This is a genomic window from Streptomyces sp. NPDC104831 (genome assembly GCF_055583025.1).
On record NZ_JBVJOT010000034.1, the window covers coordinates 1 to 57,671 of the forward strand.

The 57,671-nt window shown below is 69.8% G+C and carries 40 protein-coding genes, 1 tRNA gene, 3 pseudogenes and 1 riboswitch (1 of these 45 running past the window's edge); of the genes and pseudogenes, 20 read left to right on the forward strand and 24 right to left on the reverse strand.

Annotated features, from left to right (window positions below):
* Positions 1 to 116: 116 nt before the first annotated feature.
* The gene (locus tag ACZ63H_RS22815) at positions 117 to 2,579 is read left to right on the forward strand and encodes a beta-glucosidase (protein WP_469867753.1); all 2,463 of its coding nucleotides are present in this window, start codon (positions 117 to 119) and stop codon (positions 2,577 to 2,579) included.
* A gap of 155 nt (positions 2,580 to 2,734) precedes the next feature.
* On the opposite strand, the gene ACZ63H_RS22820 is transcribed toward ACZ63H_RS22815, so the two are convergent.
* From ACZ63H_RS22820 to ACZ63H_RS22835, 4 genes are read right to left on the reverse strand one after another with little or no spacing between them, the layout of a single operon-like run.
* Positions 2,735 to 4,096: a GH1 family beta-glucosidase gene (locus ACZ63H_RS22820; protein ID WP_469867755.1), complete on the reverse strand. Its 1,362-nt coding sequence runs from the start codon at positions 4,094 to 4,096 to the stop codon at positions 2,735 to 2,737.
* 31 nt (positions 4,097 to 4,127) lie between these two features.
* Entirely contained in the window at positions 4,128 to 5,009 is an 882-nt protein-coding gene (locus ACZ63H_RS22825; RefSeq protein ID WP_469867757.1) for a carbohydrate ABC transporter permease, read from the reverse strand.
* The gene (locus ACZ63H_RS22830; RefSeq protein ID WP_469867758.1) at positions 5,002 to 5,994 is read right to left on the reverse strand and encodes a carbohydrate ABC transporter permease; all 993 of its coding nucleotides are present in this window, start codon (positions 5,992 to 5,994) and stop codon (positions 5,002 to 5,004) included. The genes ACZ63H_RS22825 and ACZ63H_RS22830 overlap by 8 nt, the downstream gene beginning before the upstream one ends.
* Before the next feature lie 14 nt (positions 5,995 to 6,008).
* Positions 6,009 to 7,325, reverse strand: coding sequence for an ABC transporter substrate-binding protein (locus tag ACZ63H_RS22835; RefSeq protein WP_469867760.1), 1,317 nt, complete (start codon positions 7,323 to 7,325; stop codon positions 6,009 to 6,011).
* A 183-nt stretch (positions 7,326 to 7,508) separates the two neighbouring features.
* Here ACZ63H_RS22835 and ACZ63H_RS22840 point away from each other — a divergent pair.
* A pseudogene (locus tag ACZ63H_RS22840) lies at positions 7,509 to 8,848 on the forward strand (ROK family transcriptional regulator).
* 17 nt (positions 8,849 to 8,865) lie between these two features.
* Here ACZ63H_RS22840 and ACZ63H_RS22845 read toward each other — a convergent pair.
* The gene (locus ACZ63H_RS22845) at positions 8,866 to 9,906 is read right to left on the reverse strand and encodes a LacI family DNA-binding transcriptional regulator (RefSeq protein ID WP_469867762.1); all 1,041 of its coding nucleotides are present in this window, start codon (positions 9,904 to 9,906) and stop codon (positions 8,866 to 8,868) included.
* A 16-nt stretch (positions 9,907 to 9,922) separates the two neighbouring features.
* On the opposite strand from ACZ63H_RS22845, the pseudogene ACZ63H_RS22850 reads away from it, so the two are divergent.
* Positions 9,923 to 10,204: pseudogene (locus tag ACZ63H_RS22850) on the forward strand (helix-turn-helix domain-containing protein); the annotation flags it as partial.
* Between the two features lie 830 nt (positions 10,205 to 11,034).
* Positions 11,035 to 11,568, forward strand: a complete 534-nt coding sequence (locus ACZ63H_RS22855) for a CU044_5270 family protein (RefSeq protein WP_469867764.1) — start codon at positions 11,035 to 11,037, stop codon at positions 11,566 to 11,568.
* A 453-nt stretch (positions 11,569 to 12,021) separates the two neighbouring features.
* Here ACZ63H_RS22855 and ACZ63H_RS22860 read toward each other — a convergent pair whose 3' ends face one another.
* Both ACZ63H_RS22860 and ACZ63H_RS22865 read right to left on the reverse strand, forming a co-directional pair.
* Positions 12,022 to 16,575: a caspase, EACC1-associated type gene (locus ACZ63H_RS22860; RefSeq protein WP_469867766.1), complete on the reverse strand. Its 4,554-nt coding sequence runs from the start codon at positions 16,573 to 16,575 to the stop codon at positions 12,022 to 12,024.
* 4 nt (positions 16,576 to 16,579) lie between these two features.
* Complete coding sequence (locus ACZ63H_RS22865; RefSeq protein ID WP_469867768.1) at positions 16,580 to 17,071, reverse strand: effector-associated constant component EACC1; 492 nt, start codon at positions 17,069 to 17,071, stop codon at positions 16,580 to 16,582.
* A 311-nt stretch (positions 17,072 to 17,382) separates the two neighbouring features.
* Between ACZ63H_RS22865 and ACZ63H_RS22870 the strand changes: the two genes are divergently transcribed.
* The gene (locus ACZ63H_RS22870) at positions 17,383 to 18,810 is read left to right on the forward strand and encodes a lamin tail domain-containing protein (RefSeq protein ID WP_469867770.1); all 1,428 of its coding nucleotides are present in this window, start codon (positions 17,383 to 17,385) and stop codon (positions 18,808 to 18,810) included.
* A gap of 163 nt (positions 18,811 to 18,973) precedes the next feature.
* Here the strand turns inward: ACZ63H_RS22870 and ACZ63H_RS22875 are convergent, their stop codons facing one another.
* Positions 18,974 to 19,615 carry a hypothetical protein gene (locus ACZ63H_RS22875; RefSeq protein WP_469867772.1) on the reverse strand — a complete coding sequence of 214 codons (642 nt, stop codon included), beginning with the start codon at positions 19,613 to 19,615 and terminating at the stop codon, positions 18,974 to 18,976.
* A 1,144-nt stretch (positions 19,616 to 20,759) separates the two neighbouring features.
* Here ACZ63H_RS22875 and ACZ63H_RS22880 point away from each other — a divergent pair.
* The 3 genes from ACZ63H_RS22880 (at position 20,760) to ACZ63H_RS22890 (ending at position 23,276) form a co-directional block, all read left to right on the forward strand.
* Entirely contained in the window at positions 20,760 to 21,374 is a 615-nt protein-coding gene (locus ACZ63H_RS22880; RefSeq protein WP_469867774.1) for a class I SAM-dependent methyltransferase, read from the forward strand.
* Between the two features lie 364 nt (positions 21,375 to 21,738).
* Positions 21,739 to 22,275 (forward strand): hypothetical protein, encoded by a 537-nt coding sequence (locus tag ACZ63H_RS22885; RefSeq protein ID WP_469867776.1) that lies wholly within the window; start codon positions 21,739 to 21,741, stop codon positions 22,273 to 22,275.
* 335 nt (positions 22,276 to 22,610) lie between these two features.
* Positions 22,611 to 23,276 carry a hypothetical protein gene (locus tag ACZ63H_RS22890; protein WP_469867778.1) on the forward strand — a complete coding sequence of 222 codons (666 nt, stop codon included), beginning with the start codon at positions 22,611 to 22,613 and terminating at the stop codon, positions 23,274 to 23,276.
* A gap of 428 nt (positions 23,277 to 23,704) precedes the next feature.
* Here ACZ63H_RS22890 and ACZ63H_RS22895 read toward each other — a convergent pair whose 3' ends face one another.
* Genes ACZ63H_RS22895 through ACZ63H_RS22920 form a run of 6 tightly spaced genes read right to left on the reverse strand, consistent with a single transcriptional unit; the run spans position 23,705 to position 40,114 of the window.
* Positions 23,705 to 25,072: a hypothetical protein gene (locus tag ACZ63H_RS22895; RefSeq protein WP_469867780.1), complete on the reverse strand. Its 1,368-nt coding sequence runs from the start codon at positions 25,070 to 25,072 to the stop codon at positions 23,705 to 23,707.
* 34 nt (positions 25,073 to 25,106) lie between these two features.
* Complete coding sequence (locus tag ACZ63H_RS22900; protein ID WP_469867782.1) at positions 25,107 to 28,106, reverse strand: hypothetical protein; 3,000 nt, start codon at positions 28,104 to 28,106, stop codon at positions 25,107 to 25,109.
* Between the two features lie 30 nt (positions 28,107 to 28,136).
* On the reverse strand, positions 28,137 to 31,625 hold the full coding sequence (locus tag ACZ63H_RS22905) for a hypothetical protein (protein ID WP_469867784.1): 3,489 nt from the start codon (positions 31,623 to 31,625) through the stop codon (positions 28,137 to 28,139).
* Positions 31,626 to 31,636: 11 nt separating this feature from the next.
* Positions 31,637 to 33,754 (reverse strand): hypothetical protein, encoded by a 2,118-nt coding sequence (locus ACZ63H_RS22910; RefSeq protein ID WP_469867786.1) that lies wholly within the window; start codon positions 33,752 to 33,754, stop codon positions 31,637 to 31,639.
* 8 nt (positions 33,755 to 33,762) lie between these two features.
* On the reverse strand, positions 33,763 to 38,022 hold the full coding sequence (locus tag ACZ63H_RS22915) for a DUF6603 domain-containing protein (protein WP_469867788.1): 4,260 nt from the start codon (positions 38,020 to 38,022) through the stop codon (positions 33,763 to 33,765).
* A gap of 40 nt (positions 38,023 to 38,062) precedes the next feature.
* Entirely contained in the window at positions 38,063 to 40,114 is a 2,052-nt protein-coding gene (locus ACZ63H_RS22920; protein ID WP_469867790.1) for a ComEC/Rec2 family competence protein, read from the reverse strand.
* A 481-nt stretch (positions 40,115 to 40,595) separates the two neighbouring features.
* Between ACZ63H_RS22920 and ACZ63H_RS22925 the strand changes: the two genes are divergently transcribed.
* From ACZ63H_RS22925 to ACZ63H_RS22935, 3 genes and pseudogenes are all read left to right on the forward strand, one after another.
* Entirely contained in the window at positions 40,596 to 40,817 is a 222-nt protein-coding gene (locus ACZ63H_RS22925; RefSeq protein ID WP_469867792.1) for a CbtB domain-containing protein, read from the forward strand.
* A 27-nt stretch (positions 40,818 to 40,844) separates the two neighbouring features.
* Positions 40,845 to 41,596, forward strand: a pseudogene (locus tag ACZ63H_RS22930) (CbtA family protein).
* 125 nt (positions 41,597 to 41,721) lie between these two features.
* Complete coding sequence (locus tag ACZ63H_RS22935) at positions 41,722 to 42,057, forward strand: hypothetical protein (protein WP_469867794.1); 336 nt, start codon at positions 41,722 to 41,724, stop codon at positions 42,055 to 42,057.
* Between the two features lie 40 nt (positions 42,058 to 42,097).
* A riboswitch (cobalamin riboswitch) is annotated at positions 42,098 to 42,274 on the reverse strand.
* A gap of 420 nt (positions 42,275 to 42,694) precedes the next feature.
* Here ACZ63H_RS22935 and ACZ63H_RS22940 read toward each other — a convergent pair.
* Together ACZ63H_RS22940 and ACZ63H_RS22945 are read right to left on the reverse strand one after the other, a co-directional pair.
* A complete protein-coding gene (locus tag ACZ63H_RS22940) occupies positions 42,695 to 43,702 on the reverse strand; it encodes a DUF1648 domain-containing protein (RefSeq protein WP_469867796.1) in 1,008 nt (335 codons plus the stop codon).
* Positions 43,699 to 44,046 (reverse strand): GntR family transcriptional regulator, encoded by a 348-nt coding sequence (locus ACZ63H_RS22945; RefSeq protein WP_469867798.1) that lies wholly within the window; start codon positions 44,044 to 44,046, stop codon positions 43,699 to 43,701. The genes ACZ63H_RS22940 and ACZ63H_RS22945 overlap by 4 nt, the downstream gene beginning before the upstream one ends.
* Before the next feature lie 441 nt (positions 44,047 to 44,487).
* On the opposite strand from ACZ63H_RS22945, the gene ACZ63H_RS22950 reads away from it, so the two are divergent.
* A complete protein-coding gene (locus ACZ63H_RS22950) occupies positions 44,488 to 45,456 on the forward strand; it encodes a PIN domain-containing protein (RefSeq protein ID WP_469867800.1) in 969 nt (322 codons plus the stop codon).
* Positions 45,457 to 45,782: 326 nt separating this feature from the next.
* Here ACZ63H_RS22950 and ACZ63H_RS22955 read toward each other — a convergent pair whose 3' ends face one another.
* The 3 genes from ACZ63H_RS22955 to ACZ63H_RS22965 form a co-directional block, all read right to left on the reverse strand.
* Positions 45,783 to 46,265, reverse strand: a complete 483-nt coding sequence (locus ACZ63H_RS22955; RefSeq protein WP_469867802.1) for an SUKH-3 domain-containing protein — start codon at positions 46,263 to 46,265, stop codon at positions 45,783 to 45,785.
* Between the two features lie 399 nt (positions 46,266 to 46,664).
* Positions 46,665 to 47,747 (reverse strand): protein kinase family protein, encoded by a 1,083-nt coding sequence (locus ACZ63H_RS22960; RefSeq protein WP_469867804.1) that lies wholly within the window; start codon positions 47,745 to 47,747, stop codon positions 46,665 to 46,667.
* A 166-nt stretch (positions 47,748 to 47,913) separates the two neighbouring features.
* Entirely contained in the window at positions 47,914 to 48,186 is a 273-nt protein-coding gene (locus ACZ63H_RS22965) for a LysR family transcriptional regulator (protein ID WP_469867806.1), read from the reverse strand.
* Positions 48,187 to 48,308: 122 nt separating this feature from the next.
* Here ACZ63H_RS22965 and ACZ63H_RS22970 point away from each other — a divergent pair, with 122 nt between their 5' ends.
* A complete protein-coding gene (locus ACZ63H_RS22970; RefSeq protein ID WP_469867808.1) occupies positions 48,309 to 48,506 on the forward strand; it encodes a hypothetical protein in 198 nt (65 codons plus the stop codon).
* A 179-nt stretch (positions 48,507 to 48,685) separates the two neighbouring features.
* Here the strand turns inward: ACZ63H_RS22970 and ACZ63H_RS22975 are convergent, their stop codons facing one another.
* From ACZ63H_RS22975 to ACZ63H_RS22985, 3 genes are all read right to left on the reverse strand, one after another.
* On the reverse strand, positions 48,686 to 49,141 hold the full coding sequence (locus ACZ63H_RS22975; RefSeq protein WP_469867810.1) for a hypothetical protein: 456 nt from the start codon (positions 49,139 to 49,141) through the stop codon (positions 48,686 to 48,688).
* A 104-nt stretch (positions 49,142 to 49,245) separates the two neighbouring features.
* Complete coding sequence (locus tag ACZ63H_RS22980; RefSeq protein ID WP_469867811.1) at positions 49,246 to 49,581, reverse strand: hypothetical protein; 336 nt, start codon at positions 49,579 to 49,581, stop codon at positions 49,246 to 49,248.
* Positions 49,572 to 49,931 carry a hypothetical protein gene (locus ACZ63H_RS22985; protein ID WP_469867813.1) on the reverse strand — a complete coding sequence of 120 codons (360 nt, stop codon included), beginning with the start codon at positions 49,929 to 49,931 and terminating at the stop codon, positions 49,572 to 49,574. The genes ACZ63H_RS22980 and ACZ63H_RS22985 overlap by 10 nt, the downstream gene beginning before the upstream one ends.
* Before the next feature lie 243 nt (positions 49,932 to 50,174).
* On the opposite strand from ACZ63H_RS22985, the gene ACZ63H_RS22990 reads away from it, so the two are divergent.
* Positions 50,175 to 50,250: transfer RNA gene (locus tag ACZ63H_RS22990), tRNA-Met, on the forward strand.
* Positions 50,251 to 50,419: 169 nt separating this feature from the next.
* Here the strand turns inward: ACZ63H_RS22990 and ACZ63H_RS22995 are convergent.
* Together ACZ63H_RS22995 and ACZ63H_RS23000 are read right to left on the reverse strand one after the other, a co-directional pair.
* Positions 50,420 to 50,929 carry a hypothetical protein gene (locus ACZ63H_RS22995; RefSeq protein WP_469867815.1) on the reverse strand — a complete coding sequence of 170 codons (510 nt, stop codon included), beginning with the start codon at positions 50,927 to 50,929 and terminating at the stop codon, positions 50,420 to 50,422.
* On the reverse strand, positions 50,911 to 51,906 hold the full coding sequence (locus ACZ63H_RS23000; protein WP_469867817.1) for a nucleotidyltransferase family protein: 996 nt from the start codon (positions 51,904 to 51,906) through the stop codon (positions 50,911 to 50,913). The genes ACZ63H_RS22995 and ACZ63H_RS23000 overlap by 19 nt, the downstream gene beginning before the upstream one ends.
* A 410-nt stretch (positions 51,907 to 52,316) precedes the next feature.
* On the opposite strand from ACZ63H_RS23000, the gene ACZ63H_RS23005 reads away from it, so the two are divergent.
* The 6 genes in view from ACZ63H_RS23005 to ACZ63H_RS23030 are tightly spaced (at most 58 nt apart) and all read left to right on the forward strand, a layout consistent with a single transcriptional unit that may run on beyond the window.
* The gene (locus tag ACZ63H_RS23005; protein WP_469867819.1) at positions 52,317 to 52,955 is read left to right on the forward strand and encodes a hypothetical protein; all 639 of its coding nucleotides are present in this window, start codon (positions 52,317 to 52,319) and stop codon (positions 52,953 to 52,955) included.
* Between the two features lie 58 nt (positions 52,956 to 53,013).
* The gene (locus ACZ63H_RS23010) at positions 53,014 to 53,256 is read left to right on the forward strand and encodes an acyl carrier protein (RefSeq protein WP_469867821.1); all 243 of its coding nucleotides are present in this window, start codon (positions 53,014 to 53,016) and stop codon (positions 53,254 to 53,256) included.
* Positions 53,257 to 53,268: 12 nt separating this feature from the next.
* Positions 53,269 to 55,389 (forward strand): beta-ketoacyl synthase N-terminal-like domain-containing protein, encoded by a 2,121-nt coding sequence (locus ACZ63H_RS23015; RefSeq protein WP_469867823.1) that lies wholly within the window; start codon positions 53,269 to 53,271, stop codon positions 55,387 to 55,389.
* The gene (locus ACZ63H_RS23020) at positions 55,382 to 56,806 is read left to right on the forward strand and encodes a class I adenylate-forming enzyme family protein (protein ID WP_469867825.1); all 1,425 of its coding nucleotides are present in this window, start codon (positions 55,382 to 55,384) and stop codon (positions 56,804 to 56,806) included. The genes ACZ63H_RS23015 and ACZ63H_RS23020 overlap by 8 nt, the downstream gene beginning before the upstream one ends.
* 8 nt (positions 56,807 to 56,814) lie before the next feature.
* Positions 56,815 to 57,378, forward strand: a complete 564-nt coding sequence (locus tag ACZ63H_RS23025; protein ID WP_469867827.1) for a phosphoribosyltransferase family protein — start codon at positions 56,815 to 56,817, stop codon at positions 57,376 to 57,378.
* Between the two features lie 2 nt (positions 57,379 to 57,380).
* Positions 57,381 to 57,671, forward strand: the start of a protein-coding gene (locus ACZ63H_RS23030; protein ID WP_469867829.1) for a dTMP kinase. Its footprint extends 381 nt past the window's final position; 291 of the gene's 672 nt are visible here — the first part of the coding sequence; the start codon lies at positions 57,381 to 57,383; its stop codon lies beyond the right edge, outside the window.

Here is a 57,671-nt window from a genome sequence, read left to right on the forward strand (position 1 = left end):
CTGCCCGGACCACCGGGTCCTCCCCGCGGCCCGGCCGGACCCGCCCACCGCGGTTCCGCCCGGGCCTTCGGCCTGCTCGCGGGAGCCGGCCGGCACAGACACACCATGGGGTGGGAATGAACGACGACGTGACCAACGACGTCAGCGACGACATGCTCGACCGGCTGATCGACAAACTGAGTACGGCGCGGAAGGTGCGCCTGCTCACCGGAGCCACGACGTGGCGGACGGCCGCGGACCCGGACATCGGCCTCCGGGAGATGGTCTGCTCCGACGGCCCGGCGGGGGTGCGCGGGGAGAGCTGGGACGAACGGCGCACCTCCGCGCTGCTGCCGTCGGCCTCGGCCCTCGGCGCGCTCTGGGACGACGGTCTGCTGGCGGAACTGGGGCGCCTGCTGGCCGCCGAAGCGGTGCGCAAGGGGGTGGACATCCTCCTCGCGCCCACGCTCAACCTGCACCGGACCCCGCTGAGCGGGCGGCACTTCGAGTGCTTCTCGGAGGACCCGGAACTGACCGGTCGCGCCGCCGCCGCGTTGATCCGGGGCATCCAGGCGCAGGGGGTCGCGGCCACGGCCAAACACTTCGTGGCCAACGACTCCGAGACCGAGCGGCTCACGGTCGATGTCCGGGTGTCCGAGCGGGTGCTGCGCGAGGTGTACCTCGCGCCGTTCGAGGCGGCTGTCGAGGCCGGCGCATGGCTCGTCATGGCCGCCTACAACGCGGTGGGCGGAACGGCCATGACGGCCCATCCCCTGCTCGGCGACGTCCTCAAGGACGAGTGGGGCTTCGACGGCGTCGTCGTCTCCGACTGGGCCGCCGTGCGGACCGTCGAGGAGTCGGCCCGCTCGGCGCTCGACCTCGCGATGCCCGGGCCGCACAGCCCGTGGGAGGCGTCCCTGACGCGTGCGGTGGAAGACGGCCGGGTGCCCGAGAAGACCCTCGACGACAAGGTGCGGCGCCTGCTCCGGCTCGCCCACCGCGTCGGCGCCCTCGCTGCCGGCCCCGCGCGCATGAGACCGGCCGTACGCGCGCGTGACACCCGGGCACTGCTGCGCCGAGCCGTCGCCGCCGGCTCCGTACTGGTCAGCAACGCCGACGAGGTGCTGCCGCTGGACCCGGCCGCGCTCTCGTCCGTCGCCGTGATCGGGGCGCACGCGGCCACGCCCCGGGTCCAGGGGGGCGGCAGTGCGGGTGTCCACCCCTCGGCCGTCGTCACACCCCTCGACGGGATCCGCGGCCGCTTGCGCCGCCGGGGACGAGTGGTCCACGTGCCCGGCCCGTCGCTCGGTCTTCCTCCGGCTCCGGTCGACGCGGACCGGTGCACGGAACCCCGGTCCGGGATGCCGGGGGTCCTGGTGCGGCTGCTGGACGCGCAGGGCCGCGAACTGTGCGCCGAACGGCGTTTGTCCGGGCGCCAGTTGGAGCCCACCCTCGTCCCGGGTGCGCACACCGTGGAGATCAGCGCGCTGCTGCGGCCCGAACGCGCCGGGGAGTGGAGCTTCGGCGTGGGCGGCTTCGGCCGCATGACACTCAGTCTCGACGCACAGGTGCTCCTGGACGACGACTTCCCCTGTCGGACGGACGATCCGGCGGTCGTGCACGTCACCCCGCCCCTGCACACCGTCCGGGCGGCCCTGGTGTCGAAGCGGCCCGTCCACCTCGTGGCACGGCGCGAACTGGCGGCCGGTACCGGCCGGGCCACGATCCTCGCCGCCGCACCGCCCGAGGAGGATCCGGGGACGGCGCTCGCCACGGCGGTCGAAGCCGCCCGGACGGCGGACGCGGCGGTCGTGTTCGTGGGCACCACCGAGCACAGCGAGACCGAAGGCCACGACCGCACCGCTCTGGCCCTCGGCGGCCGGCAGGACGAACTCGTGCGCGCCGTGGCCGCGGCCAACCCGCGCACGGTCGTGGTCGTGAACAGCGGCGGCCCGGTCGAGCTGCCCTGGCGCGAGGAGGTGGGTGCCGTGCTGCTCGGCTGGTTCCCCGGGCAGGAGGCGGGCGCGGGAATCGCCGACGTCCTCTTCGGCCACGCGGAGCCCGGAGGCCGGCTGCCCACCACCTGGGCGGCGTCCCTCGCGGACGCACCCGTCACCGAGACCCGGCCGGCCGGCGGCCGGCTGGACTACGCCGAGGGCCTGCACATCGGGTACCGGGCCTGGCTGCGGGCCGGGCGCACACCCGCGTACTGGTTCGGTCACGGCCTCGGGTACACCACGTGGGACTACGAGAGCATGGGCGCGCCGGCGCAAGTCCCCGCGGGCTTCCCGTTCACGGTCCGGGTGGGGGTGCGCAACACCGGGCCCCGGCCCGGACGCGAGGTGGTCCAGGTCTACCTAGCGCACCCCGACTCCGCCGTGGAGCGACCGGAGCGCTGGTTCGCCGGCTACGCAGCGGTACGAGCGGAACCGGGCGAGACGGTGACCGCCGAGGTGGTCGTTCCCCCCCGTGCCCTGCGGCACTGGTCGGAGGCGGATGGCGCCTGGCGTACGGAGACCGGGACGTACCGGCTCATGGTCGGACGCTCGGCGGGAGATCTGCGGTGGCAGACGCCGCTGACGGTCACCGAAGCACCGTAAAAGCGCCGGCGAAAGCGCCCTGCCTGCCGCGTCGGCTCCCGGCCGGCGCGGTGGGCGCGGCGGCTCCGGAGCGATGGCCCGGGGCTCGGCACAGCAGCGGCCCCGTCCGTCGGACGTTCTCCGACGGACGGGGCCGCAGTGGGTACGGGGACGGATCAGCCGGCGCTGACGCCCTGCCGGTGCGCCCGGACGATCTCCGCGTAGCGCCGCCCGCTCGTCTTGACGGTGCGCTTTTGGGTCTCGTAGTCGACGTGGACGAGGCCGAAGCGCTTGTCGTAGCCGTAGGCCCACTCGAAGTTGTCGAGCAGGGACCAGGCGTAGTACCCGGCGAGCGGGGCACCCTTGCGTGCAGCGCGGGCGCAGGCCGCCAGGTGCTCTTCCAGGTAGCGGGTCCGGTCGGGATCGTCGACGGTACCGTCCGGGCCGACGGTGTCGGGGAACGCGGAGCCGTTCTCGGTGACGTAGAGGCGTCGGATCCCGTAGTCGTCGGTGAGCCGCATCAGCAGGCTCTCCAGGCCGTCGGCGTCGATCTGCCAGTCCATGCCGGTGCGCGGGACGTCGGGCAGCCGGACCTCACGGGCATAGGGGACCGGGCCGGTGGGGTCGTTCTCGACCGTGGCCGGGAAGTAGTAGTTGAGTCCGTGCCAGTCCAGCGGGGTGGCGATGGTCTCGAGGTCGCCCGCGCGCTCGGGGAGTTCGACGCCGTAGAGTTCGCGCATGTCGGTGGGGAAGCCCCGGCCGTAGACCGGGTCGAGCCACCAGCGGTTGGTGTGGCCGTCCATCCGCGTGGCCGCTGCGACGTCCTCCGGGCTCGTGGAGGCGGCGGCGACGGTGGAGTGGTTGGTGACCAGGCCGACCTGTGCGCCGGGGACGGCCGCCCGGATCGCCTGGGTGGCCAGGCCGTGGCCCAGCAGCAGGTGGTAGGAGGCGCGGACGGCGGTGGTCAGGTCGGTCAGGCCGGGTGCCATCCGGCCCTCCAGGTGGCCGATCCAGCCCGAGCACAGCGGCTCGTTCAGCGTGGCCCACTGGGTGACGCGGTCGCCCAGGCGCTCGGCGACGGTGGAGGCGTAGCTTGCGAGGTGTTCGGCGGTGGCGCGTTCGCTCCAGCCGCCCCGGTCCTGGAGGACCTGCGGGAGGTCCCAGTGGTAGACGGTGACGTTCGGGGTGATGCCGGCTTCCAACAGACCGTCGATCAGCCGGTCGTAGAAGGCGAGGCCCTTGGCGTTGACTGGGCCGTCACCGCCCGGCACCACCCGGGGCCAGGCGATGGACAGCCGGTAGGTGTCCACGCCCAGCTCCTTCATCAGGGACACGTCTTCGGGCCAGCGGTGGTAGTGGTCGCAGGCGGTGTCGCCGTGGTCGTCGTTGTCGATCTTCCCGGGGGTGTGCGAGAAGGTGTCCCAGATGGACGGCGAGCGGCCGTCCTCGGCGACGGCCCCCTCGATCTGGTAAGCGGAGGTGGCGGTGCCCCAGGCGAAGTCACGAGGGAAGGCGGCGAGGTCTGTCGAGTCGGACACGGAGAACCTTTCGAGGAGGCAGGGAAGTGTGCTACTTGACCGCGCCCGCGGTGAGTCCGGCGACCAGGTAGCGCTGCAGCAGCAGGAAGCCGGCGACCACGGGCAGGCTGACGACCAGCGAGGCGGCCATGATCTGGTTCCAGTAGACGTCGTTGAGAGTGGAGTAGCCCTGGAGTCCGACGGCGAGGGTGCGGGTGGTGTCGTCGGTCATGACGGAGGCGAAGAGCACTTCGCCCCAGGCGGTCATGAAGGCGTAGACGGCGACCGCGACGATGCCGGGGATCGCGGCCGGCACCACGACGCGGAACAGCGCGCTGAGCGGGCCGCACCCGTCGACCATGGCCGCCTCGTCCAGGTCCCGCGGCACCGAGTCGAAATACCCGATCAGCATCCAGATCGAGAACGGCAGGGTGAAGGTGAGGTACGTCAGGATCAACCCGCCGCGCGAGCCGAACAGGGCGATGCCGGTGGCGTTGCCGATGTTGACGTAGATCAGGAACAGCGGCAGCAGGAACAGGATGCCGGGGAACATCTGCGTGGACAGCACGGTGACCGTGAAGACACGCTTGCCGCGGAAGGAGTAGCGGCTGACCGCGTACGCCGCGAACACCGCGATCACCACCGAACCGACGGTCGCCGATCCCGCCACGATCAGCGAGTTGGCGAAGTACCTCGCCAGCGGGATCGTCGACCAGATGTCGACGTACGGACGCAGGGTCAGCCCGCTGGGCAGCCAGCGGAACTTCCCGGAGACGTCCTGGAGCGGCTTCAGCGAGCTGGACACCATGACGTAGACCGGGACGAGGACGAAGCCGGCCAGCAGGGTGAGGAAGACCCGCCTCGACCAGTGGAAGGAGCGGGGCGAGGCCATCGGGGAACGCGGCGGCCGGGACGTCCGGACGGTGTCAGACATCGGCCGTCTTCTTTCCTCGGGAGGTCAGCAGCAGGTAGACGCCCGTCACCACGAACAGGAACAGGAGCAGCATGACGGACATGGCGGAGCCGGTGCCGAAGTTCCAGGTGATGAACGACGACTGGTAGATGTGGATCGAGATCAGGTCGGCTGCCTCGGGCGCCGACTTGCCGAACAGCACGTACGGCGTGTTGAAGTCGTTGAACGTCCACAGGAACAGCACCAGGACGAGGACCTGGTTGACCGGGCGCAGCGACGGCAGGGTGATGCGGCGGATCTGCTGCCACATGCCGGCCCCGTCCAGCGCGGCGGCCTCGTACAGCTCCTTGGGGATGTTCTGCAGTCCGGCCATCACGATGAGGAAGGCGAACGGCCAGCCCTTCCACACCGAGACGGTCAGCAGGGCGTAGAAGCTGTTGTCGCCGATGAGCCAGAAGGACGGCTTGTCGGTGAGGTGCAGCTGGTCGTGCAGGACGTGGTTCACCAGGCCGTTGTCGTGCTGGAACATGAACACCCAGGTGATGACGGCGGTGTAGACCGGCAGGGCGTAAGGGATGAGAAAGACGGTGCGCAGCAGTCCGCGGCCGCGGAAGGTGTCCTGCATGAAGACCGCGGCGGCGGTGCCGATCAGCCAGCAGAGGGCAACCGAGAGCAGGGTGAAGCCGACGGTGACGAAGAAGGAGTGCAGCAGGGCCTCGCCGACGGGGCCGTTGACGTCGACCGACAGCTTGTAGTTGTCGATGCCGGTCCAGGGCGCGGTGCCCCAGTCGCGGATGTAGAACTGGGTGAGCTCCTTGAAGCTCATCGTGATGCCGATGACCATCGGCACCAGGTGGACGAGGAGTTCGAGGACAAGAGCGGGAAGCAGGAGCAGGTACGGCAGTCCGATGCGCTTGATCCGCCCGGTGCGGCGCGGGCCGCGCGCCGCACCGGGGGAGTTCTCGCGCACCGGCCGCGTGCCCGTCTCGGGGACCGTGGTCGTCATGAGGGTGTCCGCACTCACTTCGTCGGCATCTGCTGCTGGGCCTTGAGGAGCTTGGCCTTCACCGACTCGGTGGTCACCGCGCGGCCGGCCGCCGCCTCAGCGAACAGGTCCTTCACCGCCGTCCCCACGGCCGTCTCGAACTGGGACTCGTCGGCCACCTGCGGCAGCGCCTGCGCACTGGTGGCCAGGGTCTGGCGGAGCACCGCGGTGCCCTGCGAGTTGAACGCCGGGTCCGACTGAGCCGACTTGACCGGCGGGATGGAGCCGTAAGCCTTGTTGAGAATCCTCTGCTCCTCGTCGCTGGTCATGAACTTCGCGAACTTCGCGGCGCCGTCGAGGTTGTGGGTGTTTTTGAAGACGGCCATGTTGATGCCGGCCACCATCGAGTTGACCTGGGTACCGGTGCCCGGTGTCCCGGACTGGACGGGCGCGGGGGCGGCGGCCCAGTCGGAGTCCTTCATGCCCAGCGCCTTGAAGGTGGCGGAGGCGGTCTGCCACAGCACCATTGCCGTCTTGCCCTTGGCGAAGTCGCTCAGGGACTGGTTCTGGGAGTACTCGGCGTTGCTGACCGGGATGACCTTGTCCTTGGCCATCAGGTCCACGTACTGCTTGACCGCCGCGACCACGCCGTCGTTGGTGAAGTCGGGCTTGCCGTCGGCGGTGAAGAAGTCCGCGCCGTGCTGCTTGGCGAGGACGAACACCTGGTGGATGTTCTCGGAGAGGTTGGAGCCTTCCGTGCCGATGGCCTGCATGCCCTTGGCCTGGATCTTCTTGCCGTCGGCGACCAACTCGTCCCACGTGGCAGGCGGCTTGGTGATGCCCGCCTCGGCGAAGACCTTCTTGTTGTAGTAGAGCGCGTACGACATCGAGTACAGCGGGACGGCGGCCGGGTCCTGGCCTTGGACGCCGGTCGAGCCGAGGGCGGAGTCGACGAAACGGTCCCTGCCACCGATCTTGGCGAAGTTCTTCGCGTCCCAAGGCAGCAGCGCACCGGTGGCCTGGAGGGAGGCGCTCCAGGTGTTGCCGATGTTGAGAACGTCCGGACCCTGGCCCGAAGTGGTCGCGGTCAGGATCCGGTTCAGCAGGTCCGCCCAGGGCACCACCTCCAGCTTCACCTTGATGCCCGTCTGCTTCTCGAACTTGTCGAGTTCCGGCTGGAGGACCTTCTTGTCGACCTCAATGCTGGCGCCCTGGTTGGAAGCCCAGTAAGTGAGCGTCTTCGGCGAGTCGTTGGACCCGCCGCCGGTCGAAGAACCGCCGCCGCAGGCCGTGGCCGCCAAGGCGAGAGACAAGGTGACGGCACCTACGGCCGCGGCTCGGATGTTGCGCATGACTCCTGGTGTCCCTTTCCGGGGGTCGAAGCCGTGGAAGCGCCTACGGACGCCGACACCGCGTTCGACTCGATAGGCCCCAAGGCTTAATTTATGACGTGAGTTAAGCCGCATGTGAAGAACGGCGTCAAGAGGTTGGACCCGCCGCGCCTTGCCCAGGGCGTAGGTGAACGAGGAGGCCAGGTGACACAACCCAGTGGTCGTACGGTCTATGACCTGCGGCGGGAGAGCCGGACCGCCGTTTTGCAACGGTTGTATTTCGACGGGCCGATGAGCCGCTACACGCTCACCTCGGCGACCGGGCTGAGTTCCGGATCGATTACCAACGTGGTGGCCGAGTTGATCGCCGACGGCCTGGTCGAAGAGGCCGGCAGCGTCGCCTCCCCTCGCGGGCGTCCACGCATCCTGGTGCGGATCGCGCCTGGCAGTGGCCACCTGATCGGCGTGGACGTCGGGGACAACCGGGTACGAGTGGGGCTGTTCGACCTGTCCCTGACCGAACTCTCCAGCGTGGAGCGCACGTTGATGCGCCAGAACAGTAGCCCCTACGAAGTGGGCGCCATCACGGAAGGCATCAACCATGGTGTCGAGGAGGTGCTGCGAACCTCAGGTGTCGACGGCGAGAACCTGCTCGGCGTCGGTATCGGAGTGCCCGGCATCGTCGACGCCAGCGCCGAAGGCGGCGCCGTCGTGCACGGCCAATCGATCGGCTGGAAGGCAGTGCCCCTGGAGCGTCTCCTGCGCCGAACCGGCCGGCTTCCGGCACACGTGCCGTACTTCATCGACAACAGAGCCAAGACCGCAGGCCAGTCAGAGATGTGGTTCGGCGCCGGCCGCGGCGCGCGCTCCGCCGTGGTGGTGCTCTTCGGCTCCGGCGTCGGCGCCTGCGTGGTCACCGACAACCCGGAGCGCGGCCGGGCCGTCGAGTGGGGCCACCTCACGGTGCAGGTGCGCGGGCGACGCTGCCGCTGCGGCGCGTCCGGTTGCCTGGAGGCGTACGCGGGCGCCGAGGCACTTCTCGCCCGCTGGCGCGAGGCGGGCGGCAGGCCATCGGCGGGCGCCGACGAGGAGAGCGCTCTGACCCAGCTGCTGGCGGCCGCGTATCCGTGGAGCGGGGGCATGTCCGATCCTGTGGCGGCGGCCGTCGTTGCTGAGGCGGCCCAGTACGTCGGTGCGGGCCTGTCCGATTTGATCAACCTCTTTCAGCCCGAACGGATCATCATCGGCGGCTGGGCCGGCCTGCGACTCGGCCCACGGTTCCTCGAAGAGTCGCGCACGCACGCACTCGCGCACGCGCTGCGACACCCCGCCACAGGCGTGGACATCGAACTCAGCCGCCTCGGTCCGAACGCGGTCACCATCGGTGCCGCGACCCAGCCGCTCGCCGACTTCTTCGCCCACGGCGGCCGTCGTGCGGATCCCACATACCGGCGCCGCTCCCGCCCTGGCAGGCGGCCCTGAACCGGCGGAGCCGGATCGGTACCGTGATGCTTTGCTCTGCAGGCGTTCCAACCGCTCGTTGAGGTGCCGGTCCGCTCTTCTACGCGGATTCCCGCACGACGAGCTCGGGATCGAAGAGAACCGACGCCGGCTCGGCGCGCTTCCCCCGAATCTGCTCGTCGAGGATGCGGGCCATTTCCGCGGCCATCTGCTCGACCGGCTGACGAACTGTGGTCAGTGGGGGGCGGCAGGTCAGCGCGATACCGGAGTCGTCGAAGCCGATCACCGCGACATCGTCGGGCACCCGCCTGCCCCGCTCATGCAGCATCTGGCACACGCCCTGTGCCATGAGATCATTGGCAGCGAACACGCCGTCGATATCAGGATATTCGGCGAGCAGCCGCCCCATGGCCGCGGCGCCGCTGTCGAGCGTGAAGCCGCCTTCGACGACCGGCACCCACGAATGTCCATGGCGAGCCATCGTGTCGCGGAAGCCCGCGAGTCGCTCCTTACTCGCGGAAATGGCGAGCGGGCCGGACACGGTGGCCGCTCTGCGGCAGCCGCGCGCCAGGAGATGCTCCGCCGCGAGCCGTCCGCCGTCGCGGTGGTCCAGATCCACGTAGCTCAGCGGCACCGGGCGGGCCGGACGGGCGAACAGCACGGTGGGCAGTCTCGCCTCCGCCAGCAGTGCGGGCAGTGGGTCGTCGGCGTGCGTCGAAACAACGAGCGCGCCGTCGGCCCGGCCCTGCCGCAAGTAGGTGAGCACCTCATGCCGGTCTTCAGGCGACTCCGCGAACATCAGCACCGGGTGCATGGATCGTGGGCTCAGAAAGCCGACAATTCCTGAGACCACCCTTCCGAAGAAGGGATCCGCGAACGCCCGGGCGGCGAAGGCACCTGGGATGTCCTCCGAAGGGTTCCCCGCGCCAGAGACGACGAGCGCGATGGTCTCGGCGCGCCGGGTCACCAGCGACCGCGCGGCCCGGTTGGGCGCGTATCCGGTCCGTTCGATCGCGCGGTACACCAGGTCCTGAATCGCTGGATCCACGTTGCGCACGCCGTTCACGACCCGGGAGACAGTCGCCCGGGAAACGCCTGCTTCCCGCGCGACGTCCTCCAGCGTCGGGGCCCGATTGCTCATGCCCGCACCTTACTGACTGCATGCGGATGGGGGCGGGCTGACTCCTGCGGGACGTCGGCGCCGGGAGACGGTACGGATGCAGGCAGTCGGGCTGTTCGAGCAGAAGATCAAGCCGCCGGAGGTCGCACGGCGCCTGCGGGTGAGCCTGGGATCGGCCTACCAGTGGCATCAGTTGTGGCGGGCGGGCGGTCGTGAGGCTTTGGCCTCGCGTGGCCCGAGCAGGTCGCGGTGTCGTCTGTCGCCGCGTTGCCTGGAGAAGCTCGCCGGGTATCTCGAGCAGGGGCCGGCCGTGCACGGCTGCCCAGCTTCGCCTCGACCAGCCAGCCCCTTTCCACCAGCCGCTTCAGCCGTGCCCTGGCACCTTCGACGCGGGAGGCGGATGCGCTGTCCCAGCCCAGCACCATCGCCGCCCGCCGGGCGCCGAGCCCGTCGCCTCCCGCATCGTCCACGGCGGCCATCAACGCCTGATAGTCCGGCGACAGCTCCTTCACCTCGCTCGCGTGTCGCCGGTGAGGCACCGCCCGGCGCGGTCCGGCCGGCTTCCTCCGCGGCACCTCGCCGGTCATGTCAGCGGGTGCCTCCTCCTCGGCCAGCGCCTCCAGATACTGCTCCAGGCCGATCACCCGGTGGCGGTGCGCCTCCTCGGCGTCCGTCAGAGCCGCCCGCCCGTTCCAACTCGGCTTGGAGTTGGTTCCCCTGCGCGGCTGCGGCCTTCTGCCGCGCTTCCAGGACCGCCCGCATCGACGGCATCCGCCACCCCCCACGACATCTCGACCGGCAACAAGCCGAGGCTGCCGCGACAGCAGCTGCTTAATGTCGGCAACCCGCGGCTGCGGTGGGGCTGGAGCCGGTTTTGGCGAAGGTGGAAAGAGTGCGGTCGAAAGCCAAGCGGCCGGCCGCGCGGGGCTGGCTGGCTGGCTGGCTGGCTGGCTGGCAGAGGAACGGCCGAGGCTGTTCAGCGTGCCCGTCGGGCGAGGCGGCGGCTCATGACCATGCTCATCGCCCACTTGATCACCGCCTCCGAGGTGTCGGTGTCTCGTAGTCGCGGGCCAGTCGGCGTGAGTGCGTCACGAGGGCGTGTTGGGCGGTCCGGTGAAACTGGGCAGGCCCGGTGAGCGCGAGGTCTGGATGACCCAGAAGTCCGGGCCGGTGGTCGACGAGGGCCTGATCCACCAGGACGGCACGTACTTCCCGATCACGGTCGGCGTCCCGGACGGCGAGAAGCCCGTCGGCTCACCGGCGGGCCTCAGCCGCCCGACGTATTCCTGGCTGGCCTCCCTGCCCACCGACCCCGACGTCCTGCTCCGCCGGCTCGCCGCCGAGATCACCGCGGAGCAGGACGCGCGCGACATCCCGGCCGGCGAGCGGAACCCGGACCAGGACGCCTTCGAGGCCATCGGCGGGCTGCTGCGGGAGACCTCGATGCCTCCGCAGAACGCAGCCGCCCTGTACAAGGCCGCGGCGAGGATCCCCGGCGTGAGCGTGGACTCCGACGCGGTGGACGCGGCCGGCCGGCACGGCATCGGCGTGGCCCGCGACGACGAGCGCGCCGGCTGGCGCACCGCCTGGGTCTTCGACGCGAAGACCTTGGAGTACCCGGGCGAGCGGACCTGCCTCACCCGGGACACCTCCCTGGGCCGGAAGGGCACCGTGACACCGTGACGAACAAGTCGGCGGTCCTGGAACGTGCGGTGGTCGGCGCCCTCCGCGAGAAGCCGGGGACGACGGCCTGACGTGATGACCCTGGACCGCATGAAAGATGCTGTACCGGTAAGCGCCGGGGCGGCGCCCTGCCGCCCCGAGGGGGAACCGAGCGGGGCGCCCCTGGCCGTCCCGAACGCGCCCGGCGGGCTGTGCGGCACTCGTGGTCCGGAGCGCCCGCGCCGGTGCCGGCCTGCGATGACCGCCGGTCGTCACCCCTGGCGCAGCCCACCGGGGCGGTCCGGGCGCCGCGCCGGCACGGGAGCAACCGGCCGACGGGAGCGTCCGGTCCGGGGCGCCGCCCCGGCCGCCGGGCCGTCCGGTCCGGCGGGCCCGCCCCAGCCGCCGGAAGCCCGGCAAACCCGTCTCAGCCGCAGGAGGACCCGTGGCTCAGCCGCAGGAGGTGCCCATTCCTCAGCCGCAGGAGGTGCGGTACGCCAACTGCGGGAACAGGGTGTTCCACTGGCTCTCGGGGACGCTCAGCGGATGGGTGCGGCACAGTTCCTCGTAGACGCGGTCGCTCCTGAGGCCGAGCAGGAACGTCCGCTCCTCGCCGTCGGCTTTTGCCACGACCGCCATCCGGGACCTGTTGCCCGGGAGGACCTGCATGTCGGACACGCCCGCCAGACTGGTCTGGGCGGGGCTGCGCCAGCGTCCGTCCGGGCCGGTGTCCCAGATGCGGTACTCCTCGGGGGTGTCGGCCCACTGGCTGCCGCCGCTCATGCCGGTCACGACCTGCTGTCCGTCCGGGGTCACCGTGATGGAGTCCACGGTGCGGTCCAGCCGGAGGGTCTCCTGGCGCTTCGGGTGGCGGATGTCGCCGATGTCCCAGAAGCGAACCGATCCGTCACGCAGTATGGTCGCCAGCCGGCCCCCGGTGACCGGGTAGTACCCGTGTGAGGTGCCGCGCAGCGTACCCCCTTTCCGGGGCCGGTCCGGGTCGCTCGTGTCCCACAGCCGCAGGGTCTCCCCGGTGCTCTCCACGACCAGTGTGTGCGACTCGCGCAGGTAGGCCAGTCCGCCTCCGGTGGCGCCGTCCGGCACCGTGGCGCCCTTGCGCGGGTTGCGGGGATCGGCGAGGTCCCACAGGCGCAGGTCCTGGGAAGTCCCTTTGTCCTCCGTGGTGACGAGGGTTCGGTCGCCGAGGAACCACGGCTGGCCGCGGCCCCTGTCGGTCGGGGCGTCGATCACGGAGCGCCTGACCGGCTCGCGCACGTCGCTCAGGTCCCACACCTCGAGGCGGCGGGTGCCCTCCAGGCCGATGGCGAACAGCGTGCCGTCGGTGCTCACGGCCGTCACCACCTCGTCCGCCGTGAGCGGGATGTCCCTGCCGTGCCTGGGGCGGTCTCCGGCGCCGTCGAAGCCCCAGAAACGGAAGACGTGTCTCCTGGTGCCGTCCTCGTACGAGTGGCCCACCAATACCGGGGGCTTCTTCCTGCCGGGCAGGAAGTACCGTGCCTGCCACGGCTTGGGCACCGTGAAGACCGGACGGGGCCGGGTGGCCGCGCCGACGTCCCACACCCGGTTCGTGTGCGTGTAGTCCTCCTCGTCCTCCTGTCCGAGGAAGTAACGGCCGTCGGGACTGACCGCCTTGGTACCGGGATCGGTGTCCGAGGGCCGGCCGGGGAACGCCGGCGCCGGGGGGCGCTCCGGCCACATGCGCACCGAGCCGCCCATGTCCCCCGCCGCGAAGTACCTGCCGTCGGGACTGTACGCGACGGACTGGACGGGCTCGCCCGCGGGCCGCTCGCCGTCCTCCCCGAAGCTGTCGTAGTAGAGCGAGGACTCCGCCCCCACCTTGCGCAGCAGCATCTTCGGGTGGAAGTCGTCGTTGTCGGCACCGGCGAGGACCTCGCCGTCCTTGCGGAAGGCGAGTGAGGGAATGCCGTCGTCCGAGCCGAGCACGTCCCATTCGCCCTGGTACGACTTCTCCGGTGCGATCCGGCGCAGCCGTCGCCCGTCCTCCACCCGCCACCAGACGATCCTGCCGCCCGCGCCCGCGGCCACGGCCAGGTCCCGGCGCGGGTGTGCGGCGACGGCCATGACGGTGTCGGCCCCGGCGGTGTCGCGCAGCACCGGACGGGCCGGATCGCCGACGTCCCACAGTCTGACCGCGGCGTGCGAGGAGGCTCCGCTTTCCGGACTGCCGTTGCCGGTGAGCAGGTGCCGCCCGTCGCGGGTGAACGCCACCGAGATGAGTTCGACGTTCCCGGCGACGGACTTCTCGTGGCGCAGCCGGGGCCGGTCGGCGTCGGTCATGTCCCACAGCCGCAGCCGCCCCTCGTCGGAGCCGCTCGCCAGGGTCCTGCCGTCGGGGCTGAAGGCGAGGGAGTACGTCGTCCCCTTGCCGGTGCGGCGTTCGGCCCTCTTTCGTGGGTGGCGGGGGTCGGTGGTGTCGAACACCAGGAGGCGGTCGCGTGTCTGGACGGCGAGGAGGTGGGTGCCCGGCTGGAAGGCGAGGACGGCGGCGTCACCCGGCTTGAGACCGGCGCCCTTGCGGGGAACGGTGGGGCGTGTGATGTCCCACAGCTGGACCCGCCCGCCGCGCTGGCTGGTGGCCAGGACGTCGCCGTCGGAGCGGTAGGCGATGTTGAGCACGGGCTGCTCGACACCGTTGCTGAGGTCGACGGGCACGGTCGAGATGTACGAGGAGTAGAGCGCGGACCTGGTGACCGGGGTCCGCGCGGTGCGGTAGGCGGCCAGGCTCAGCCGCAGCGCTGTCTGAGGGTCCTGTTTCCGCATTCCGTCGGCCTGCCGCGCGAGTTGTTCGGCGATCAGCCGGGTCTCCCGCGCCTCGGCGTCGCCCTGGGCGCGGCGGGCGAGCGCGGCCAGGGCCGTCGCCAGCAGGGCCATCGTGACGACGACCGCGACGAAGGCCCGGTACAGCTTCTTGCGGCGGCGTTCGGCGTGCTCGCCGGCCGCGATGAAGTCCCGTTCCACCGGGCGCAGTCCGAGCGCGGCGCCGTCGTCCGCCAGCACCGCCCGCGCGCCGGCGAGGTGGCTGCCCGCGTACAGGCCGCTCACCGGCCGGCCCGCTTCGGCCCAGGCGTCGGCGGCCTGGGCGAGCCGGCGGCGCACCAGCAGGGCGTCGAGGTCGGCGTTGATCCAGCCGCGCAGCCGCGGCCAGCCGTGCAGGAGGGAGTCGTGGCAGAGCTGGGCCACTCCCTCGTCCACGACGACGAGTCGGGCGTCGGCCAGCCGGCCGAGCAGGTCGCCTGCGCCGTCCAGGTCCTCCAGGGGGACCCGGCGCCGTACCGCCCGGCCCTCGGCGTCGACCAGGTGCACCATCCGCAGCAGGAGGGCGCGTAATCGCTCGCGGCCGTCGTCGTCGAGCGCGTCGTGGATGTCCTCGGCGGTCTTCGCCACGGAGGTGCGGATGCCGCCGGACGCCTGGTAGCCGGCGAAGGTCAGCTCGGCGCCGCGCCGCCGGTGCCAGGTCTCCTGGAGGGCGTGGGCGAGGAACGGCAGGGCGATGGCATCACCGGTGCCCACCCGCTCCTGCCGCAGCTCCCGCAGCAGCAGCTCCGGCAGGCCGTCCTCCCAGCGCAGTCCCGCGCTCCGGGCGGGCTGCTCGACGGCGGCCCGCAGCTCGTCGTCGTTCATCACCGGTACGGGGAACTGACCGGCGCCGACGATCCCGGCCAGCCGGGGATCGCGCAGGCACTGGCCGAGGTAGTCGGCCCGCAGTCCCAGGACCACCCGCGGGCCCGTGCCGTCCGCCGGGCCGGTGAGGGCGCGGACGAACAGCCGGCGTTCCTCGCTGTCCCGGCAGTGGGTGAAGATTTCCTCCAGCTGGTCGATCATCAGGACGCGCGGCGCCGTGCGGCGGCCGGCCGGTGCGGTGAACCGCCCGGCGCCCAGGTCGCGTTCCACCTCGCCGGAGGGCCGGCCGACGGCTCGCGCCCAGGCCGCCGTGAGCGTCCGGAAGGGCAGCGCTCCGGGAGCGGGGACCATGAGCACCGGCTTCAGGTCCGTGCTGTCGAGCGCGGCGCCGAGACCGGCCCGCAGCAGCGACGATTTGCCCACGCCCGAGGGCCCGACGAGAACGACGGGGCCGCTGTGGTCCTCCGCGGTGACCCGTTCCAGCAGCCGCCGGGTCAGTTCCTCCCGGCCGAAGAACAGGTGGCGCTGCTCCGGCGGGAACGGCCGCATGCCGGGGTACGGGCAGGGCCCGTCACCGGCCCCCGGCGCCGGTTCCGCCGCCGGGGCGGCGGGCAGGGTGTAGCGCGGGTTGGCGGCCAGGACCAGGTCGCCGAGCCGTCCGACGCTGCCGGCGTGCGGCCGGGCGGGCGAGTCCTCGAAGCGGCGGTCGAGGTGGCGGTGGACGTCGGCCAGGGTGAGCCAGCGCGGCCCGCCGCTCTCGCCCTCCCGGAGCAGTCGCAGCAGTTCGCCGCCGAAGAGGGTGTACCGCTCGCCCTCGGGGGCGAAGGAGGCCGCGTAGTGGGTGGCCGAGGCCAGCAGGAAGCTGCCGTGCGGCCGTACGGACAGGTAAGGGTCCTCGCGGCGACCGCCGGCGGCCTCGGCGAGGCCCGAGAAGCAGCAGTCGAGGATCACCACCGGGCGCACCGGTGCGTCGGCGAGACGGTTCTCGATCTCGGCGTAGGGGACGGCGTGGACGGTGTTGTCGTGGGAGGGGGTCGCGGACGTGGCCAGATACAGCCTCCCGCCCGGGCCCAGGAGCCCGTGGCCGACGAAGCAGAAGACGAGTACCCCGCCCTGGGCCTCGCCGATGGCCTCCTCCAGCGGGCCGAGGATGTCGGCGGACGATCCCGGATCGGTCACCAGCCGTACGTGGCCGGCGGGCATCCCGCAGGCCGAGGTGAGCGTGTCCGCCAGTGCCCGGGCTGTCCGTACGGCGCTCGGCAGGCCGGCGAGCAGTGCCCCCTCGGTGTGCCGGCCGGTGCCGACCAGCAGAGCCCGGCAGTCGCTGCCCGCCAGGTCGCGGGCGTCTCCCCCGTCCGCCGCCATGGTCTCAGACCCGTTCCCCGCTGTTCCCGGCCGGTCCGGCCGCGTCCCGGACCACGGTGGTGTCCCGGACCACGGCGGCGTCCCGGGGCGTGTTCCGCCCGCCCGCGCCGTCCGGTGTCCGCCCGGACGCCTCGACCGTCGCCGCGATGCTCCGGGCCAGGTCACCGGTGGCCTGGGCGGTCAGTCCGCGCACCTTGGTGGCGGAGACGGTGATCTGGGTCTGGTCGGGCAGGGTGATGGTGACGGTCTGGTCGCCGCGCCGGTTCTGGAGCCAGGCCACGACGGCCGCTCCCAGGGCGGCGGTGAGGCCGCCGGGTGCCAGCACCAGGGTCAGCAGTTCCCCGGACGCGCCCATGGTCCCGGGCTGCGGCGCGGCTGCCGGCTGCCGGACGAGGCGGCCGCGCAGCTCCGGCTGGCGCTGCAACCACCGGTGCAGCTCGCCGGTGGCCGCGGCCTTCCCGCCGTCCGGACCGGTCGAGGACACAGTGACTTCCACTTGGCCTCCGTCGCGGGAGCGGCTGCTGAGCCAGCCGACAGTACCAACGGCGACGCCGTTCGGTAAGGCCCGCGTTCGGCCAAGTGCCGGCGGCACTGCGCGGGACGGCAAGGGCTGCACTCCGCTGCCGGAACCGGCCGTGGCAAAGACCGAAATGCAGGCACCGATGCGGGGCACGGGCTTGCAGCCCGGCAGTGACACCTCTTCGCCGACCGTTCGCACGCTGTCCTCCTGGGTGGAGGAGTCCCGTTGGGCGCGGGGCGAGAGCGTCGGCCCGGCCGCTTGCCCCGACATCCCCAGGATGGATACCAGTGACCGCATCGCCCGCCCGCCGTCGGCGTCGTGCTCTTTCCCGTCTCCTTGTCGCCGCGCCGCTGCTGGCCGCAGGGGCGCTGACCGGTGTCCCCGCGGCGCACGCGGCCGCAGCGGACGATGTCCGCGTCAACGAAGTCGTCACCACCGGTGACGTCAACGATTCGATCGAGCTGTACAACAAGGGCACCGCCACGGTCGACATCTCGGGCTGGGTCCTCAAGGACGACGACAACAGCCACTCCTACAAGATCTCTTCCGGGACCACGCTGGCTCCGGGCGGATTCCGGGCCTTCGACGTCAGCGGCACGTTCGGTCTGGGCTTCGATGACGAAGCCCGTCTCTACCTCGCCGACGGCAAGACCCTGGTCGACAGCTTCGCCTGGAGCAATCACTCCGATCCGTCCTGGTCACGCTGTGCGGATGGCACGGGCTCGTTCAAGCAGGTGGCCACGGTCACCCTGGGCGGCGCCAACAGCTGCGGCACCGGTGGCGGGGGCTCGACGGCGCCGGTGGCGTGGCCCGGTGGCAGCAGCGTGGCGACCGCGGACGGCTCCAACGTGTTCGGCCAGGACCTCAGCGGTCTCTACCAGGAGGGCGACGTCCTGTGGGGCGCGCAGAACAGCGGCAAGCTGTGGCGCCTGGTCCGTGACGGATCCGGCGGTTGGAAGCCCGACACCGCCAACGGCTGGTCTGCCGGCAAGACCCTGCGCTTCACCGGCGGCTCCGGAAGCCCTGACAGCGAGGGCGTCACCCTGACCGGTGCCGGCTCGGCCGGCGGGGCGTTCGTCGCCAGCGAGCGCAACGGCGACGCCTCCGGCACCAGCCGGCTGTCGGTACTGAAGTACGACGTCAGCGGGACCGGTTCGTCGCTGACCGCCGCCAGGGAGTGGCAGCTCACCTCCGACCTGCCCTCGACCGGCTCCAACCTCGGCTTCGAAGGGATCACCTGGATCCCGGACACCGCGCTGACCGGCTCCGGGTTCAAGGACGCCAGCACGGGCGCCGCCTACGACCCGGCCCGCTACGGCAGCCACAGCGGCGGCGTGTTCTTCGTCGGCGTCGAGGGCACCGGCATGATCTACGGCTACGTCCTGGCCGACTCCGGAACGTACACCCGCGTCGCCTCGTTCAGCAGCGGCATGCCCGGTGTGATGGAACTGCAGTGGGAAGCGCAGGCGTCACGCCTGTGGGCGGTGTGCGACGACACCTGCGACGGCCGGCACCGCACCCTGAAGATCAACGCAAGCGGCGCCTTCGCCACCACGTCCGTCTACAACCGGCCCAGCGGCATGCCGAACTACAACAACGAAGGCTTCTCCCTGGCCGGCACCGACGAGTGCGTGGCCGGCTCCAAGCCCGTCTACTGGTCCGACGACACCAACGACGGCGGCCACGCCCTGCGCCGCGGCACCATCACCTGCTGACCCGGCCCGAAGGCCGAAGGCAACTCGGCCAGCGCCCAGGAGACCCCGCGTAGAGAAGAAAAGCCCCGGACCAGGTCAGTCCGGGGCTTTCCTCGAACCAAAGACGGCTTGCGGATGCCCCAGCAGCTTCTCAAGTACCGGTTCCGAATCAGTGCAGTTGCGGTCAGGGGACGGTGCACATCACCGAGGCGAAGAGGGTGTGCGGGTCGAAGCCCGTGTTCTTGGCCCACACCGTCCAGCCAGTCGCCGTCGGGGCCGAGGTGGTCAGCAGGACGTCGAGACTGCCCAATCCGCCACCGCTGAGCGGCACCTGCCCGGCCGGGCACTCCGCGGTGGCCGTTCCCACCTCCCCGGGCGCCAGTTTGGCGGTGGTGCCGGCCTTCCAGACGGGCTCCGTGTCGGAGCAGACGACGAACGTCCGCAGGTACGAGAGAGGGGCATCCGGGCTGTAGTCCGTGTACTTCGCCATCGCCGACCACGATCTGATGTCGGGGGAGTCCGAGCTGCTGACGAACGTGCGGCTGCCGGCCTGGAACCCGCCGCCGACCGCGTAGCGGGTATTGCCACAGCTTGCGGCGCTGTACACGCTCTCCCCCGGCTGGAGGGGCACGTCCGCCTCGGCCCGCTGGGTGATGCTGCTGTCTGTCGTGCAGATCACTCGGGGATGGACCGTCTGCACCTCGTCGCTGGCGTTGTAGGCCTGTACCACCCAGCGGTTGGCGTCCGCGTCCGGGGCCGATTTCCGGAAGAAGACCGCGCTCCGGAGGTCGCTCTCGACCGTCGCGCCTCCCCCGGTGGGTTTCATCCCCTGCGGGCAGTACGCCGCCGCCGTTCCTACCCTGTCGGGGTACAGGATGAGAGGATGCCCCGGTTCCTGGTCCACGGTCTTGGTCGCCGGTGCCGGTCGGTCGGCCGCCCGTGCGTCCGTGGCGGAGAGGGCGCCCGGCACGGACAGTGGAAGGGCTACGGCAAGGAACGTACTGAGCGTCGGTGCGGTACTCCGAAAACGCCTCACTCCGGCCTCCTCGTGGCGCGGTCGTACGGTCGGAGGAGAACGTTCCCCTACGCCGTGACCGGGTGCCCCCGAGCGACCAGTAATCGCCCGGACGGGCTCTGAGGCGGCCCTGCCCTCGGCATCTACTTGCACAGCAAGCCTTTCGAAATCCACGGTATGTGACTATCGAAGGCCTTGCACCAAGCGGACCAACCTCCCTATTTATACTAATTGGCCTGCTAGCTGCATGCCTGTTGATCTCAGCTCCGCGTCTCGGGGCGTATACACCGATCCGCTTGGTCACCCACCAACGTGCCGAGGGAGCCGTCGCGCCACTCCGACCCACTCACCGGCAGCGGTCCGGATGACCGCGTCGAAGCTCGGTTCACCACACTGGGGACGCAACAGCAAGGGCCAGTCGATCGCGTGGGTGGACAGCGCACACGACGACTGGTGGGCGGCAGCGGTGAGAACGGGCGACAGGCCCCTGGGCGCACCAGCGGCCCGGGGCCTGCCGCTGTCCAGGGACAGCGGCACCTCTCCCAAGCCCTACACGCACTGGGGTGCGATGCTCGGGGCGTGTCGGCCCTGGGATCTCGAACTGCTCCCCCGGCGGCTGCGTACCGGCGCCGGCCCCGCCCGTATCCCGGCGGTTACTGACCTTGAATGCGTCTGCTTGAAGAACCAGCGGGCCGCCGCCCGCAAGGGCGGGCGCGGTGCCGGCCGTCGAGGTCTCCTCCTCGGAGCCGCCCACCCCGCAGCCCGCGCCACCGGCGGCTCCGGCGAAGCGGCGGGTGCGGGAGCATCACGAGGAGTGTGACAAGGAGCTGTACGAGGGCGGAAACTGCACCTGCTGGTCCATCGAACGGTTCGGGCGCGATCACGACTCCCCATGGGGACGGCGACTTCGTCGGTGTGCACTCGGCAGGCCATGACCGGCCCCTACGATGATCCGATGCGCCAGCCCGCCGCAGATCCGTACTGGAACACCAACGTTGCCCGGCACCCGGGCATCCTCCGGGCCGTTCCCGAGGGATGCGGCGCTGCTCTGGACGTCGGTTGCGGGGACGGACTGCTGGCACGGAAGCTCGCTTGGCGGGCGAAACACGTCACCGGGATCGACAAGTCGCCGGACATGATCGCCTGCGCACGCGAGTCTGCTGTCGGCCCGCCGTGGCCTACCTTCATCGAGGGTGACTTCCTCACTTCGGAACTTCCCCGTGTGGAGTACGACTTCGTCTGCTCGGTGACCACGATCCATCACATGGACTTCGAGGCGGCCCTCGTCCGCATGCGTGAGCTGCTGCGGCCTGGCGGCACGCTGGTGGTGGTCGGTCTGGCCCGCGAGGCGAGCGTGACGGAGTGGGCGGCGTTGATCGCGGCTGCCCCCATCGTTCGGCTCACGAAGGTGCTGCGTCGCGCGCGTGGCCCGCAGGGCATGCCGGTCGCCGACCCGCAGATGAGTTATAGGCAGGTGCGGGCTGCTGCCCGGCGGCTGCTGCCCGGCGTGCGCTACCGCCGCCATGTGCTGCGCCGGTACTCGCTGACTTGGGAGAAACCCGCCCGCTGAGCTGACACCGGAGGCGGTATCAGAGACCGGCCGCGCCATCCGCAGTTCGTGAACGTCGCCGGCAGCACGGCACAGCTCGACGAGTACGACGTCCGGCACAACCTGTGCCGCCACGCCCAAGCCCTCCGAGGGGCCCGTCGTACCGTGCTCGGCGGACAGCCTCTCGCCCCTGCCTGACCACTTTCACGGAGGCCGGAGTCCGCCGTCCATCACCTGCTGGAGCTAACCAATGCCGCGCCGAGCTCGCAGCCCCTGACCCGAACGTGCCTGCCGGCCAAACGCCCTTGCCGCCGCCCCCGCAGGGAACTGGAGGAGGACTCTTGCAAGCCCAGCTCCCTCGATCACTCGTGGGAGAGGCCGGTCGATGCCAAGCATCTGTCCGTTACGCGGCGAGGGTGTGGAGGCTGGGCAGGTCATCCTGCCGGACCTCCGGATCGCGGCGACCGCACGCCCCGAACTTTGTGCCCAAACCCTCCGCCTGATCACCGAGATCGGCCGGTGTCAGCACATGGGGGACGGATCACGGGAAGGCCTTCTCCAGGTCGCCGAGGAGCCGCTGATGATCGAAGACAGCACGATGTGCCCGGTGGACTGGACGATCCAGGCCGCCCAACGGTCGTCGTCCGTGGCTTGGCCTTTCGGTCCATCCCGTCAGGCCATCACGGACGACCTGCACCTTCTCCTCCGGCTTCTCTCCGACCCCGACCCTCGCGTCCGGCGACGCCGAAGCTGCCGACAGGGCCTTGCGGCAGCTCTGGACGACAGCTCGGTCTCGTCGTCGGTGATCTTGTCCTCCAGCGCGCTTTCTTCATGCCCGACGCCGGGGCTGCCGGCCCAACCACCCGTCAGGTTGAAAAGGGCTCAGCACGTCACCGACTGGGTTGCGGACACGACCCGTTGACAACTGAGCCTTGATACCGCGGAACAGGCGGCGCTCATCGACGTCCTCGGCCGCTGCCCCAACGTGCCCGTCACCGTGACTCCGGCCATCTGACTCTTTCGGCTACGCAGCAGCGCCCAGGGATGCTCCGCGTCCCGCACCGCCGTGTTTCCCGCGGCGCGTCGGCTCCGTCGGAAGGCGCCGCAGCGGGACGGCCGCCGCGACCTCCGGGATCCACCGCCTGAACGAAAGGACCATAAGGGCAGTTTTCTAATCTTGGCTGGATCGCGCTCTACCTGGTACAGAGGAAAGTAACCGATCCTGGCAACCAGCAAGTCTCATGAAAGGAGACACGAGTGAAGAGACGAGTGAAAGCCCTCCTGTCCGCACTGGCCGTCTTGGCATTCTCCGGAATCCCTTCTTTGGCGCATGCGCAGGAGGCAGCCAGACAGCCCGAGAGCGCGAAGACGGTCCTGATCACACAGCCCGCAGCGGATGACCGGCGACAACCTCTCGGTAACAGTATGGGCTCGACCATGCAGAGCCCACCCGAGAGCCCTCTGGCGGCCGATGGTGATTACATCTGCTACAGGGCCCATGTACGCAACGTCGGCTGGCAGAGCGGTCTGTGCAGTTTTATGACTGGGTTCGCAGGACTGGAAAATGCCAACGCGACCATAGAAGCGGTCGAGTTCTGGGTGTCCTCAGGCAGCATAAACCGAACTTTCTGCATGCGCGGACACTTCGCCGATATCGGATGGGAGCAAGAAAAATGCTCCTATTACAACGCCCGCACCGGGTACAGCAATAAGGAAATCATCGGACAGGCAGGGGTCGCCCACCAAGCACTGCAGGCCATCGAGGTCTCCTCACCCGAGCGTCCCTACATTGGCGGCGCACACATACAGAACTACGGATGGCGAGACCTGAGCCGTCAGTGGATCGAGAACGGGCGCTATCGGCTGCTCCTCGGCACCGTCGGACAAAATCTTCGCCTAGAGGCTTTCTGGATCAACTATTAAGACCGTGTCCTATGTGGTGAGGCGGATGAGACGCTTGTAGCAGCACAGGGTCGCGGCGAGGCCGAGAATCGCGCAGTTGCGGACGCTGGTCTTCACCGAAGCCGGCGCCGTGGCGGCGGGTTCGGTCGGGACACGGCAGGCCCCTTCAAACGCTGCGTCGCGCGCGAGATCTAGCAGACGATCATTTCTCCGACCGAGCACGCCTGAGCCAAGATCAGCCGGTTGACGTCCATAGGGGCATCAAACTCACCGTCCACTACGAAGCGACCGTGCTGGTCGCAGACATCAACGAGCGTCTGCGACCAGCACTTCCACAACAGACCCTCTTCACACCACTACGGGACCGCGATTGTGGACCGGGGGCCTCAAGGACGGCAGCGTCAAGGTACCGCAAGGCGGAACTCCGCTACGCCGCCACCAGGTCCGGCTCACCCGGAGAGGTTGTCAGGCCAGTCGAGTTCCCAGTTGAAGCGGCCCTTAGCCTGGGAGCCTTCGTTGTTGTTTCGCGCGTTGAACAGCCACATCTCCCGGTCCTCGGTGAGGAGGTAGCTGCAAAGCGGGCTGTGGTTCTTCAGCTGGAGGCAGGCTCGCGCCTGGCCGCTCAGTTTTGATTCCCAGAGGCGGGCCGTCTTCTCCGGGGCCGCAGGGGTGAAGGCCCGCCGCCTTCCCGACTCCAGGTCGAAGACGGTCGCGTCCTTCGCGGCCCGCGTGGTCCAGTAGTCATAGACGAAGCGGCTGCTTCCGCCGTAGTACGTGGAGAGGTTCTCCTCCTTCGGGTCCGTGTCGAACGGCTTGCAGATCTTGCTCCCCTTGACGAGATAGCAGGTTCCGCCGATATTGGCGGCGCTGTCGACACCATCGGCGAACACCGTGCCGCTCAATTTGGGGAAGTGCTCGGTGATCTTTTTCAGTACCGGCGTCTTCGTCGGATCCGGCCTGCCGCTCGCGTAGAACGAGGCGTCGTCGGTGAGGAGCATCGCGTACGCGCCGAGGAACACATACCACTGAAACGGAGTGGTGTTGGGTCGCACCGGGGCGAGGACGGCGTCGGGAATGGGATATGCGTAGGGGACACCGTGCCAGTACCTGCGGATGAGCTGCGGCCCCGCGGTGAGCTTCTCCTGTTTGATGTCGCAGGTGACGTACTTGTCGCCGACGAAGAAGTATCCGGTGTCCGTGCCGGGAAGGCGGACGGCGGCGTCGATGCCTTTGGCCAGTTCCGGGACGATCTGCCCGTTCAGCTTCCACTTGGTGCTGACGTTCGCGGCCTTGCCGACGCTGAAGCTGGTGTTCTCGTAGGTGATCCGTACGCACTGTGCGCCCTTGAAGAGCCAGGCCGTCTTCCTGGTACCGCCCTCGGTGCCGCCCATGGCGGCAGTAAGACCCTGCTTGAAGGCGGGCGGGAGCGCCGGGATCATGTCACCGATACCGGCCACGTTCTTCGTCACCTCGTCGGATTCCCAATTGAACTGCATGATCCGGTCGCCGGAGGTGGCCCAGCAGATGGAGGACGACTTGTCATAGTCCGGGAAGACGGTGTCCACCTGCCTGTCGAACGGCGACGGAAGCTTCTTGTACACCCCCAGGGACTCGGCCAGGGTACGGTGGCAGGAGAAAGCGAGGTGGATCTTTTGCCAGGTGATGTGCCCGTTGTTCGGGTCGACGGTGGCGACGCCCACCGTGCCTTTCTGCACGAGGACCAGGGCGTTGCTTCGGACGTCGAATCCTTCCCCCGTAATCTTGGGGACCCGCATCTTCTTGATGTTGTAAGCGTGGTTGATCCCGTGGACCGCCATGGTGCTGCTCCTTCTCGTCATGCCTGTGGGATGGCTACTTGGCTCCGGCGGCCAGAGGGACCCAGACCAGGGACGCTTGGGCGCCGCCTGCCAGGCGGCTGTCCACCGCGTGCGCACCGGCCGGGTGGACGGCCGATTTGGCGATGTGGAGGGTGGCGCCCTTGGGCACCGGCAGGAACACCGGGTCGGGGACAGCCGTCTGTTTGTCCGCCGATTTGGCGCTGTACAACGTCGCGCCGTAGGGCGATCCACTCTTCGGGGTGACGGTGACGGCCACCTTGCTGCCGGCTTCGGAGTCGTCGGAGATGTGGCCGGTCAAGAAGCCGTCGGTCGACACGTCGGACTTGGTGTAGTCGCTGGTGAAGGTATAGGCCACAGGCTCCGGCGGCCCCATCATGGTCGTGTTGCCGGTGACGGTGAGCTCCGTGAAGTCCGCGTCGGGGTTGGCGACGGTGACCGTGGTGGTGGCCACTTCGAGGATCTTTCCCGTGCCGAAGGCGCCCTCTGTGGCGAGCAGCACGAAGGCGGTGTCCTTCTTCAGGTTCTTGACCACCTGCTCCGACCTGCCGGTGACGGGCACCGTCACCACCTCGCCCCGGTCGTTGTGGTGAATGAGGGTGAGGATGGTGGCGGGCTCGTCGACCGCCCAGGAGAGTGTCACCGAAGCGGTGTTGGGAATGTTCACCTCGTCCGGGCGGAAGCCGCTGATGAGGCGGCGCGTGCGGTTGTCCGGCACGGTCCGCGCCGCCTCCTCGTCGTCGCCCATGGTGGCCACAGTGGCGAGTGGGAGGACCTCGCCGGCTCCCGGCCCGCTGGGCACCAACTGGCCGGTGCCGAAGGGCAGCCAGGTCAGCAGGGTATCGAGGGCGTAGCTGTTGCCGGGCGTCCTGGTAATGGAGACGGAGGCGCCGCGCGGGACCGGGACGACCATGCCCACGGGCAGAAGGTCGCCGTACGTCTCCTGCGGGTCGTAGGCGAGTGAGCGCGCCGAGTACGAGGAGCCTGCTCCAGTCGGGGTGACCTTGCATTCGAGCGTGACGGGCTCGTTCTTGGCTTGGACCTCCGCGTCCCGCTCGTCCCCGGACAGCACGAGCCCAGGGCGCTTGTTGACGGCTGAGAGGACCAGCAACCCGTCCGTACCGGCGGTGGCCTTCCACTCCTGGACGAACGCCGGACTCCACGTCTGGCGGCTTCTGATGAGCGAGCAGACGCCGCCGACCTTGAGAGTCTTGGCCGTCAGGTCGGGGTCGGAGACGGTGACCGAGGTGGACAGGCTGTGCAGGACCTTGTTGTTCTGCTTGTTGTAGGCGGTGAGGGTCACGGAGGTGGTGCGCCGAATGCTGTTGATGGTGTGCTCGTTCACCGTGGAGACGTCCTGCTTGCCGCCGGACCAGACGAGCTCGTACCTGACATCAGTGAGGACGTTGGCCTTCCAGGTGACGCGTGCCGTCCCACCGCGCTTGACGACCGGCGGGAGGGTACGCAGGTCGCTCATCTTCAACTGCGGGCCGCCCTTGACCACCGGCAGCTTCACGGGGTCGCTCAAGGTGCCGCCGCGGTCCTCGCGAATCTCGATCTCGGCGCGTCCGGTCACCTTGTTGACCGTGACGCCCTTGAGCTTCAGGGTCTCCGGGGTGGAACGGAACAGCGACCCTTCGCCGGGATCGGCCTCGAAGTAGCCGTTGGTCTCGTCGAAACCGGACCAACGGGTGTACTCCCTGTCGATGCCACCGAGGGAATCGGTGAGGTCCCCCGCCTTCTGGCCCACGGGCAGCGTGACCCTCAGCTTGGTCAGGGTTTCGTTCGGGTCGGCCGCGTCCACGTACAGCACGACAGTGGTCTTGCTGGGCTGGGCATCCGTCGAGGCGTCCACCGCGTGCGGTGCGTAGGCGAACATGAGACGGGGAGAAGTACCGGCCGTCAGGGCGGTGCTGTCCGTCCCCTGCGCAGAAACCGAGAGGTCCTTGCCGCCCAGGGCGATCCAGCACACCGTGCCGGTGTCCGGCTTGGTCAGCGAGGTCAGCTCGATCTTCGACCCTGCGGGGACGGGGAGACAGATCGCGGAGGGAGTCTGGGGCTTCTCGCCGGTGCGCCGGACGGTCCGCCGCTGCACATGGCTGAGCTGGGCGTCCGTGTAGACGTTGGCGAACACCCGGGCCGTCCGCTGTCCCGCGACGGAGTGTGTGGGCTGGTACAGCAACAGCCCGTCCGTCGGGGCGACGGCTGCGAAGGCGCCCTTGCTCCAGTCCTGGGTGTGCTGCCGGGGTGTGCCGAAGAGGTTCGTCGACGTCTGGACGCGGAGGTCGCCCGCGGTGACCTTCGGCTTGGTGACCGTCACATGGACGCTCTGGTAGCTGCGGACGGTCTGGCCGCCGCTGTCCGTGCCCTCGGCCTTGACCACGAAGGTGGTGGGGCTGGTGATGTCCGTGACGGTGGTGGACCAGACGCCGGACTGCTGCTTGGGCGGGGGCGCCTCCTTGTCCAGCCCGTAGTACACGGTGTAGGCCGCGTTACCGGGCCCCTTCCAGGAGACGGTGACCTGCTGCCCGCAGGGGACGTTGGACGGGGCGGCTTTCAGATCGGTGAACTTCACCGCCGTCGACACCTTCTGCACCGTCACGGAGGTGCCCCGCTCGACGAGTGACTGCCCAGTGGGGGCGCTGGTCTCGGTAAGGACGATCCTGGCCGCCCCGTGCTGCGCGCCGACGGTGATCTGCTTGAAGCGGAAGGAGTACTCTCCGTGCGGCTTGGCCGTCGTGGTGGCGGTGAACCGGCCCTTGACGCTGTTGTCCTTTGTCAGCGCCCAGTCCCCGTCCAGCGGTTTGCTGCCCAGGACCGCGGCCCATGCCTCCGGAGCGAACAGGGCGTCCTGGCCGGTGCCGACGGGAAGGTCGAAAACCAGCTTGGTGCAGTCGACGTTCTCGGGAATGGTGGCGATGACGGCCACTTCGGCGAGTGTCGCTCCCGTGAGGAAGGGCGTGGGGGTGACCGTGTGGGAGTAGGTGAGCAGGGGGTCCTTGCTGTCGGATGTCACGAGGTCCGTTCCTTTGGTGTGGCGGGGACGTCAGCTGTCGACAGGGGTCTTGAGGTGGAGGAAGCCGTAGCGGGCCGGTGGCCGCCCGGCGTCCGCGGCGGCTTCGCTGAGCTGGGCCTCGGTGCCGGCGGTGCTGATGGCGTAGTCCTGCCAGGTGTTCTCGCCCCGGCGTTCGACGAAGGACCACTCCCCCTGCCAGGCGGCCGGGCACGGCATCCGGACCTTTCCCTGGGCCTCCAGCTCCGCGAGGAGCGGGCCCGTACGGAAGGAGGCGTGTCCGGCGCGGACGAACGGCCGTGAGTATCGTTCGGGGAGCCGGATCTCCTCGATCGGCACCACGTCGGTGATCGCGTGCACGGCGCTGAACGGGTCGGCCAGCAGCGTCACCCGGGTGTCGCGGCTGTGGTCCGGCGGCCCGGCCGGGTCGGCCGCTGGGGAGAAGGTCACGGTGGTGCCGTTGTGCGTGGCTGAGGGCACGAGGTAGCCGCCGCTCTCCGGAGGCCGGGGGTCGGTGACGTACACCGTCCCGTACGCCGAGCCCTGGACGTATCCGTAGAGTCCGTCCGCGAGCAGGCCGGCAGCGCCGAGCCGGACAGGGAAGGCCACCTTGGTGTAGGCGTCGTCCGGCGTGGCGCCCACGGCATTCCACTGCGGGCTGACGGCGACCGGGCCCGCCAGTTCGCCCCGCAGCCGGGCGCGCAGCAGGACGACGGGACGGCCGAGGAGCAGCGGGAGATCCCAGGCGGTGGCGCCGGGGCCCGGGGTGATGGTGGCGCTGACCCTGTCGATGGAGGTGGTGAGCGCGGCGAGCGCGGCCCGGGGCTTGCCGCGCAGGGCGGTGACGAACGCGTGCAGGTGAGGCATCATCGCGCTGCTCAGCTCGACGGCGTGCGGCACCGGACGCCAGACGACACGTGCCTGGCCGGTCTTCGACACGGCCGTGCACAGTTCGCCGACCGGCTGTCCGGCTGCGCTGTAGACCAGCAGGGAGCGGCCCAGATGGTTGACCAGCAGCCAGCCGGCGACGGGGCTGGGCGCGGCGGAGGCGGTCAGGTCGGGGTCGAGGACCTGTTGTTCGTCGGTCGCGCTGAGGTAGTCGAAACGCAGCCGGGCCGGCTGCTGGAGCCGCGGGGACAGCTGGATCCACTTGTTGGTGGCGTGGTCTCTGGCGGCCTGCCCCGGAGGTACGCCGATGCGGGCCGAACGGGCCAGTTGCTCGTTCGCGTAGCCGCCGCTGGTGATCAGGTCCAGCGAGCGGCCGAAGTTGTCCACGACGCTCAGCCGGACGATGAGGAACTGGCCGCAGGAGAGCGGGCGGAAGGCCCGTCCGGTGTCCGGCAGCTCACCGATCAGGGGGATGCTGCGCGGACCGTCGGCGACGAGCCGCTCGGTCTCCGGGTACTTGCGCGGGGCCATGCCACCAGGTCCCGCATGGGTGCCCTCACCGGCCAGCAGCATCCACGCGTTCATGCCGTGCAGCGTCTGGGAGAGCAGGTCGAGGGTGCCGAGCCGCTCGGCGTCGCCACGGAGCCGTGCAGCCTCGGCACCGGACAGTCCGTTGCTGTGGTGTTCCAGCTGGCGTTGCAGGACGTGCGGCAACTGCGGCGTCAGCAGTGACCGTCCGTAGAGGTAGGGTCCTGTGGTGGTCGCCGCCTTGCCGCGTGTCCAGTTCAGGGTGCCGTCGGCGGCGAGCGTCCACGTGCCCTCCGCGCTGCCGGGGGTGCCGCCCGGTCCGCTGGGAAAGGCCAGCGGGTGCATCTCGGCCTTCCACAGGACGTACAGGGGGGACCAGGGTTCGGCGGCCCAGCGGTGGGTGAGGTCGGGCAGGGTTCCAGTGACCCTGTCGGGCTTGGCGTACAGCTCTTCGAGAAGGGTCGGGTACGTGGCGGGGGCGGACGAGGGCAGCAGGGTCGCCTGGTGCAGCAGACACAGCTCCTCCGCCAGTGCTTTGGCCTTGGGCGACTGTTCCCCGGCGGCCGGGTCGGGAAGCTTCTGCCACGCGTTGCCGGGCAGCTTGGGCTGGACGGTGCCACCGTTCTTGTCGAGGAACTTGGTGAGCAGTGCGGTGCTCGCCCGGCACCGTGGTGCTGCCGCCGTGGCCGGTTGCCGGGTTCCGCGGGCACCGCGGATCAGGACGACCGGGTCGGCGGGGGTGTAGACGGTGCCGTGCGGGTGCCGGTTCAGCTCGACGCCGACCCCGTGACCCGGATCTTCGTGGACCTTGCGGCGGAGTGCGGCCACCGTTTCCGCCAGCTTCGTGACCCTGGCGGCCAGTGACGTGGACTCGGTGCGGTCGAGCTGGGCGTTGAGCTTGTCGGTGACACCGCTGGGGCGTTTGGCGTCGGGGAGGTTGCGCAGCCACCACAGGTGGTACAGGCGGCCCTGAGAAGCGCGCAACCGTGCCTCGGAGTAGGCCAGGGACGCCTCGGTGGAGTTCCGTGCGTCGTCCGGCAGCGGCGTTGCCGTGTCCCCCGACTTCTCGGGCGCCAGCGGCTTCCACGTCCAACGGAAGCGGGCGGGGGTGCGGTGGAACCAGTCGCGGTGGAGGGCGTGGCGTACCGTCTCGGCGGTGTCGGTCTCGCCCGTCAGCCCGTGCTGGAGGGCGGTGACCAGGGTGTCGGTGGCGGAACCCGGCGGGGTGAGGGCGCTGAGGGCGTCACCGGCGCTGTGGCCGACGGCGACCTCGACCGCCTTGCGCCCGCCGATGATCTGGTCGGGGTCCGGCATGGACTCCTGGACGTTCTTCGTCCCTTTGGGGTCCCAGATGACGGAGAGCGCCGTGCCCGTGAACAGCGAGCGTTTGGGGAAGGCGGTCATCCCCTTCGGCAGCTGCCAGCCCAGCCGGGACGGGTCGGGCGTGACGGTCAGGATGTCGTCCGCGGGCTGCGAGTACCAGCCGGCGACCAGATAGCTGACCGAGAAGTATTCCTCGCCCATGCCACTGGCCTTGTCCAGCAGGGAGAAGACGTTGTGGCAGTGCGGCTGGAAGGAGGCGAACGCCGCCAGTCCCGGGCCGACGACGGTGAGGAACTGCCGGGTGTTCGGGCGGGGTTCTTTCCAACCGCCCTCGGCACTCTTCGCTTCCCCGAGCCACCAGGTCTCCAGCTGGCCGTTGCTGTTCGCCTTGGCGTACCGGGAGGCGGCGGCGTCGTTGCCGTCCACCTCCTTGCGCAGACGGTCGCTGTCGACCATCCAGGAGGTGGCGAGGACCTTCTTCCCGTCGGCGTTGGCGGCGATCCGCAGCACAAGCCAACGGTTGGGGACGAAGGGAAAGACGGGCCGGCCGTCCGGCCCTGCGGTCGACCGGCACAGGGCCTCGGGCAGCTTCCAATGGAGCCGGATGCCCTTGTCCCGCGACTGATCGAGACCGAAGCCGTTGAAGGGGTCGGGCTCCACGGGGCGGTGGTCGTTGAGCGCCTTCCTGAATTCCGGGTGCCAGCGGACGAACGCTTTGCTCTTGGTGAAAGGCATGGTGCGGGCTTCCACCCGCATCGGGACGACGAGGGGGCCGGTGGCCATCGGGGGCGCTCCTACGCGGAGGGGAAGGTGATCTGGTACGGACTGTTGAGCAACTGCACGGCCAGATCGGAGGACTTGAAGGAGGTGGCCGCGATGGAGTGCTGCTTGGCCAGCGCGGTGGCCAGCGAGGAGGCTTTGGTGCCGAGAGTGAAGACGCCCCGCGCAGTGTCCCGCTGGAAGGACGCCAGGCCGGTGAGTTTCCGGCCGGGCATCTCCTTACCGCAGTTCGTGCCGCTGGGTACGCGGAGGTTGATGTGGTCGGGCCCGTCGATACCGAAGTGCAGGCCCTGTGCGGACTCGCGCAGCACCACCTTGTCCGGCACGTCGGGCAAGAGGCACAGCAGCACATCGGCGGAGAGGACGTCCCGGCGCATGACGGGGAGTTCCGTGCCCGAGGCGAACGCCTCGATCACCAGGCCCGGGCAGGCGGACACCAGATCGGAGCGCAGCAGCAGCCCCGCCTTGGGCATCGGTGTGGGCAGGTCGGCCGACACCGTCCCCTCGGCCAGCAGCTCGACGAGGCCGAAGCGGCCGAGGCTGCGCGCGCCCGCCAGAAGCTGCGTCAGCCAGTCCGGATCGACGTGGAAGAAACGCAGGCTCTCCGGCGGCAGCATCCCTGCGTCGGGTACCAGATAGCAGAAGGGCACCTGTTCGAGCAGGCCCAGCCGCTCCAGCCAGGAGCGCACGCCCCTCACCCCGTCGCTCGTCCCGCCGGCGTCGGCCAGGGCGTGCTGTACGTCGTCGGCGTATTCGCCGAGGAGGTCGGTGATGTGGCCGGTCGGGCCCCAGGGTGCGGCCGAAGCCGGACCGGTTACCGGCGGCGTGGTGGTCAGGTCGGCTTCGACAGCCGGGAGGATGTCTCCACGGCACCAGGCCGCCAGTGCCTCCGCAGGCGTCGCGGGCGGGGTCCAGCGGCCCGTGCCGGGCGGCCCGGCGGCGAGCATCCGCGTCACCAGGCGGCGGGCGGTGCCGCGCCAGTCGGTCAGGGACGCCACGTAATCGGCGTCGGTCAGGGCCAGGGCGCGGCCCAGGCTCCAAGCGGTCGCGTAGCTGATGTCGAAGACGCCGTGGTCCGGCACGTAGATGGCGGCGTGGTCGCCGCTGGCCCCGACCTCGGGCACGCCGGGCAGCTCGGGTGGGACGAAGGGGGTCAGCGGCCCCCGGTACCAGGCGAGGGTCTCCTCACCGGAGGACAGCCGCTCGGGCAGTGGCACATAGCCGCGTTCGAGGCGCCGCCAGGTCTCCTTCTCCGCCGCTGGGCTTCCCGGCCTGCCGCGGGGCGGCCGGCGCAGCAGCAGATCGCCCTGTGCCAGCTGGGTGACGACGGCCGGGAAATGCCGGGCTCCGGTGTCGCAGGTGAACGTCCACGACCACAGTGATACCAGCCGCACGCGCAGCGTCCCGCCCGGCAGCGTGCCGGAAAGATGTGCGCCGTGGCCCTCCAGGGAGACCAGGTGCGCGACATACGGGCCTGCCTTCTTCGGCAGCCGGTTCGCCAGCACGACGGCGAACTCGCCCGCGACGAGCTCCTCGCCCAGCAGGTCGGAAGTTTTCTTGGCCTTGCGGACGTGGGCGAGGTGTGCCAGTTCGTCGTCGGTCTCACGCGGGCAGAGCTGCCGGAACGGCTCGGCAAGCACGTCGATCGTGCGGCACGGCTGGACGGCCTCGGCCGCGGTCGGCGCGAGGGCCGGAACAGCGATATTGCTCTCGGCCTTCACCGCGTCCGCGCCGGTGCGGGATGTCGTCACACCCCGGGCCGCCGGGTCCTCGTAGATCTCGTCCGGCCCCAGGATCAGCAGCGCCAGCCACGGCAGGTCCTTGTGTCGGCTGTCCGAGCTGATCAGTCTCTGCCAGGGCAGCGACGGTTGCCGCAGGGTGCAGTGGGCGAGCGTCTGGTCGAAGTTGGAGGCCGCACCGCTCGCCGGGTTGACCGCGTGGATGGCGGTCGGGTCGAGGGCGAAGCGGGGTGCGGCCACATGGACGGGCTGTGTGTAGGGCTGGAAGTAGTCCTTGCCCAGTTCCCCGTTCTGCTGGCTGGTGACCTTCTGTGTGACGGTCACGGTGTGGTCCCCGGCGATCATGCCGGGCTTCTGGGCGTCGTGGAAGGACAGGTTCAACTGGGTGGACATGGTCTGGATCAGCTCTCCGCCGCGGTCAGCGGCGCGTCGGTGAAGGCGGACTCGACGTCCCGGACGTAACGGGCCAGCCGGTTGTTGACCAGCGGGACCGGCGGTTCGGTGAGGGGTTGCCCCTCGTCCCGGGTCATTGCTTCGGCGCCCGCCTTCCGCAACGCGTCCAGCAGCGCGCCGCGGGCCGCCACAGCGGGGGCTGCGCCGATGGCAGCGACCTTGCCTACGGCGTCCGCCGCCCGGACAGGACGCGGACCGTGGACGCCTGCGACGAACGGCAGTTTCCTGGTGTTCGCCACGGTCTCGTGGTGGAGGGCGGCCGGGGTGATGACGCCGGGGCTGCGGCCCGCGTCACGGGAGGGCGCGGTCAGGCGGAGGCCGGTGAGGCGACCGGTGAGCAGGTGCCCGGAGGTCTCGCCCGGCTTGCCCCACAACGCCTCGGGCACGCTGCCGGTCTCGGCGATGACGGTCCAGCCGTCCTCCCGCATCTTCAGGGGGGTGCCGCCCCTGGTGAGGGTCACCTTGAACTCGGAGGTGACCGCGGTCTCCTTCAGAGGGCGGATGGTGACCTTCTCCGGTGTGGACCCGACCTCGTCTGCTGCGCCGTTGGGCAGCCCCAGCAGCAGGCGGGTCGCCGGTGCGGTGCCGTGAACGGTGAACGAGAAGCCGTCTCCCGCCACCGTCCACGGCTGGGTCCCGGAGCCCTGCTTCGGACGTGCAGGGAGCAGCCCGGAGACGACGGTCGCCTTCACCGGCGGCGGAAGCTGACGCTGGAAGTCGGCCCAGGTCACCTTGCGGTCGTCGGCTCCCGACGAGCCGAACGGCACGGTGAACGACACCGGTCCGGCGCGGACCGTGGCCGTGCCGCCGAACGGCTCCCCCCACACGTAGCAGTCGGCCGACACCTCGGCGCGCACGGTGAAGTGGATCGGGCCGACGGAGACGTTGGCCTCGAAGCCGACGCGGACGCCGATGTGGAAGTCATAGCGTGGCGGGTTGGTCCACTGGAGGTAGCCGTCGAAGGAGGCGGCGAACCAGGCGCGCACCCACCCGCCGTCGAAGGTGACCGATGCCCTGGCCCCGAGCATCAGCGCGCCCGGGGTGATCGCGAGGTAGGCGGAGGCGGAGATCGCGACGGCCCGGGAGATCGCCCAGCTCGCCTTGAGCCGCGGCACCCGCGGGTAGTGACCGGGCACCTCGTACAGGGGGTGGTAGCCGCCGAGGGTGATGACGAAGTCGCCGCTGCGGTCCGGTCCCTTGCCGGGTTCGGGCGGGCTCCAGACGTACATGGCGAGGCCGCCCGTCAGTTTGAAGGACGGGTCGAAGACATACGAGTTCTCGGTGAGCAGCGCGGTGAACGACAGCAGCCCGAGACCGCGCTGATACAGAGCGCGGATGCCGACCTCAGCCTGTGCGTAGACCGGGCCGTCCGCTTTTCTGCGGGTGGGGAAGGAGGCCCGCACCAGCGCGAACAGCCCGACCGTCAGATCGTCGCCGAATTCGATGAGGGCCAGCGCACGGCCCGAGAGGAACTCGAAGGAGGTGAACTGAATACCCACGGCGACCCAGTTCCGGCCCAGCTTGGGGGACAGCCAGCCCGCACCGCTCAGCTCCTTGGCCATCTCGGCGGGCGACTTGTCGCGGAGAGCCGCACCGCCCAGGCCGGCGACCAGGGGAAAAGTGTCGACCTCGTCCGGGCCCGGAATCCGCACGGTCGCGTTGTACCCGCCACCGAGCATCGCGCCGGTGACCCGGAACGGCGGCGGCCCGAAGCCCCCGCCGCCCTCGGCCGCCAGCTCGCCGAAGACGCTGAACGACCAGGCTCCGCCCCCGGTCCGGTAGGCGAGCTGCCCCAGCAGTCCGCCCGACACGGTGGGCAGCCGCAGCAGCAGCATCCCGTCGAACTGGTCGGTGAAACCGGAGGCGGGGGGCGGTTTGGAGTACAGCAGGGCTCCGGCCACCTCGGCGGCCCCTGCCCGGACGGCGAGCAGCAGCCCGCGCAGCACGGGCCGGACTGTGTGCGGGGCGGCGAGTCCGACGCTGACGCCGAGTCCCTCGGCCTGCAGTTCCACTCCCGCGATGGTGAGCGTCGCCTGGACGCCGACCGTCACCGCCTCGGCCCTCAGCCGGATCTCCACGCCGCGCACCCGGAGCGGCCCGACGGACCGGTCCAGCCGCAGTTCGGCGCTCAGTTCGGCGCCCGCGCCGGGAGCGGTGGGCACCGGGGCGCCCGCGCCCGGGGCGGCAGGCCCTGCCGTCAGGGCCTTGGGGCCGCTTCCGGCACGGAGCGGGAGGTCCTGCCACTGCGCGCCGACGAGGAGCCGGACGGCTCCGCCGAAACCGGCCGGCACTTCGCCTTCGATGATGCCCAGCGCGTCGGCCTGCGCCGTGCCGTACCAGGTGCGCCAGGCGCTGATCTTCGTACCGGAAACCTTCGTCCTCGCCCAGCGGAGGGTGGGCGTTCCGACACCGAGGTCCTGGCCCGCAGGGAGCTGGCCGCGCAGCAGCTCCAGGCTGGAGAGCCGGGCCGCGCACGCAATCCGGACCTGCGCGAACCACCAGCCCTTGCCGCCGACGAGGGTGAGCGCGTGGCCCTGGGCCGTACCGGCCGTGACGAGCCACCTGCCGTCCTTGCCATGACTGACGGCCAGGCTGGTCAGGGTCAGCAGGAGAGCGGTGGGCAGCTCGGAGGCGGAGACGCCGAGCGCCGTCAGAAGGTCGGCGGCACCGATCCCGGGAGTCCCCGTCCAGGTGCCGTCGAACCGGTCACCCGTGCCGGTGACGGTGAGCTTGACGAGGCGTTTGCCGACCCGCAGGGTGGCCTGACCCGCGAGCTGGAAGGCTGCACTGGCAAGCCTACCGCCCTCCGTCCGTAGCGTCTTGTTCACGGTGGCGTGGATGCCGAAGGCGAGCTTGAGTCCCGGGATGGCGCCCTGGACGGTGAGCTGGGCCTCGCCTGCGTCCTTCCTCTTGGTCACCCCGGCACCGAGGTAGCTCAGCGTCAGACCACCGAGGCTGTCGGGGAGGGAGAGCCCGAAGCCGGAGAGCGCCTTCTCGCGGGCGGCGGGCTGAAGGTGCGCGGTGAACCACCAGTCCTCGGACTTCGTCCACTCGCCGTGCACGGCGACAGTGACGCCGCCGACCGTCCAGTCGGCGTCGAGGGAGGCGGAGACAGAGGCCCCGGCCTTCTCGACGGAGAGTTCCACGTGGGAGAGCTTCAGCCAGTCGGTGATCTGCCAGTCGGCGAATGCCACCCCGGCCGAGTAGGACGGGGTGCCCCCGCCGAAGCTGCCGTGAAGAGCGCATGCCTGCGCCGTGGCGGGGAGGTTGGGGGGAGTTTCTCCTGGGAACAGCTTGGCCAGCATCTTCCCGATGGAGACGGGCTGTTCGAGTGCCGCGGACAGCTCGTACCGGGGGCCCGCACGGCGCAGTTCAGCACCGATCGTGATCCCCTGCACGTCCAGCACGCCGGAGACGAGCGCCTGGACCCGGGACGACGCCGAGAGCTTGGCATCCCGTACCGAGGCCGCCACGCCGAACTCGGCCCGGACGTTGTGCAAGGTGAGCACACCGGGGACGAGTTCCCAGCTCTTCCGCACCGACAGGCTCAGCCAGAAGGACTGGAAAAGATTGCGGCCCGGGTCGAAGGTGAGGGCTGCGCCGTCGAGCCACAGGTCGGCACCGCCCAGGGCGGCCGGCAGCTCCAGCACTGCGCCGCCGACCAAGCCCTTGACCTTGTCCAGCGGCAGCCGCACCGGCACGAAGTCACCGCTGAGGGCCCAGATACCGCCGCTCACGGGGTTCTGGCCCAAGAGCACCGGGGCGGGCGAGACGCCCGGGACCGCCAGTTCGATCGCAAGGCCCGTGCCGGGCACGGGCGGACTGCCCTGCCCGGGCGAGTCGACGCCGAACAGCAGCCGGACCCCGCCGACGAGCCCGGTGGTCCGCAGCAATGTCAGGGCGGCTTTGAGGTCGGCCGGAAGCCAAGTCTCGGCCTGGTCGAGCGGGAGGTGGACGGCGACGCGGAAGCCGACGACCTGCTCGCTCTGGTCGGTGAGGAAGGCGACCTTCGCGGGGCGTGCCGTCCGCCCCTTGAGAGTGATCGTGCCGCCTGCCTGGAGGCCCGTGAGGTCGGTGACGACGTTGGTGAGCCGCAGTTGTCCGTCCGTGCACCAGTCACGGAAGAGCTGCTGTGCGGCGGGGAGTTGCAGGGCGGTGTGGTCCAGGACAAGGCCCTTGCGGTGCTCCAGAACCTTCGGGGAAAGCATCGTGCGCAAGGTGGTCACGGAAAGCGGCATCGTCCGTCTCCTACTGGAACCACAGCTCGAATTGGCCGTTCTTGTGGAACCGCAGGTGCCATTCGACGAAGCGGGGTGTGCTCACCGTAGGTTCGACGGCGGGCACAACAGCGCCCTTCTTGGGCGGCTGGGTGATGCCGGCGGTGTCGGTGTCGCTGGTATGCGGATACAGGGTGGTGCCCAGCGCCCGCCGGGTTTCCCGCCATTCCAGGCGGGGCTCTCCGTCCTTAGGCGCGAAGACCACGTAATGGTGCGGATTCGGCGGCTTCAGGGGGTCGACAGGACCGCGAACCCCGGGCGGCCGGTCCGGTGGATCGTAGTCCGCGGGCTTCGTCAGGTCCCATGCCTGGCCGACCTTCTGCCAGTGTACCGACCATGGGTGCCGAAACGTCTTGCGCATACCCGCGCTGACGAAGATCCCGGCCGGTTTCAGGAAGTTGACCCATTCGTCGGACGTAGACGTCTCGCTGCCGTGATGACCACATCTCAGCCAGCGCAGCGAGGCATCGGAAAAGAAGGAGCTGTCCTTGTACTGGAGTCGTAGCAGATCCTCGTTCAGCATGTAGGCATCTCCCATGATCCACGCCTGCTGGCGCTTGCCCGCACCATCCTTCGGACCTTTCACCACGATAACCATGCTGTGCAGGTTCGCCCACTCCTCCTTGGCGCTCTCCTGCATCTGCCATGCGAGGATCTCGTTCTCGATGCCCCACCGGAAGAGTCGCTCCTTGGCGACATCCTTCTTTTTTGCCTCGTCCCAGTTCCGCTCGGGGAGCTTTTCGGGCGGGGGAGGGCTGGAGCTGTTGTAAGCCTTGACCCAGTCGTTGTAGTCTTTCAGCTCCTTCTCCAGCAGTGCCTTAATCTTCCCGATCTCTGCCTCCTGCGCAGTGTTCGGGGCTTTTTTGATGGCCTCCTCGACGCATTGCTTGACAGCCGTCGAGAGCAAAATATCCTCGTACTCCCGCTTACCCAGAAAGAAGTCCTTGGGCGCCAGTTTTGCCTTGTGAGCCTGGAACTTCGCCTCTCCGCCCGGCTTCTTCCGGTACTCGACCCCGAGCTGCCGCCGCGCTTCGTCACGCACCCAGCGATTCCACGGGGGTAGCAAGTCCGGCCCCTCGACGACTTTCTTGGCGAGTACCCACCGGGGGACTTCCGTGCTGCTTACCTTCACCGTGCCGGTCCCCCCGTCGCTCTCGGCCCGGCCGATGTACCGGCTGACCTCCGCGATCTTCTTCTCCGGCTCCGTGGTCTCCATCTCGTCGAAGGTCAGCCGGTGGGCTTCGGCCTCCACCCGAGCGTCCTTCTCCGCCCCCGCCAGCTTCTGCGAGATCGTCTTCCGCAGCTCCGTAACGCGCTTCTCGATGTCCCAGGATTTCAGGTTTTTGGTGAATTCCTTCCCTGGGTACGGGTAGTTCTTCACCTTTCGCCCAGCCGATCCGCCGCCGGGCAGCGACAGCCAGATGTCCTCCCGGTGATAGGGACTGTCCGGCAACGGGCCCATCTGCTGGGCGGCGGCGACGAAGACATTGGCGGCATCGTCGCCGAAGCCCGCGAAGAGAGGGAGCTTCTTCACGGGATGGAATATACGGCGGGCTGTAGCCTGGAGTCCGTGCTTCACATGGCCGAGCTGTTTGCAAGTCGTCTTGTTGTCTGACGGCGACACCTCATCCAGCAGATCAGAGATAAAGCCGTAGTTCTGGTTCCGGTAGTCGTTCCGATCACAGGAGTACCAGAGGTTATTGACTGTGTATTGGAGTTCCCTGGTCCCGTCGTGGCACAGAACGGCATGCAGCCAGTTGTAATGATCCTTGTCAGGGTGACTGATCAGCAGGTAATCGAGGACGCCGTTGTTCTCCTTCAGATAAGCACCGGCACGCTCCCGCAAATATGCCTGGGCGCGCCGCTCCTGCCCCGGCAGATCGTTCCTGTGCGTCGCGCGTGACTGACCATTGGAACCACAGTCCATCAGAACGGTGTGCTTGATCTTGCCGCTGTCGTCACGAAAACACAGAAGGGTGCAGTCGCCAGCTCCCACATAGAAACAGATGATCTCGACGTCCACAGACACAAGCTAGCAGGACAACAAGTGACATTGCGCCCGATTCCGCCTGCCGGCACACCCGGCGAGTCCCTGCCCGACTGTAACCACATGTTCCCGCTTACCTGTATAAAAGACCTGTCCGGCCTGTCGTAACACCGGGAAGACCGATGAGGCTGCGGAGACGAATGCCCTGTCCGCGCCCACGAGAAATCACCCGGACGGAGGGAGACGAGTCCCACCGCGAGCAGCACCTGCCCCTGCACATCAGGGCCGTCGCTTTCTCAGCAGGTGATCTTGAGAAATTCGGTGGCATGCTCGGGGTGTGTCGTCGTCGAAGCCGCGGACCAGCGGCCCCTCTTGAGCTCCACCTACGGCCGCTCTGTCTGCTTCGCGGGCGAGAGAGTATGCGGGCCCCCTCTTGGGGCGTTGCGTGAGTCAGACCCGTGGCCGTCGTTCTGTGCACCACAGAGATGGGACGCGAAATCCCAGAGGAGGTTCTGCCATGGCGCAGACCGTCGCCCAGCCGACAGCAACCACTCCCGCCATCCCCGTCAAGCTGCCGCTGAAGGCGATAGCTCCCTGGGCGGTCTTCTTCGGCATCCTGATGCTGATCCTGCTCTACTTCGTCGGCGCCGAGCAGGGCGCCACCTCCGTGTTCAACGGCACCGACGTCCACGAGTGGGTGCACGACGCCCGCCGCCTGCTCGGCTTCTCCTGCCACTGACGCGAGCGCGAGGGACGCCGCACACCCATGAACTCCGCAACGGTAAGAAACCTCCTCGTGCGAGGCTTGCTCGCCGGCCTGGCCGCCGGCTGCTCGCCCTCGTCGTCGCCTACCTCCTCGGTGAGCCGAGCGTCGACAAGGCGATCGCCTTCGAGGACGCCCACGCCCACGAGCATGAGATGGAAGTAGTCTCCCGCTCCCTGCAGTCCACCGCTGGCCTCGCCACCGGCGTCCTCGTCTACGGGGTCGCGTTCGGCGGCATCGCAGCGCTCGCGTACTGCTTCGCCCGGGGCCGCGTGGGCCGCTTCAGCCCGCGGGCGACCGCGCTGCTGTTGTCCGGCTGCGCCCTGCTCACCGTCTACGTCGTGCCGTTCCTGAAGTACCCGGCGAACCTGCCGTCGGTCGGCGACCCCGACACCGTCGGCAAGCGGACCACGTTGTACTTCCTGATGATGCTGCTCAGCGTCCTCCTCGCGGTCACCGCCACCATCCTGGGCAAGCGCCTGGCGCCCAGCGTGGGCAATTGGTGGGCAACGGTCGTCGCGGTGGCCGCCTTCGCCGCCGTCATCGGTCTGGCCTACGCGTTCCTGCCCGTCACCAACGAGGTGCCGAAGGACTTTCCGGCCGCCCTGCTGTGGCGGTTCCGGGTGTCCGCACTGGCCATCCAGTCCGCACTGTGGGCCGGCTTCGGCCTGCTCTTCGGTGAACTGGCGGAACGTCTGCTGAACCCCAAGCCGGCAACGGCCGCGAGCGGCCGCGCGGTTCCGGCCGCGCGCTGATTCCTTCCGGACAACAGAGGGCCCCTTCTGGTGTTCCGGACGCCGAGTCCGACGCGAGAGCGAGTACGGCCCGACAGATCAGCCCGACCCGACACGGACCACCCGCCGATGAGCGGAGGAACCGAGTGGCCAGAACCCCGCAGCCGCGCCACATCGCTCTCGCCGGCCGTGAGGCGGTCGCCCCCACCCTGGAATACGGCCAACTCATCGCCAGCCGACGGCAGATCGGCGGCCAGAGCGCCCGGGCACGGGTCCTCGCCCAGCAGGCCAGACCCGCCGAACAACTGCTCCTCGAACTCGAGGCACTGGTCGCCTCACAGGGGGAGGACTGCACCGGGCGGGTCCCCACCCCGTCGACGCCCTGTCCCCGCGCTCCGTCCACTCAGGCGGACACCCCTGGTTCCTGCCTGCGCTGTGCGTTGGCAGCGCTACTGCGCCGTCACCGGGAGCCGGCGCCCTGAATCGCCGGTGGCCGCGTTCTAGTCGACATCCGGCAGGGCCAGAGGGCGCCCGAGAAGCAGATTCCAACGCCTGGCCTACTTGCCGTCGCTTCCCAGACCCTCCCGGGCCCAGTGCGTATGACGGCGGTCGTTCCCGCTCACCGCTGCGGGGCAGTCCCGGATTTCCACCGGGTTCCCTCTTACGACGCATCCCGCCCGGCGGACGGGGCGAACCAGCTGCACCCGCCAGCCTACGGAACCACCGCCGGATAAGGGAGCAGGACGTCCACCATCTGGACGGTGAGGCCGACCGATTCGCACCGCACAGGCCACAGGACGGGAAGCCCGCCGCACACGCGCTTCTCGTCCTACACCTGCCCTGCCGTCCGGGGACCCCACCCCTTGCGGAGGCCGGGGACCTTCAGCCCGGCGCCGTACCAAGCTTTCAGATCCGCTCGTAGCCGTGGGTCCCTCTGCTGCCGGCCTTACGGCAGAGGACTCCGGACCCACCATCGGCTGGAACCGCGTGGAGGCGCGTGAAGCAGCTCCCGGAGCTCTTCGTGAAGCGATTCGGCGATCGAGGCGACGGTGTCCAGTCCGATCAGGTCCGCGAGATCGAGTCGACTCATCAGGTGAGCGCACCCGAAGGGCATCCTATTCAGGCCGATTGAGGCGTACTCAGCGCGTTCAGCAAAGCAGCGCCTCGCTCAGCGTCGTCGATGCTGACGGCGAATTCCTTGCCCTTGCCCCTCACGCGGATGACCAGGCATTGCCCGCTGCGAAGCATGACCGTGGTGCCCAGGCCGCTTAGCCGGTACCCCCAGCCGCCCACCTGTGCAGGGGTGCGGTCCTCGGTGCGGACCGACTCGATCTCCGTCGCGTCCCAGCGGCGCACAGGCCAGCCGAACGGTCCGAACGCCACCTCCAGACCCCTCTCGGAGACGCAAACCTGGACCGCCGCGCACCCGGCCACTGCGAGGGAGGCGAACGCGAAGGGGGTGAACAGCGCCCAGAACGGCCCCGGTTCGGTCAGGCCGCTGACGAGAGCGATGATCGCTGCCACGGCCACGAGGCCCGTCACCGCGGCCAGCGCTTGGAGCCAGGGATTGGTCGTCCGAGAAAGCCATACCATGCGCTGTCCTTCGGGTATCTGCAGAACCGGCCCCTCCCGGCGTTCCTGCACCGCGGGAGCAGCTGCCTGCCGTCGGCGGCGGCTCACCAACCATCCGGCGAAGCCGCCGGCCAACGTCGCCACCAGGGTGACCACGAGCCACGGGGTGGGCTGGCGCGCGTCGTGCCAGTCCGCGCGGTCGAGGTTCGCGCGGACGACGGCTGCCTGCGCGCCGGCCAGCAGGACGCCTCCGGGCAGCAGCGAGGTCGCTGCCCATGTTTCTCCTTGCACACGGGCGGCGTCCGCGCCCCGCCACAGCATCGCCAGCACGACGGCCGCCAGGAAGAGCCAGATGAGGCCAGGGAAGACAGACGCTGCCCAAAGCGGCATCGAGTCGTCGGGTGTGCCGTCCCCGAATACCCAATGAGTGGCCAGCCGATCCGGCAGCCGTCCGCTCGCGGCCCACGGCAGTGCTGCGATCAAAGCAGCGATACCCACGGCCCACGCGATCCCGCTCCAGCGCGCCCCGCGGCCGGACCGTGTGCGGTTGTTCACGGTATCCCCCTGATCATCTCGATGAGTTCGGTCCTGCTGTAACCCAGCCGGGCGGCGTCGCCCACCAAGGCGTGTACTCGCTCCAGCAACCCAGACCGTTGGTCAGCGCCGTCAGCGACAGTCACCCCACGGCCTCTGCGGAACTCCAGCAGCCCATCGTCCCGAAGACCGCGCAGGCCACGCAGGACCGTGTTGACGTTGACGTCGAGCGCCTGCGAGAGGTCGCGTGCCGACGGCAGGCGGTCCCCTGGCCGGCATTCGCCCTCGGTAATGGCGCGACGGATCGCGCCCGCCACCTGCTCGTGCAGGGGCCGAGTGTCCCTCTTGTCCAAACGCAGCAACATGATGCTAATAACGATAGCTCCATGCGCATTGTTAGCGGCGTGCTCTCCCGGCCGGGGCAACGCTTGGGTCACGCCGAGGCAGAGCCTGGCAGGACTTCGTTGGGTTCGGTGCCGCCCAAGGGCCTGCGGGCAAAAGCGGGGGCCTGCGCGGACTGCTGATGGACGGTGGTCCATCCAGGCCAGGGCCTCAGGGGTACCGGACGGCACCGCTCCCGCCTGGAAGCCTGCCGCACGTCGAACCGGGTGCCCCGATGGAGACGCCGCCGGCGCTCCGCAGCCAGACCCCAGCGCGCCCACCCAGCCGACCTTGGCCGACCTCCCGAGCCAGGCCGGAGGCGAGACCGCCCACGCGTTCCGTTCCCGGCCGCGGTCATGCTGTCGCAGGGCCGTAGCGTCGGAAAGCCGAGGCGCGCCAGCGGGTCGCGCTGGCAGGATCGCCGCATGCTCATCACACCGCGCCCCGGTGCAGACCGGAAGAACATCCGGCAGGTACTCAGCGGCGTACACACCACGGCAATGAACCTGCAGCGGCCGTACGGCAGCGCCTTCGAGGGGCTGCTGACGTATCTGGAGTGGGCCACGGAGTCCGCGCGGATACTGCGTTCCCAGATCAGCGGCCGGGACCTTGACCAGCTCGTGTTCACCGATCGCTACCGGATGCTGCTGGGCAGCTGCGGCACCCTCGCCGGTACCGACCAGCAGCGCCTCGTGAACGGCCTGGTCCAACTTGAGGTCGCGGAACGCATCGAGGCGTTCGAGGCAGCCGTGGCCGCGCTGGATACGCAGATACGCCGTTGGAGCCAACGGGAGGTGTTCGTCGTAGCCGACTCCAGCTTCTACATCCAGAACGAGGTGAAGCTTGCCGACGTCAGCCTGCACGAGGTGCTCGGCGTGCCGCGCTATCAGTTCGTACGCCTGCTGTTTCCGATCGTGGTGGTCGACGAGCTGGACGACCTCAAGGACGCCAGCAAGCAGCGGGCCCGCTGGCGCGCCGCCCACACGCTCGGTCTCCTCGACGGGGTCCTCAACGGCGACACCCACGGAGTCCTTCACGAGGGGGAGCACGCCGTTCAGGACGGCGAGACCCGCGGCAGGGTCAACGTGGAGATCGTCCTCGATCCTCCTGGACACGTGCGCCTAGAGCGCCCCGATATCGAGATCATCGACCGTACGGTGGCCATCCAGGGCCTGGCCGGCCGTGACGTTCGGTTGCTGACGTGCGATACGAGTCAGCACACCCGGGGCCGGGCCGCCGGGTTGAAGGTGACCAAGGTGGCGACGAAGGACCCTGGGGACGAGCCGGACTGGTCGGCCCCGGACAGGACAGGCACTGGCGTACGCGCGCAGCGACGCGCCAGGCAGGCCGACGCGGAGGCTTCGACGGCCAGTGAGAATCGAGCGTCACGGTAGTAACACTGTGCTACGCGCCACCCAGCGGCACTGCACCCCCGGCCCCGTGCACGGCAACGGAACATGCGCGAGACGCTGCGCACGCAGGGGTGCAGCCCACGGGCCCGCCGCGTACACCGGCCTCCGGTGCCACCGAGAGGTTCCAGCCCGCTGCAGCCGACTCACGCGCACCTCTTCTGTAGGTTCGGCCGCTTCGTTGGCAGGAGGTCCTGCTGAGACTGCGGATTCCGCGTCGCGTTAGCAATGTTCCGATCGGCTGATCTTTAGCAATCGCGTGGCCCGCCGGGAAGCATCGTCGGAGTGGAACCCGGTCCGGCTGGGGCTGTTCAGTCGGCAGCCTCGATCCGCCCCGGGGCGATGCCCAGGATGAGCTTCTCCAGCGCGTCCTCGGCATCGCCGAACGTAGCCAGCCAGGTCTCAACCAGGTAGATCTCGCTGTTCTCGTCGATGCCGAGGAAGAATCTGCCCTCATCGAGTTCGCCGAGGGGGAAGATGGCGCTCCCGATGGTGTGACTCCAGTCGGCGAAGCGGTCTTCCTCGCCGATCAGGTTGTCCGGGTCGAAGTTGAAGGGGGTCTTGGCGCAGGTGATCCCGGGGCCGCTGATCTGGACGTCCAGGCCACCGAACTCCGCCAAGAAGGCTTCAGCGGCATCGTGCATGCGGACCAGGCCGGTCTTCTCGAGCGTCTTGCGCCAGTGGTCGATCGAGACGTGACGTCCGGGCCGCCAGCCTGCTGAGCGCAGTGTCTCCTCGATCACGCCAGTTCCCCGTAGATACGTCGCCGCCGCATCGACCCACGCCTTGTCCACCGGCACGTCCTCTGGCCAGCCGGGCCGCCAGTCCGCCTGCCAGTGGGCGAAGTCTTCACGCAGGAACTGCGGTCAAATGGCTTGAGTCGGACTTGCTGTCGCTGATCGGCCCACCAGACCTCGAATTCGGCCTCGGTTCCTTGGTCTGGCCAGCGTTCTGCGACCGCTGGCAGAAGCAGAACATCGGCGAACCCTCCGACCGGAAGACCGATGTCGACGAACGTGCCCGGCCTCGGCACCGCCCGTCACCGTCCCTCGGAATCGTTGTCCGAACCGCAGGCCGCGACGGATGCGAATCCACTCTTCAGCGCTGACCACCCGGACATCCTGGCATTCCGCTGTTGCGTGTGGCGGCCGGACAGTTGTGGTGGTGGGGCTGGGAGCCGGCGAGGGCGTGGGTCAGCCCGGGGTTGTGGCGCAATCGCCCAATTGCCGCTCGATCTCCGCGGACGGGAACGGCGTCTGCTTGCTCTCGGTGATCAGGCGGCGGAAGAAGGAGTCCACGACGACGGTAGGGCGTGCGTGCCGGTCGATGATGGCCGTGATCTCGGGTGGGATGTCGCCAGGTCGCTGGCCCGCGATCCAGTCGTGCAGGAAGACTTCGCATTCCGTGTCACCGCGCACGCCGTCGAGCAAGTGGTATTGGAGCAGGTGGCTCGCGGTGTAACAACGGTCGTAGCCGAGGTGGTCCGCGAGAAAGTCGGACTCATCCGCCGTCAGGTCGAAGCGGGAGCTCAGGGCAAGTCCGAAGTCGGCGAAGTAGAGCTGACGGCCGTCGGTCAGGATGTTGGCGAAGTGTGCATCGAAGTGGACAAGTCCGCGAGAACTCATGAAGTCAGCTCCGTCCATCAGAGCTTCCTCCACCCAGCGGAAGGACGAGCCGTCCCCGCCTTCCGGCATGGCAGTTTCGCGGTGGTCAGCCAGCCATCCGGCGAGTGTGTGCGGCACGTGCTCCAGAAAGACCACCAGGCTGTACGAGGACTGGCCGATGGCCTCCAGCCGGTTGCGAACGGCGGGTGATCCCTCCCAGTGGGCAACGGCCCCCTCAAGGCCCCCGAACTCATCGGTGAATCCTTCGGGAGGGGAGTCAGGAAGAACCCGCCAGTGATACATCAACGGGAACCCCGCGTACTCGTCGCCGAGAACCCAGTTCGTGGTCATGGTGTGCACGGCAAGCTCCCGCCAGGCACCGAACCCGGCCGAGCCCACCCCGTACTGGTAGAACATCGGCAGCTCGAAGACGTTCGCCGTCGATCGCACATTCTCCGGGCGCAATTCGATGTCCGTCAAAGGGATCCGCTTGACGAAGACGCGCGTTCCGTTGACGTCCAGCTCTGCCGACCTGCCGCCGATGCCTGACGAGAGCGGGGTAGCGGCTGCCACGACCTCCCCGAGCCGGTGGTCGCTCAGCAAGGAGAGCTGAGTGCTCACGGTCTCGTAACCAGCCAGGCGCGCGGCGCGTTGCAAACCCTGGTCCAGCATCAACGGCTCCTCGGTGCCCGAACAAGGGCTTCGGCAATCCCACGTCGGCACCGACCTTACGTTGAAAAGGTCAGCCACTCTCATAAACGTGACAATGACTGAAGTTGGGTCCTGGGCGCGTTCGCCGTCGAAGCGGACCGCGTCGTGATGATGGTCGAGCCGCCGGTCAGGTGACGGAAGATCGCGCTGCGTCCAGGAGGCTGAGCAGGTGCTCTGCTTCGTGGATGAGAGCGGCGCCCGCCGGGGTGGCTGCGAGGGGGCTGGTCCGTTCGATCAGTTGAACGCCTGCGGCCTTTTCCAGGGCATGGAGCTGATGCGTGAGCGTCGCTGGCAGCGTTCCGAGGCTTCTGGCGGCCGCGCAGAGGTTTCGTTGGCCAGGCAGCCGGACCAGGCGTCTGAGGCGTTCGACGCAGTTGCGGACGTTGCTGATGGCCGCCATCGACTCGGACAGGGCCGGTGCGTCCGGCAGGAGTGCGAACGGGTTGCTGGTTGCGCTGTTCGGGCGGATCTCGATGCCCCACTTCTTGGCCAGCAGGTTGAGGCGGTGCCTGTCGAGACCGAATGTTCGGCGATGTCGGGGATGCTGAGGCGTCGGTGGAGGTAGGCCTGTTCGAGTTCCTCACGGGTGATGCGAAGGCTGAGCGGTTCGGGGCGTGGTGTGGCGGGGATCCCGGCTTCTCCAGGGCGTTTTCGACGGTTGAGAGGCTGCAGCCGGCACTGCGGGCGATCAGGCTCTGGTTGAGAGTTCCGCTGGAGTGAGTGGTGCGGAGAAAGCCGGGGTCGAGCATCCCCCGGTCTCGGCCGGCGCCAGCCGAGACCGGGGGATGCGGGAGCGGGCGGCGGTTGGGTGGTGCCGGTGGCGTCGCAGTAGCGCCGGACGTGCTCTGTGGTCAGTCCGAGGGCGGCGGCCGTCTCCTCGGCCGGGGTCCGGCCGGCGATCAAGGTGTCGAAGTCGCTGTCGGAAATCCGTTCGGAGGTAGCCCCAGGCCAGTCGGTCCAGTCGCACCATTCGGTGGGGGCTCCCAGAGCACGGGTTCGTCGATCCGGTGGGCAGCGAGGTTTGTGGCCGCCTGTTCCAGCAGGAACGCGCGCATCAGCGGCGAGACCTGGTAGCGGAACTCGTCCCGAGCGTGGATGTTCCTCGGAGGCAGGTCCGCGTGGACTCCGAGGAGGAAACTCAGAACGTGCTGGAAGCGCTGGGTGACCTCGTCCTCCTCGGCCTGGTCGAGCAGCCCCAGAGCGACGGCCGTGGACTCCTCCTCGTCCGGCAGCTCGCCCAGCAACTGGGTCGTCGGGTCCACCAGCAGGCCGGCCACGTCGACCAGCCTCCACCGCACCCCACCGAACCCGGACTGCTGGAGCAGGACCTCGCGGCCGCGCACCTCGGACACCATGAACGGCTCACCCCTGGAAACTCAGAGCGAGTCCCGCCCGCAACGGAACCGTCCAGTTGCTCATGCCGCCCTCCGCAGCACCGAGTCACCGTCGATCGGGCGGCTCAGGTCGACCGAGAGCCGTCCCGACCACACCAGTGCGAGGATGGCGGGCCGCACGTCCTCCACCGGCCGGCCAGCCGCAGACGCCGTTCGGCGACCGTGAGGGGATCCCCGTCCTGCACCGCCTCCCAGGCCCGCGCGATGTCCTCGTCCGGCACAACCCCGGCCCGCCGGTAGGCGGCCAGGAACCGCACGTTGGCCAGCAGCGTCGGATCCGCCCCCGACCAGATCTCGTACTGCCAGCCGTGGCCCTCCACCAGGTCCCCGGGCCAGGCCAGGGCCTCCGCGATCTTCGGACCAAGAAGGCGGTCGGCCGGCTTCACGTTGACTACGCGCACGTTGCCGTCCCCCAGCACCAGCAGGAAGTCCGGCACATGCAGCCGCCACCCCCGCCCACCCGCGCCCGCAGACGGCACGGCTGGGCAAATATCCCGACCACCTGCGGGTCGAAGTCCGCCAGCAGCAGCCGAGCCAGCTCCAGACGGCTCTCGTAGACCACCAGCCCACACGTCGTCGCCGACGCGTACTCGCCGGGATGATGCTTGTGACCCTTCGCCGACCTGACCTGCCGCCACGGCACGGACCCGTCGAAACTGCCCCGGCGCAGCTGGCTGAACTCCACGCTGCGTACCGAGTCGTCCTCGTACCGGATCGAAGCCGTCGCAGACTCCTGACTGCCAGCCCTCACGCTTGTACGCTTGGTGACCATGAGCTGACCGTAGGAAGCCGCCCAGGGCGAAGAGGCCGGATGACCGAGAAGTTCCCGGGACTGACCACCACCGACCACAGGTGCTGCTAACGCGACCCGGAAGATTGCTAGCCGCCTGCTAGAGATCGACCGACACTGCTAACGCGGACCCGGAACCTACATCTTCCCGACGGGTCCCCGGTGGCCCGGTCCTCTGCACGGCGTAGGGTAGGGCGGACCGACCCGGGGTGGAGCAGCTCGGTAGCTCGCTGCGCTCATAACCCAGAGGTCGCAGGTTCGAATCCTGTCCCCGCTACCAACACACCGGCCCCCTGACACCAACATCAAGGGGGCCGGAAGCATAGGGTGCGCCGGGTTACCCAGCAGGCGGGGCCGCCGCGGCCGAGCGGGTGGCGATACGCAACCGGCCGGCGTCGTACTCCACGTCCGCCGCCGGTTCTTCGCGCGCCGCCTTCGGTTGCTCTGGGTCAGAGGCCGTCCTGGCGCCACCGGGCCGCCGGCAGGGAGCGTTCGCGTCGCCACTGGACGAGGGTCGCCGAGATGCGCATGGCCTGTCGGGACCCGGCCGGTGTGCGCGTCACGGGGACGTCGAAGGGCAGCTCGGCGCGGAGCTCGGCGTCGTGTCGCCCGGCCGTCGCCATGGCCGTACGGGCCTCCTGCTCGCCCGCGTCCGCCGACCAGGGCAGGTCGCGCAGGGCGACCGCCGCCGGCTCCGCGCTGTTGGCCAGCGCGTACTGGAACTCCATGTCGTCCAGCGGGCCGTCGAGCCCGCGGGCCAGGCGGCGGCAGAGCAGGATCGCCCGCAGCGCCATCGCGCAGGACTCGACGCACAGCGGCCAGTCCTCCTCGCGGCGGGCGGCCTCCATGTCGTCCAGGGCGGCCTGCACCGACTGGGCGTACTGCCAGGCCGCCGCGGCCCCGTGGGAGGTGACCCAGGTGACGTCCAGGCCGTCCCGGGTCACTTCTGCGTGATCCATGCTTCGAACACCTTCCGCAGGGCGTCGTCTTCCACAACCAGGTCCAGTTCGGCGCGCCCCAAGGCGTCGAGCAGCCGTGCCGCGCCCAGTTCGCCGGCCGCCTCCGCGGCGGGGGCCTCGGTGCGCACTCCATCCGAGAGCAGCCGGTCGTGCCGGTTCACCAGCCAGGACCGGCCGGCGAGGGTCACCTCTCTGCTGCCCAGCGCGGGCCGCACGGTGGCCAGGACGAGCGGGTCGAAGTCCGGCAGGCCGGCCTGCGCGAGGGCCGCGTGCAGGCGGTCCTCGTCATCGACCGAGCCGGCGGGCAGGCCCAGCCGCCGGGCCCTTACGGGCAGCCACTTGTCGCCAGTCGTCATGTCTCCCGCGAGTCTGCAGCGCAGTTCGAGAAGCTGCCGGCCCGCCTGCCGCCACAGGTGACGGCGTGTGTCCTCGGACCGGCCGGCCCGTTCGGCGAGGCCCGCCATGCACGCCAGTCCGGCCAGCCGGCCGAAGGCGACGCGGGCCAGCATCGCCTGCACGCGCGCGGACTGTGCCGCGTCGTACACCGGGGGTGCCGCCGGGTCCAGTGCTGTGGCATGGAGCCAGCGGGCGGCCCGGCGCTGCTCGCTGCGGCCGAGTGGCTGCTGCAGCGCCACGTCACCGGCGGCGAAACGGAGCACCGCGATGTCCCCTGCCTCCTGCGCCAGTTGGGCGGGCGTGCTCGCCGGGAAGTGCTCGATGTCGACCGGCACCCCGTCGAGATGATTCAGCTTGGGGCCCCTGTGCTGCTTGACGGCCTCGTCCACGACATGGATGTCCACATCGCTCGACCGGTTGCCCAGTCCGCTGGCCAGCGAGCCGACCAAGTAGGCCCGTCCGCCGCCCAGTTCCGGGGCGACCAGTTGCGTGACCGCCGTGGGCGAGAGACCGACCGTCTTGAGTGCTTCGTCGATTCGGACGCTCCATGGCGCCGCTCCGGACTTTGTGAACCCTTGCATCGCCCTTTTGCTCCGAATTATCGTCCGAGCTGCCGAACCCCGAGGGAAAGGGGGTGAAGTCCGCCGGATAGTAGCGCACCGCCCGCCGCATGTTGGTGATGCGCGTCACGTACGGCGGTCCGTTTCGGCGCTGTCATCCGCTGTCGTGGTCAAGACTGAGGACGCGCAACGAGGAGGGGCAGTTTTTCAGGAAGGCTGCGAAAAGGAGGACGCCGGCGGCGCCGTGCCGAAGTCGTGGGTCGCGGAGTTGAACACCGGGTTGAACATCCTTGCGAGTGCCCCGCCTCTGTGATCTTCTGTCTGGCGATTCTGCGGGTCGGCCGACTGGGCCTGCACGCAGGTGATTCGGTGCTCGGTCAAGAGTCAAGAGGCGGTGCGTTGTTATTCGCTGGCGAGACTTTGTGCGGTCCATGGAGAACGAGGTGGACTGGAGCTCCAGGCGATATGTGGAGTCGCAGGCGCCGATAGTGGAGGAGATCCTCAAGACCGCTGCCCACCATCGGCACATCCTTGAGGAGCGGACCGAGGAAATCATCGCGAACGAGGACCTTTTTCGCTCACTCGCGCCGCACATGAACTATCCGCGCATCCTCATGGACAAATTCGTCCTGCACATCGATGAAGCGGACCGGTTCCGGGTGCGGATGCACCGGTTCAAGTCGAAGAAGCAGAACGGCGGCGCCCTGGAGAAGGTGCATTCGCACAAGTGGGACTGCAGCACCGTCCTCATGACCGGCACCTACACGGAGCGCCAGTTCGAGATCACCAACGTGGACGAGGAGCGGCGGACCTGCCGGGTCGTGCCGCTGCTGGAACAGACCCTGGAGGCGGGCCAGATGAACTCGCTCCCCGTCGGCCGGGCGCACCAAGTCATCAACCCCAGCGACGACGAGCCGTGCATCACCCTGTTCGTCCGGGGCCCCTCGCGTCGGCCGCACGCCCGGATCTACGAGCCCGAGGGCGGCACCTTCTATGAGACGTACGGGCCCGACCGGCAGACCAAGCTCGGGCTGCGCCACATCGGGCGCGTCGACCCCGACTTCCACTGACCGCGCGCGTGGGAAATCCCAGCTCTCCCCTTCCGGATCCTCTGGAGTCATTGGTGTGATGACCGATTCTGTCTTCCCCGCTGTATGCGAGCTGATCCACAAGCACAGCGCCGAGCTGGCCGGGCGCGAGCTGGAGCCGGACGAGACGATCGCCGACCTGGGGATCGACTCCCTGGAGCGGCTGTCCCTCGTCGTCGACATCGAGAACCGCTTCGGTCTGATGATCGACGACGCGGATCTGAGTGATGTGCGCACCGTCGGCGAGCTGGCCGGTCTCGTCCGCCGCCAGAGCGAGAAGTGAGGCGGTAGCGGCATGGCGCGCGTGGTGGTGACGGGCATGGGCTGTGTCTCGCCGTTCGGCGACGGAGTCGACGCCTTCGTGGCAGGTCTGCGCGTCGGCCGGACCGCCGAGCCGCCCCGAAGCTTCGACGTGGCCGACTACCGGATCAAGGGCGTCTACCACGTTCCTGGCGTCGACGCCGGCGACCGCGAACTTCCGGTGCGACTGGCGGAGTCCGCTCTTTCGGAGGCGTTCGGCCAGGCGGGGGTGGCACCAGGGGAGGAGGCGGGCTGTGGGCTGGCCCTGGCCTCGACCAGCGCCGGCTGGCATCTGCCGGACGAGACGCTGGACCCGGCCCGTCCCCCGCTCGGGCCGGACGCGGACGTGACGGCGCTGCTGAAGGAGGGTCCGGGGCTCGCACTCGCCGAGCGCTGGGGACTGGACGGCCCGCACTGCACCGTTTCCTCCGCCTGTGCCTCCTCCACCGGCGCCCTCGCCTGGGCGGCCCAGCGCATCCGCGACGGTCAGGCGCCGATGATGGCGGTGGGTGCCGTCGACGTCCTCACGGAGGTCGTCTTCGCCGGTTTCCACTCGATGCGCCTGCTCACTCCCGGGCAGACCCGTCCGTTCACCGCGGACCACTCCGGTTTCGTCCTCGCCGAGGGCGCCGCCTTCCTGATTCTGGAGGAGGCGGAGCACGCGCGGCGGCGCGGTGCCCGTCCGCTGGCCTCGGTGGCCGGCTGGGGCGGCAGCAGCGACGCCGCGCACATCACCACGCCGACCGGCGAGGGCATCACCCGCTCGCTGCGGGACACGCTCGCGGACAGCGGTCGCGAGCCCGCCGAGATACGGGTCTACCACGCACACGGCACCGCGTCCGCCGCGAGCGACACCGCCGAGGCCGAGGCCGTCACCGAGGCCCTGGGCCCCATGTGGGAGACGCTGCGGGTCACGGCGACCAAGAGCGCCCTGGGCCACACCGAGGGCGCGGCCGGGCTCTTCACGGCCGTCGCCGCCGTGGCCGCCATGGGGCTGCGCCGCCTCCCGCCCGTACTCGGCGCGGACGCGGCCCGGCCGGCCACGCCCGCGCTCCCCCTGCACACGAACCCGGTGGCGGAGGTCCCGGCCTCGCCGGCACTGGTGCACGCGTCGGGCTTCGGCGGCGCCAACTGCACCGTGCTCCTCGACACACCGGACACCGCGGTGCCCGCGCGCCACAGGTCCGCGCGTCCGGTGACCGTCCGGCTCGCCGTACGGGCCGACGACGGCGACGGTGTACGGCTGACCCTGTTCGGCCGGTCCACCGGCGAGCCGGGAGCCGACGCGGACACCGCACCGGAGGCCGCCCGCTCGGGCCGGGTCTCGCGGCTGCTGAGCCGTGCGGTCGGGGCCGCCCTGGAGGCGGCGGGTCCGCGGCGGTCGGCCGCCGCGCGGGAGGGTGGGCTGCTGGCCGGCACGGCCTTCGGCGTCCAGGAGCGGCATGCCCGGATGCAGGAGGCGATCCGCGGCCGGGGCGGCCGCTTCGTCGACCCGCTGGACTTCGCGCGCTCTACGTTCAACGTCCCTGTCGCCGAGTGCGCGGCCGCGCACCGAGTGCGGGGCCGTACCGAGACCCATGTGGGCCCGACGGCCGGTGCTGAGGCGCTGGTCTCGGCCGTCGGCCTGGTCGCGGCCGGGCGCCATCCGGCGCTCCTGGTCGGCGGGTACGACGCGCCGGAGAACCGGCTGTGGCACGTGGAGGGCGACGCCCCGGTCCCCGCGCGTGCCACCGTCCTGCTGGTGGAGTCGGGTGCGGACGGGACCGGAGCGGTCCAGGTGGCCGGCCATCGCCGGCTCGCGCCGACGTCCCGCGCCCGGACCGCGCCGGCCGTGCTGCGGGCGGTCGAGGAGCTGGACGGAAACGAGCCGGCCGAGGAGGTGTGGGCCGACCTCGCGGGCCTGCCCGCGCGGGAGCGGGCCGCCGTCCAGGCGGCGCTGCGCGACCGCCGGCACCGGTGGGTGGACGCCGACGCGGGTGCCGCCGCGACCCTGGATGTCCATGTCGCGGCGCTCATACGGCTCGCCGACGGCGGGCCGCGCAGCCTGACCGTGCTGTCCACTGCCGCGCACGCCCCCGGTGTGGCGGTCCGCTACGAGCGGGGTGGCCATGACTGACGTCTTCGTAGGGCACGTGCTCGGCCACGCGGCGGCGCGGGGCGACGCTCTCGCCGTCGCCGACGCCGAGCACGCCCTCACCTGGCGGGAGCTGGCCGCGGCCGTACGCGACCGGGCCGCCGCCCTGCCCGCCGCCGGGGACGTCACGGCGCCGGTGGCGGTGCTGCACCGGCGCGGTGACGTGCGGTGGCTCGTCGACTTCCTGGCGCTGCGGTACAACGGGCTGACCGTCGTGTGCTTCCCCGGCGCCATCCCCGCCACGTCCGTCACACGACAGGCCGCCGGGTACGCGGCCACGGTGCTCGTCACCGACGACGGCTGCACCGTGCGCCCGCGTGCGGCGCGGGGCGAGCCCTGGTGGCGGCAGGCCACACTCGTCCACCTGACGTCCGGGACGACCGGAGCGGCCTCCGGCGTTCCCCGGGGCGAGGAGAACCTGCTGCACGAGGCGCGGTCGGTGGCCGAAGGACTGGCGCTGACCCCGGGTACGCCGCTGCTGTGCGGGACGCCGACGGCGCACAGCTTCGCGGGCGGGCTGTTCCTGTCCGCGCTGGTGACCGGCGCGACCACGCTCGTGCTGCCCGCGTTCGACGTCGCGCAGGCGACGGAGCTGGCGGCGCGGCACCGGCCGCATGTGCTGTGCGGCACGCCGTACGTCTTCCGCGCGCTGCTGCGCACGGCGCGGACCCGGCCCGACGTCCTGCGGCGGATCCGGGTTCCGCTGACCGGAGGCGCGCCCCTGCACGCCGAGCTCGCCGACACCTGGCGAGCGGTGACCGGCGTGCCGCTGGTGCAGGAATACGGGTTGTCGGAGGGGGGCATCGCCACGGCCAACCTGTCGCACGCCGCCGAACGGCCCACCGCCGTGGGCCGCCCGCTGCCCGGTGTGGAGATCCTCCTGGTGCGCGGTGACGGGACGCCCGTACCGATCGGTGCCGAGGGGCATGTGTGCGTCAGGCGCACGGGCTGCCCCGGACGCTATCTCACCCCGGCCGGGGACCTGGTGCCGATCGGCACGCGGGTGCCCGGCGCCGACGGCGTCGTCGACACCGGTGACCTCGGCCGTCTGGACGCCGAGGGACTGCTGCACCTCACGGGGCGGGTGAAGTCCCTGATCAATGTGGCCGGCACCAAGGTGTCGCCGCGCAGTGTGGAGAGCGCGCTCATGGAATACCCGGGCGTCCAGGACGCGGTGGTCATCGGTGTCCCCGACGCCGAGCACGGGGAACGGGTCGCGGCCGTGGTCGAGGCCGACCCGGCAGAGGTCACCCCCGCGTGCCTGGGCTCCCACATGCGGCAGCGGGTGAGCGCGCCCCTGGTGCCCCGGCAGTGGCGCGTGCTGCCCCGGCTGCCCCGCACCGCCTCGGGCAAGCCGGACGTACGGAAAATCCGTTCCACCATCGACGAAGGGCGCTGACCTCCCCGATGCTTCAGGATGTCTACCTCAACGCCGGTGTCATAAACACCGGCGAGTACCTCACCACCGTGAACGAGCTGTGCGACCAACTCCCCGCCCTGCGGCCAGAGTTGTTGTGGTACGTGGCATCGCACCTGCGTACCAGGCTGGATCTCGGCTCCGTCGACAAGATCCTGGTGGAGGAGGAGAAGGGCGCCCCCATCGCCACGGCCGTCTCCCTGACGACGGGCATCCCCCTCGCGATGGCCCGCCGCTACCCGTACGACTTCCCCGGCACGCCGTACGACTTCGCCAGCGAGTACGAACGCGGCGCCCTCTATGTCAACGGGGTCGAGCCCGGCGACCGGATCTGCATCGTGGACGACACGCTGTCCACCGGTGGCACCGTCGAGACGCTGGTCAACGCCGTGCGGGAGCGGGGCGCGACGGTGACGCAGGTCGCCGTCGTCGTGGAGAAGACCAAGAACGGGGGGCGGGCCCGGCTGGAGAGCGGCCTCGGGGTGCCCGTCTGTTCGCTGCTGACCATCGAGGTCGACGCCGACGGGGTGCGCGTCGTGGAAGGAATCGGCTGATCATGACCATTAAGCAGCACCGGCACGGGGCTGTGGGCCTTCCCGCCCTGCGCGAGACGCCGACTCCCGGCTTCCTGCTGGTCATCGAGGGCACCGACGGCGCCGGCAAGAGCACCCTGCTGACACAGGTGTCCGAGCGGCTGCGGACGGCCGGCCGCGATGTGCTGACCACGTTCCAGCCGACCCCGGCGGTCCGCGCGCACGACGCGTTCAAGGGGCTGTCGGAGACCGGCGGCGACCTCGACGACCACTACCGTGCCCTGTATCTGCTGACGCTCGGCGACCGGCTGCAC

What these genes read in the sequence shown, in the direction of transcription:
- ACZ63H_RS22815 (WP_469867753.1), top strand. Translation starts at nt 117, where the DNA reads ATGAACGACGACGTGACCAACGACGTCAGCGACGACATGCTCGACCGG.
- ACZ63H_RS22825 (WP_469867757.1), bottom strand. Translation starts at nt 5,009, where the DNA reads ATGTCTGACACCGTCCGGACGTCCCGGCCGCCGCGTTCCCCGATGGCC.
- ACZ63H_RS22830 (WP_469867758.1), bottom strand. Translation starts at nt 5,994, where the DNA reads ATGACGACCACGGTCCCCGAGACGGGCACGCGGCCGGTGCGCGAGAAC.
- ACZ63H_RS22835 (WP_469867760.1), bottom strand. Translation starts at nt 7,325, where the DNA reads ATGCGCAACATCCGAGCCGCGGCCGTAGGTGCCGTCACCTTGTCTCTC.
- ACZ63H_RS22845 (WP_469867762.1), bottom strand. Translation starts at nt 9,906, where the DNA reads ATGAGCAATCGGGCCCCGACGCTGGAGGACGTCGCGCGGGAAGCAGGC.
- ACZ63H_RS22855 (WP_469867764.1), top strand. Translation starts at nt 11,035, where the DNA reads ATGACCCAGAAGTCCGGGCCGGTGGTCGACGAGGGCCTGATCCACCAG.
- ACZ63H_RS22860 (WP_469867766.1), bottom strand. Translation starts at nt 16,575, where the DNA reads ATGGCGGCGGACGGGGGAGACGCCCGCGACCTGGCGGGCAGCGACTGC.
- ACZ63H_RS22875 (WP_469867772.1), bottom strand. Translation starts at nt 19,615, where the DNA reads ATGAAACCCACCGGGGGAGGCGCGACGGTCGAGAGCGACCTCCGGAGC.
- ACZ63H_RS22880 (WP_469867774.1), top strand. Translation starts at nt 20,760, where the DNA reads ATGCGCCAGCCCGCCGCAGATCCGTACTGGAACACCAACGTTGCCCGG.
- ACZ63H_RS22885 (WP_469867776.1), top strand. Translation starts at nt 21,739, where the DNA reads ATGCCAAGCATCTGTCCGTTACGCGGCGAGGGTGTGGAGGCTGGGCAG.
- ACZ63H_RS22895 (WP_469867780.1), bottom strand. Translation starts at nt 25,072, where the DNA reads ATGGCGGTCCACGGGATCAACCACGCTTACAACATCAAGAAGATGCGG.
- ACZ63H_RS22905 (WP_469867784.1), bottom strand. Translation starts at nt 31,625, where the DNA reads ATGGCCACCGGCCCCCTCGTCGTCCCGATGCGGGTGGAAGCCCGCACC.
- ACZ63H_RS22910 (WP_469867786.1), bottom strand. Translation starts at nt 33,754, where the DNA reads ATGTCCACCCAGTTGAACCTGTCCTTCCACGACGCCCAGAAGCCCGGC.
- ACZ63H_RS22915 (WP_469867788.1), bottom strand. Translation starts at nt 38,022, where the DNA reads ATGCTTTCCCCGAAGGTTCTGGAGCACCGCAAGGGCCTTGTCCTGGAC.
- ACZ63H_RS22925 (WP_469867792.1), top strand. Translation starts at nt 40,596, where the DNA reads ATGGCGCAGACCGTCGCCCAGCCGACAGCAACCACTCCCGCCATCCCC.
- ACZ63H_RS22945 (WP_469867798.1), bottom strand. Translation starts at nt 44,046, where the DNA reads ATGTTGCTGCGTTTGGACAAGAGGGACACTCGGCCCCTGCACGAGCAG.
- ACZ63H_RS22950 (WP_469867800.1), top strand. Translation starts at nt 44,488, where the DNA reads ATGCTCATCACACCGCGCCCCGGTGCAGACCGGAAGAACATCCGGCAG.
- ACZ63H_RS22960 (WP_469867804.1), bottom strand. Translation starts at nt 47,747, where the DNA reads ATGCTGGACCAGGGTTTGCAACGCGCCGCGCGCCTGGCTGGTTACGAG.
- ACZ63H_RS22965 (WP_469867806.1), bottom strand. Translation starts at nt 48,186, where the DNA reads ATGGCGGCCATCAGCAACGTCCGCAACTGCGTCGAACGCCTCAGACGC.
- ACZ63H_RS22970 (WP_469867808.1), top strand. Translation starts at nt 48,309, where the DNA reads ATGTTCGGCGATGTCGGGGATGCTGAGGCGTCGGTGGAGGTAGGCCTG.
- ACZ63H_RS22975 (WP_469867810.1), bottom strand. Translation starts at nt 49,141, where the DNA reads ATGGTGTCCGAGGTGCGCGGCCGCGAGGTCCTGCTCCAGCAGTCCGGG.
- ACZ63H_RS22995 (WP_469867815.1), bottom strand. Translation starts at nt 50,929, where the DNA reads ATGGATCACGCAGAAGTGACCCGGGACGGCCTGGACGTCACCTGGGTC.
- ACZ63H_RS23000 (WP_469867817.1), bottom strand. Translation starts at nt 51,906, where the DNA reads ATGCAAGGGTTCACAAAGTCCGGAGCGGCGCCATGGAGCGTCCGAATC.
- ACZ63H_RS23005 (WP_469867819.1), top strand. Translation starts at nt 52,317, where the DNA reads ATGGAGAACGAGGTGGACTGGAGCTCCAGGCGATATGTGGAGTCGCAG.
- ACZ63H_RS23010 (WP_469867821.1), top strand. Translation starts at nt 53,014, where the DNA reads ATGACCGATTCTGTCTTCCCCGCTGTATGCGAGCTGATCCACAAGCAC.
- ACZ63H_RS23015 (WP_469867823.1), top strand. Translation starts at nt 53,269, where the DNA reads ATGGCGCGCGTGGTGGTGACGGGCATGGGCTGTGTCTCGCCGTTCGGC.
- ACZ63H_RS23020 (WP_469867825.1), top strand. Translation starts at nt 55,382, where the DNA reads ATGACTGACGTCTTCGTAGGGCACGTGCTCGGCCACGCGGCGGCGCGG.
- ACZ63H_RS23025 (WP_469867827.1), top strand. Translation starts at nt 56,815, where the DNA reads ATGCTTCAGGATGTCTACCTCAACGCCGGTGTCATAAACACCGGCGAG.